We start from the raw sequence: 57,671 nt of genomic DNA, 5'->3' as shown, positions 1-57,671 counted from the left end.
TCCCTCTTCCTGAAACCATTGGTATTGTTGCTTCTTCCTTCTTCCTTCTTCCTTCTTCCTTCTGCTATAAAATGAAAATTCGTCTGATCCGCCGCCGAGAGATGTGGGCAATTACCTGGGAAGGTTGGGTAATTGCGATCGCAGGTTTAATCATTACAATGGTCTTAATTATCACAAATATTCATCCATTTTTGGCGGTAAATGCGCCGATTAAAGCAGATATACTGGTTGTGGAAGGCTGGTTGCCGGATTATGCAGTCGAAAGTGCGATCGCAGAATTCAACAAAGGCGGATACCGGAAATTGGTGACAACCGGGCTTCCGGTAAGTAAGGGCCACTATCTCGCCCAATATAAAAATTATGCTGAACTGACCGCCGCGACTTGTATTGCGCTAGGATTTGATAAGAACAAAGTGGTAGCTGTACCCGCACCGAGTGTTGTGAAACACCGCACTGCTGCTTCTGCGATCGCACTTCGAGATTGGCTAGCTACTTCTGCCCTAAAAGTGGACTCAATCAATCTTTATTCTATTGGCACTCATGCCCGCCGCAGTTGGATGGTTTTCAAAGAAGTGTTGAATCCTGAAATTAAAGTCGGGATTATAGCTGCGGAATCGGAAGATTATAACTCACAAGAATGGTGGAAATCTAGCGCAGGTTTTCGGACTGTGACTGGGGAAATCATTGCTTATATTTATGCCCGTTTTGTCAATTGGAAAGCTTAGGTACGTTGTTGGGCTTCAGCCCTCTTTGTCTATAAATCTAAAGAGGGCTAAAGCCCAACAACGTACCTTTTTTAAGTTGACAGCAATGGATAGTGCTGTTTATACCAAAAATGATAAAATTATTTTCAGATAAATTGAGGGCAAGTCGTTGCTAGAAGAACGCGCTTACTGGTTAGCATGGTCACAGATTAATGGTATAGGGCCGATTTTGTTGCAAAGATTGCACCAACATTTTAATACTTTGGCAGAAGCTTGGATGGCGAAACCAGTAGATTTAATGCGAGTAGAAGGGTTTGGCAAGCAGGTAATTGATACCACTGTACAAGAACGATCTAAACTCAATCCTGAAGAATTTATTGAGAAACATCTTATTAACAATCCCTGTTTCTGGACACCCGCAGATCGGGATTATCCCAGCTTATTATTGGAAATTCCCAGCCCGCCGCCGGTGCTGTATTATCGCGGTTTAGTCGATATCAAAGAGAATCAAGGAATTACGCCGACGGTGGCAATTGTTGGCACTCGCAGTCCTTCGGAATACGGCCGCCGCTGGACTCGTAAAATTAGTGTGGCTTTGGCTAAAAATGGTTTTACTGTTGTTTCGGGATTTGCCGCAGGTATTGATACGGAGGCTCATACAAGCTGTTTGGAGACGGGAGGTCGGACTTTGGCTGTTTTTGGTACTGGGGTTGATATCGTTTATCCTAAGCCAAATGAGCGGTTGTGCGATCGCCTGTTACAGCAGGGATTGGCAATTAGTGAATATCCGGCGGGCACTCAACCGAATAAAACTAATTTTCCGCGCCGAAATCGGATAATTGCTGGCTTGAGCCGCGCTACTATTGTGATAGAAGCTCCGCAGAAGTCGGGGGCGTTAATTACTGCTTATCAAGCGAATGAGTTTTGTCGGGATGTGTATGTTTTGACGGGAAGGTTGGATGATGAGCGATCGTTTGGATGTTTGGAGTTGCTGAGTAAAGGTGCTCATCCGATTCTCCCCAATAGCGATCGACTTTTAAGCGAAGACCGATTGCTAGAAATGCTCGGAGCTATGCCAAAATTGGATAGCGCGCAGCAGTTGTCCTTGTTTCCGGCAAATCCAACCCCTGAAAAGCCAGAGCCGCTATTGGATGGGGAGTTGGCTGTAGTGTTAAAAGCTCTGGGTTCGGGGCCGAATTCTCTTGATACAATTGTGGAGGCTGCGGGATTGGAAGCGGGGACGGTTTCTGGTATTCTTTTGCAGTTGGAATTGTTGGGATTAGTTTCGCAATTGCCGGGTATGCGATATCAGCGCTGTTGATTTGATATGTTAGAAAAATCGGCGGTTGAAACCGCATCTGCACAGACAAAATCCGGCGGTTGAAACCGCGTCTGCACAGACAAAATCCGGCGGTTGAAACCGCGACTATACAAACAATGTCCGCCTCCGCGGACTGAAGAAAAAACGCAATTTTAACCGCCTATTCTTCAACCTGCGGAGGCAGGTTTTGTCTGTATAGACGCGAATTCCATTCGCCCGGTCTTTTTCAACCCGCCTCCGGGGGTTTTGTTTGTATATAGGCGGTTTTAACCGCCGATTTTTGTTAAATCAATCCGAAACTCCCTGCGGTAATACTCCCAGCAGAAACTCCGCTGATAGAAGCTAAAATCTCTCCAGTTTGGGCAAACCGAATTAATGTTACACCGCTATCTTGACTAATCGCCAATTGTGAAGAATTCAGCCCGTTACCCAATACTAAGAAGTCTTTACTAAATTCAAAATCGGTAATAGTATCAGTCCCAGAATTGGTGGAGATTAGGAATTTATCGACTCCCTTTCCTCCAGTCAAAGTATCATTTCCTAAGCCGCCATTGAGTAAATCATCTCCCTTGCCACCAAACAAGATATCATTACCATCATCGCCGTTTAAGATATCAGCACCGCGGCCGCCAAACAAGACATCATTACCGCTAGCGCCGAGCAAAGTATCGCTACCTTTGCCGCCGTAAAGAGTGTCATCTCCAAGGCCTCCGTCTAGGGAATCGTTGCCTCGTCGGCCGTTGATTGCATCATTTCCGGTAGTGCCAGTGAGGATGTCATCGCCATTTGTGCCGTTGATTTGACCAGAATTGCTGCCCAAATCTGCGTCACCGGTGACTATAGGAGTTGCAATCCCAGCAGGCAATGTTACTGCTTGAATTTTGCTATCTAAAGCAGCACCAGTATTGTCAGTAACTAACTGGGAAATTGGCTTGCTTCCGGCACCAACTGCTTTGAAGTCTTGAGTAGTTGCGCCCAAGGATACTTGTTGGACGCGGGCAACGGCTTGGGGAATTGATGTTGCTGTTGGGTTGGTGACGGCGGCATCAATGCGCTGATTTGCTGTTGCCATTACTGTCGCAGCTTGCGAGGTAATAGAGGTGACTTTTTGAATGTTGAAACTGGGGTCAATCTGCTGGATTTTAGCAGCGGATTGCAGAATTATTGGTTCTAAGGCGGCTGGATTGCTGAGGTTTAAGATAGCACCGCCTTGAATTTTATCGCCCATTGAACTGACAACAGCTTTGACAAGATCGCGATCGGCTGCACTGGATGCACCGTCAATCAAAGCGACTGTTTGAGTGATGGTGTTTTGGACTTTCACCATTGCTGCTAAGACTTGGACTCCCCCAGGCTGGTTGTTGTTGGTAGCTAGGATTGGATCTAAGCTAGTCAGGTCAACTTCAGCGGGGAGGGAAAGGGCGGCTTTGACTAAAGATTGGGCGGCTTCGGGTGCAATTCCCTTGTCGATTAAGTCGGCGACTAAGCTAGTTAGGAGTGTGACAACTGTGGAATCTGGTGGTGCGGTGACTGGTGTTTCTAGGGGTAATCCGGTGGCGGTGTCAGTGCCTCCGATCGCAACTAAATTGCCTTCTGATGGGTCGATTTCTCCGTTTTTGTTCGTGTCGAATATCTCGAAGGGGATGTTGAGATCGAATTTGCCGCCTGTATCGGTAATTGTGGATGGTTCGTTGGTGTCTTTGATGCCGTTTTTGTTGGCATCGAGGAAGACAGTTGCACCGGAGATGTAGCCGTCAATTACCCAGCGACCATTTTTTGTTGTCACCTTGAAAGTCTGTTCGCTACTGGCACCGTAAGAGTCTGTAGCTATTAACTTTACCTGAAAAGGTTGTGCACCAATTGGGGGAGTTCCGATGAACCGGATCTCGTTTGTCGGGGGGTTAAATTGAAGTCCGAGCCAATTGATGTTTGAGTTATTACTCAGTTCTAAAGGACTGCCATCAAGTAGAGTTAACCGATAGGAAATTAAGTCGCCATCGGGGTCAGTGTATACATCTTTGATGGCTTGGTTAAACTCACTGTACCTCCCACTTAAACGAATTTTCTGTTCTGGAGGAAGATTGCTGGCTGTAAAACTCCTTTCTGTAGCAAACTGTGAACCAGCCCAAGCAGTATCAATTGCCTGTACGCTCCAGTAATATGTCTTATCTGGAGACAAGTCTTTGAGTTGCCACTGGGTGTTTTGACTAACATTCCCCAACCCCACCAGTTGACGAGTTCCATCGGCAAGATACGACATCGGGGAAAGAATATCTTGACCTCCTGGTGTCGTGCCAACTCGTAGGTTGTAGCTTAAACCATCAGCACGAGTCTCAGCATCAGTTGCTTTATTCCACTTAAGAGTCACATTTCGGCCAGAAGGTAAATTTGATAGCCCTGTGGGTGCTGTGGGGGGAGTGTTGGCTTTAGATGTGTTGTTGCGGAAGACTTTGGTAAAGAAGTCGTTTTTGTTCAGTCCTTCATAGAATGAATCATTGTTTGGTGCATTGCCTGTGAATAGGATATCTAATTTACGATCGTTGTCGTAGTCTCCCCAAACAGCCTGGGAATAGTTACCACGATCAAGCTGTTGCTTTGCGCCACTGTCGATTAGTGCGCCACTGTCGATAAAACTGTTTGGGCCAGTAAAGCTGTTTGGGTTAGAAAAATTGCCTTTGTTTTGATAGACTTTGGCGACGATTGTTGCTGAATTTTCGCCATTTTGTCGATCGACACCAGTACCTAGGATATCCAGAAGCCCGTCATTATCGTAATCTCCCCAAGCAGCGCGATTTAAATAAGGTATCTGTGCGCCGATGTCTTCAAACTTGGCAGACCCATTATTCTCACGAGTGCTGTTTCGATAGACTTTGGTAAAAGACGGCTGGAAAAAACTATCGCGACTTGTGAGCAAAATATCCAGTTGACCGTCGTTGTTGTAATCTCCCCATGCCATATCAGCAGCGTCACCATTAGAACCAGGCAACTCTACGCCAGTGTCTTCAAAAACGCCATCGCCCAAGTTGCGGTAAAGTTTTGCCAAGTACCTTGAGTTATCGTTCTTTCGGATTTCCTTTACCTCGACAAGGATATCGAGTTTGCCATCGTTGTCGAAATCTGCCCAAACTCCAGAATCAGTAGGAGCAACTATTTTGTTTTCACTCCCAGTAACAAATAGTTGTCCGACACCTACAAAATTGGGATCTTGTGTATTAAGACGTGCTTTGCTGTCTTTAAAGCGTTCTTGGCCGTTCTTGCCTGTGTTGCGGTAGAGCGTGGTGCTCAAGTCCCCAAACTCAGAAGCTCTAATATTTTCCGTACTGAGCAAGAAATCCGGACGCCCGTCGTTGTTGTAATCTCCCCAACTTGACCGAGATCTATATGGGTATGGGGGATTCCCAGGTAAACTTGTCTCAAAGGAAAAGCCAGAACTCTCACCACTATAGATGTTTTGGCTGGAATCGAAACCATCCTGCCCAAGCAGTGCAGCATCCAGCCACCCATCATTGTTGTAATCTCCCCAGGTTGGAACCTGGCCTGGTAAGTCTCTTCGATTAGCTTCGCTAAAGCCTTGACCGATGTTGTCGTAGATTCGGGGAACTGTGGTCAATGGGCCGTAATTGTTGGTTTGAATTACAGAGCCACCAAGAATATCCAGTTTGCCGTCATTGTTGTAGTCTCCCCAAATACCTGAATCCAAAGCAGATATCGGAGCGTTCGTATTGGTGAAAAGTGGAATATCCGTAATTTGCACGATGGTAGAACTTTGAGTGCCAATATTCGCATTGTCGGCACGATCGATCCGAAACGCGATTTCTTCTGTTTCCTCAACTAAATTGTCCGATAAGATATTAATTGTGAAACTTGTGGTATCTTCACCTGGGTTAAAGGTAAGTTGACCAGAGTAATTGACAAATTCCCAATCTTTGTCCACAGTAGCTGAGCCACCGGTAACAGGTTGTATGTAAACCGTGGAAAGTTTGTCTAAATTTCCAGTGCGAGTGAGAGTAATTTGTCTCTGAAAGACTCCTGGAGGAATTTCAGTTAATTTGTAAGTAGCTTGGGAAAAACTTATCGTGGGATCGTTAGGACTAGCAATCCGATCGTTAGAACTCGGTATTCCGGGCCTCCTAAATATGTTTGGCCTTGGTATCGGTGTCGGAGTCGGAGTGACTGATGTCGTCGGTGTCGGAGTCGGAGTGACTGATGTTGTTGGTGTCGGAGTCGGAGTAACTGATGTCGTCGGCGTCGGAGTCGGAGTGACTGATGTCGGCGGCGTTGGCGTCGGAGTGACTGATGTCGTCGGCGTCGGAGTGACTGATGTCGTCGGTGTCGGAGTCGGAGTGACTGATGTTGTTGGCGTCGGTGTCGGAGTGACTGATGTCGTCGGTGTCGGAGTTGGCTCTGGTGTTGGTGTTGGTGTTGGCGTCGGCGCTACATCCTTATCCGTAATCGCCACAACCACCCCACCAACCACAATCCCGTTATACTTAACATCACCGCTAGTCACACTGTGAGTGATATTCCCGCTGTGCGCCCCTTCCACGATCGCATCATCAACAGCTTTCACCGTAACTGGTTGAGATACATTCCAATTAACGGATGTGAAAGTGATAGGCGCGATCGGCTCAATCTGACTACCTGTGGTGAGAGTGAGAGTGACAGGGGCGATCGGCTGCGATTTCAGCACCGCAGTGTAACTGCCATTAGCCCCGCCTTCTGTAGCAGTTGTTTCGGCAACACTAATAGAAACACCAGCCGTATCATTGTCCTTATTGGTAATACCAACATCCGATACATCTTTGTTGCTGTAATTCGGATCTGTACTAACAGTAGCCGCCGTGATAACTTTGTAGTCAATATCGCCGTCAACAATACTATCGTCTACCCCAGTTACTGTCACCGGTTGCGCTGTATCCCAGTTAGCCGGAGTGAAAGTTAAACTATTAGTCGAAACACTTCCCTCTGCCACATTAGAACTGTTCAAACCAATAATTACATTAGCCGTTGGTTTAGTATTCAGCACCACCGAAAAGTTAGCCTTGCTGCCATCTTCGCCCGTAGTTAATCCCGCCGTCGGATTCACCGTAATTCCCGGAGTTTCATTGTCACTGTTGGTGACGGTGACATCATCAGGCTTGAGATTGTTGTAATTAAGATCGGTGCTGACAGCCGCCGCCGTGATAATTTTGTAAACTACATTTCCATCAGCTACCAAATCGTCAACGCCAGTCACCGTTACTGTTTGCGGTTGATTGTAGTTGGCGGGAGTGAAAGTTAAGCTATTAGTCGAAACAGTTCCTTCGGCAACATTGGAACTGCTTAAGCCGAAAGTAACGTTAGCACTCGGTTGAGAATTGAGTTTGACTGTGAAAGTAGCTTTACCGCCGAGTTCAGTCGTAGTTAATCCGGTAATTGGATTAACAGTAACGCCAACTTTGTCATCATTGGCGATCGTTGTGGTGGCGGTAGCAGTCGTAATTGTTGGTGTTACGCCCGCGCCGGCGGGATTTGATAGGGTGACGATAATTGTTTCGTCGGGTTCAACGATGGTGTCGCCTAACACATCGAGAGTAATCGTTTTTGATGTTTCACCGGCTGTAAAATTAATCGTGCCTGCGATACCCGTTGGAGCAGAAGTGCCACCGATATTGTTGTAGTCGCTGACGTTGGTAGCAGTTCCGGCGATCGTATAATTGACGCTACTTGCCCCGCCAGTGCTACCGCTGCGAGTCACAGTGAAAGTCAGAGGTTTTGTGCCGCTATCGCCTTCGGGAATGCTCGCAATACCCGCAGCAACCGCATAGGAAACAGTACCGTTAGCTGCAATAGTTAGTGTGGTTTGTTTGGTTGTACCCGCAACGCCTCCGGTAATTGTGCCAAAGTTGAGAATTGCGGTTTCGGCGTTTTCTGCGATGTTGTCGGGTTTGATCGTAAGTGCAATATTCTTGGTGAGTGCCGCACCTGTTGCACCTGCGGGGAATGTAATCGAGGTAGGGGCAATAGTGTAGTCAGAATTTTGGGTGGCTGTGCTGCTGGGGTTAATTGCAATTGGTACAACTACATCACTCAAGGGAGTGCCGCCACTGAGGGTAACGGGAATATTTACTACTGTGTCTGTTGTTCCTTCTGTACCGCTGTAGGTTGCCGCACCGAAATTAACTGTGTTTGGTGTATTTAGCAGGATTGAAACATTGTTAGAACCTCCGTTTGTTACCATTACTGCCAAGTCGGGTAGGGAATCGTTGTTAAAATCGTTTACTGTTACCCTCCCAGGGTTTTGCCCTATCAATGCAAAGTCGATCGGCGAACTAAATCCTCCAGTGCCATTTCCCAGTAAAATTGATAGGTTGGTAGCGCCAGAGTTCGATACGGCTAAATCGAGTTTGCCGTCGCCGTTTAAATCTGCCGCTGTGACGGAATTGGACTTTGTTCCGGCTGTGAAATTAGTGGTGGTACTAAAACCTCCAGTGCCATTCCCTAAGAGAATTGAGACGTTGTTAGAACCGTTGTTGGCTGTTGCTATATCGAGGTTGCCATCTACGTTAAAGTCGGCCACAATAATGGAATTGGGAAATTGCCCCGTACTAAAGTTAGTGGCGCTACTAAAACCGCCAGTGCCATTTCCTAAGAGAATTGAGACATTATTAGAAAGACTGTTCCCGACTGCTAAGTCAAGAAAGTTATCGGCGTTAAAGTTTCCCACAGCAACTGAAGCGGGAATTCCTCCGACACCGAAGCTGGTGGCAGGGGCAAAGCCACCAGTGCCATTCCCTAACAAAATTGAGACGCTTCCACCACCTTGAGGGTTACCATTTACCACAGCCAAATCGGGGAAGGTGTCGGCATTAAAGTTACCAATAGCAATAGATAGGGGAGTGTTCCCTACATTTGAGTTTATGGGCGCACCAAAGCCACCAGTGCCGTTTCCCTGCCTAATTGAGACAGTGCCAGAAAAGACTGGATTTGCTGTTGCTAAGTCTAATATTGTGTCGGCATTAAAGTTGCCAAGTCTTGACGGGCCTCCGCTAAAGCTGATGGGCTGTTTAAAACTGCCATTTCCATTGGCTAAGAAAACTCCGCCACCTACTACTAAGTCGAAGATACCGTCACCGTTATAATCTACTGAAGGAACAAACGGATCTGATGTCATTGGAAAATTAGTCGCATTACCAAAACTGGATAGGATATGACTGTAATTTGCGATCGCATCTTCCCGAAATACCAGCGGTGTGTTAATTTCTCCGGTTGTTGCTTCGAGTTCCCAGTCGCCGCCTTTTGCCGCGCTTCCCGTGAGGTTTTTGGAAGCTGCAACATTGGTATTTGTGAGTTGGGCGATGCGCTGGATGAATGCGAAACCATCTATTTCTAAATCTACATCTAAATCTCTCGCTTGTTCCCCGGTACCGCCGGGGAATGAATTCCCCGTCTCATAGCGCAAGTCATCTAAAGATGACTGAATAAATGAATTATTCCCAGTCGGTTTCAACCGACTTTCGCTATGAGACGGGGATTTAAATCCCCGGCGGACTTTCGGACAAACGCGAGGCCCAGATGCCACATTGCAACCGTAAATCAGAATATCCGCACTGTCTGTAAAAGCACTCCGCCACTGCTGCAATTGTTCCGAATAAGCTTCCAAATTATCTGCATTCAAGCTACCATCGCCCACTTGCAGGCTACCCGGAGCACCGTGAGAAACGATGTGAATGCTGTCAATATTGGTACGAAGGGCTAAGATTTGAGTAATTTGTGCGATCGCATCCTCGTTCCCATCTAACACCACAACTTCCGTACCCGGTGTTACCCCAGCCACCAAACTTTGATAATCTTGTACTCTTGTGTCGATAAAGGCGATCGCCCTTACAGAAACTGGAAAATTTAAATTTGACATAATACACCTATTTGGGGTTAAAAAAAGACAACAATTCCCCTGTTTCGTAACTTGCGTGCGAAACTGTCTATCAATTTTGATTTACACAGACACGGGATTTCTGCGTAAAAATTCGGTTATTTCTCATCTGTTGTAGCTACCATAACAGTTTTTTTATCCGAGCTATATAAAGTTTTCTTTAAAAAGATCTGGTTAATTAAACTACCGATAAAGAGCGACAAAATACTTAAGTACAATTACTGCGATGAATGCGAGCTGCATACACCACAAATATTTTTGAAACATAAGTGCTATTGTACTGAGGATTTAAACGTGGTAATTAATACATAAGTTAGGTAAGTAAAGTTATGTGCAATGAAAAAACAGGTTCGTAGTGAGGACTTCAGTCCGCATAAAATCAGAGGACTCCCATTCCTCACTACAAACCAACCTGATTACCGCAAACCCGAATCAATCTCAGCCAAAATCCCCTCAGCATCCCTGCACAAAGCATCGTGACAGCAACCGTTACTCGCCAACAACCCCCCCCACTGACTGACATCTCCCCGGTTATATTGCAAAGCAGAACCATCAAAACGAGTAAATCGCCCGCCCGCCTCCGTCAAAATCAATTCCGGCGCCGCCAAATCCCAATCCTTCGGCGCCGACTTCCCCGAAAGAGCAATATAAACATCAGCTTTTTGTTCAACAATCGTCGCAATCTTGCAGCCGATGCTACCCACAGCCAGTTGATTTTGGCAGGGAAATTTGTGCAATAGTCGATTTAGCCGATCGTCCCTGTGACTGCGACTGGTTACTATAGATAAATCTGCCACTATATTTCGCGCAGAAACCTGCAATTTCACCGCACAACCCCCGCGACTTTCCCCAAAAGCACCAGCATCGCGGATGGCATAATAAATCTTTTGCTTGGACGGCCAAGCCACAACCGCTAACATCGGTTTTCCCTCGAAAGCTAAAGCAATATGAACCGCAAATTCACCAGTCTTGTCAATAAAATCGCGCGTTCCATCCAAAGGGTCAATAATCCAAACCCAAGATTGAGGTAAAGGAACTTTGCCACAACTTTCTAAATAAGATTTGTAAGTTTCTTCGCTCAGGTAGCCAAATTCTGCATTCCCTAAAACCGACTGCAATTCATCGAGAATGTAAGAATTGACAGCGACATCAGCGGCGGTAACTGGGCCGTCTTTTTGTTCTTGAATGTCCAGGTTGGGAGTATTAGCATCAGGGCGATAATAGGATTGTAAAATATCTGCGGCACCCCAAGCGGCGGCCTGGGCAATTTCGCTTAATTGTTCGAGATTTTTCATGTTTGATTGATTAAAGTAGGGTGCCTCAGATTAGAACTCTTGCAAAAGTCAAATTTACCCCCCGCAAGTCCCCCCTCCCGGAGGGGGAAACAAGAATAATCTTACCCCCTCCCCTTACCAAGGGGAGGGTTGGGGTGGGGTGCTTTGTATTTTTGCAAGAGATCTATTGCATCTACTTGATGATAATCGAAAAAACCCCGACTTTTAAAACACAACTATGTAAACGATTGTAAAGTGTCCAAATGCTTTCTACTGGCTGACTTAAGCCTGTTTACATACTGTTACATTGTTCGGTTTAATCCCGCCTACCTACTTAGTCTCAACTCCAGTTATATTTGGGTACTAGCTAACAAAAACTACATTTACTAAATCTAGCACTATTTTATGAAACTAGGATAAGGACAATAAATCTCAGGAGTGGCTAGAAATTGTGTCACCATCTGTACTTGTTTAAGCACCGGAGAAGCCAAACTCAAATCAACAGCAACCGGGCCGCACGGAACTAAGATATTATTATCGTGGGCGTAGATAATTCCAAAATAAGATCGCACACCTAAATTTTTAGACACAGCTACTTGAGCTGCAATTGGATAGCCATTGTGAGTCGCAACTTTGATACCATACAAATAATTCTTGCTTTCTCGCACAGAAAAGCCAAAACCTTTCAAAATAGCAGCAGCAGAAGTTGCTGTTGGATCTTGGGAAAATGAAAGCGATCCGAAAGAGTTGGTAAATCCCGTTGCTTCGTAATATTGCGCCGTTTGGTGTTTGTTCAAATAGCTAATATATTGTGTGGCTTCACTTTCTTTAGCTTTACCGATTAACCTGAAGAAGGTAGGGAGGGCGATCGCAGATAAAATCCCAATAATAAAAATGACAACCAGCAACTCAATTAAAGTGAAGCCCTGGGAAGCGTTGGTACATCCTGCACCCATGCATAGCTTGTACCGCAGGGAATCGCACTTCTGGTAACTGATATACAATCCGGTATTTAAGTATATTCTTTGCCTTTGTAGAAGTGACTTGCCCTCGCCTGCAAAACGGAGTTTTAAAAGCGATGTGTGGATATGTTGCACAAAATTGCAGACAAATGCCGACATAATTAACACCTCAAACAAAAACTAAATTTACTCAATATACCGCTAACAATTCCCTTGAAAATCTCCCCATTTCTTGGGATACTCAGATTGATTCTGGCAAATAGCAGGCAACCAACTAGCACCGGGAAATTGCTTATCCCATTTTTGTTTCAACTTTTCTCGCGCCGATCGCACAGAAACATACAAAGAATCGCCACCAGCAAAAGCTTTCAGAAAATGCCTCAAAAACTCCTGGGCGATCGCATCTAGCACAGGTTCCCGCATCACGATAATTTGAGGGATATCTAAGTCAGCTAACTGTTTCCCCAATCCCAAGCCATCGCAAGAATTAAAAATTGCTATCTCCAAACCACGTTCAATGGCTATTTTCAAGGAAATCCTGAGTTCTTCGACAGTTAACTTATCTGTTTTATTAATATAAATTGCCCCAGTGCTGCCATCTACTTCGCTGTAACTGTGACCGGAAAAACAGAGAATGTCCCAGCCTATTTTATCTCTGAGACATTCCTCACATTCCTCGCGAGTTGGTTTGAGCAAAAACATGATTTCTGTGTCTGACAAATTCTCTAACACCTGTTTGTCTTCATCGATATTAATTCCTGTATCGTCACCCAAAATTGCTAAGATTCTCACTTTACTTCTTGGTAGGACTAATTTCTTTACCCTATTAGATACTGTGCGACTTAAAGCGACTTCTGCTTGTTGGCAATAAACTTCAAAAAACTTCCACCGATGCCAGGGAAGTTTTCGCAGGAAGGCATCTTCAGTTTGCACAATCACCCGCACCTCATCATCAAAGTTTAAATTGTCGTGCAATTTTTGCTCGATCGGGTTAAATGGTGCTGAATTCAGCCAATTATTTACTTCCGCTTCCACATCCTCAGCTAACGTTGTTAGCTTCTTTATAGAAAAGTTAGTGACTTGACCTTCTTTGCCTTTGATCCGGCTGTTCTGGTTTTTAATGTTATACATTTCTTCCCACTGTTGATAGCGTTTTAAAATTTTTGCTTGTGGTGGCAAATTGCCTTCTATTTGGATTGGCAAACGGTGTCCGTCACAGTAAATATCAGCGCTGACGGCAAAGCCTTGGTTCAAGTCACCACGATCTAAGTTTAAGACAACTACCTGTTCTGAAAGTGGTTTTACTATCTTCTCTACTACTGATAGCAAGTATCTTTGCTGTTCTGGGAACTCTTGAATTATTGGATTTTTTACTCTTGCTAATTCTAGCATTTTTTGGTAGAAACCATTGAAATCAGTCTCAATCTTCTCTTTGTCTGTGTCAGGAGGTACGCTAACCTTGATGACAACAACGCCATTGCCTTTATTTTCAATACTCTGAATTTTTAGTTCTGTACCTTTGAGATCGTCCTGAACTTTTTGGAAAGATTGGTAGAAGGCTTTCCAATCAACACCGTTACGGAAAATCAAGTCAACTGTATTGACTACCTCTTGAAAAAAACTGGTAAATTCTCCGATCTCAAATTGAGATTTTTCACTGTGGGGACGGCGTTCGCGATCGTCAGTGCCAGGTTTCGGTTCTTCTAGCAAGTAAACCCACCGACAATCTACCCATTCTAGTTTCGTAGTGCTGTCAATATTCCAGGTTCCTAAACCGCAAGCACCAGTCATTCTCGCATTACTGAAATCAGTGCCGATCGCCTGAACTTGACTGAAAATTGCATACTCTAAATTAGCAGCTTCTAAAGTCGCTTGACTGAGGTCTGCTGTTTGAAGTTTGGCGTAGCCGAGGTCTACACCTATCAAGTTTGCTCCTCTCAAATCCATGCCTTGATATGATTTATTATAGCCGTTGCCGGTCACTAGCAAATCTCGAACTGCGGGATCAATTAATATTGTCTCGCCGACTCTTGCCCACTCAATTTTTGAGCTTTTGTGCCACATTGTACGATAAATATTAGCACATCTAAAATCAGTGTTTTTGAGAAGAGCGTAACTAAAATTAATATTGGCTAAATTAGCACCCCGAAAGCTGGTACCGCCTGCCGCTGCAATCGCATTAGCTAATTGGTGAATTACGGCATATTTATCATCTTCAGCTAAAACTCTGTTGCCAATATAAGTTCCCAATGAGACCAAAGCTACAGCTAAAATTACCGCTATAATGATAATCGCAATAACTATAGGTGGATTGGAAAAATTTGCGACACATTGGTCTAGAAAATCATAACATTTATTGTTCGTGTTGTCAGCTAATCTAGTATTAATTAACACAGATGCTTTTAAATACCGGGTTGAATTATTGATAATAATTCCGGTGGCGATCGCACTTATTGCCAGAGCTTCAAATACAGCTAAAACTGCCACTATTCTGCCCAATACAACCTCAGCCAAAGCCACAGCTAAAGGCAAAGTTACAACTGCGATCGTAGTCGCAGCCACAGCCCCGATCAAACTTACAATTAAAAACGGAATATCGTTGGTATTCGGTTCACCAGCCAACGCCCCAGTTAAGCTCCCAGGTCTAAAACCTCTCAGCCAAGCCAGTATCGGGTGTTTATCGTTCGAGATCGCACTTAAAACAGCAATGCAAGGTACAAAGATTGCAGCCGCCATAGCTAAAGACCCCAAAGCTTTTTGTATTCCTTGGCGAATCGTGAGAGCCAAAAGAACAGTATTCAGTAATAAGATGATTGCTGTTACAATCAAACTGGAGTACCCAATATTTTTGGCAAATAGAGATCTGAATGTCTGACTGATAGCAGTTACAGCAGCCGTTCCTGACATTGCTGATATCAGTGCTACAATTATGAATATTTTGATTTGCGATCGCACTATTAATCCGCAGCGAGCGTGACTGAAGTTAGCACCATCGAGAGTTGCTCCGCTAAAATCTGCACCTCGGATATCTGCATAAGAGAAATCAGTATTAGTCAGATCTTGACCTTTGAAAGAACGACCTTGGAGATTTTGACCGCGCAAGTTTTGAAAGGTTAATGATGACATAAAATCCAAGTGAAATTTTCAATAGGTTAGCAGTCAATACTTGAGTTGTTGCTTTCGTTCCCAGGTGCTAGCTGGGAATGACAAATGCGTGGCAGATTACCAATGAAAATGTTTCGTCACGCTAGCTTCTCCGAGTGCCACAGTAACGCCAAATAATTCTCTTAATTCAGAACTAAATTCCAACTGAATAAAGTTGTCATCATCTCTGGATGTTGCCTCAAGAACTACCTCTTCTGACTCATCCATCACTATCAATTTTAACCCTTCTGGCAAACAAGTTTGATTTCCCATCGGATACACTTGCACTTGGATATCCACTTCGGAACCTGGTTCTGGTGCCAGCATGACTGCAAGTGTTACAGACTGTTGTGCTAGCTGCATTCCCAAATCAATTTTATAACCTCTCTCGATAGGTAATGCGTTCGTACTTCTAAAATGCCACTCCAGTTGTTCGGGATTTAATAGCTCATCAATTACTTGCCATCCCGTATCAAAAACATTCTCAAACCAGTTCATTAAATTAACTGGATTCAGTTGTTGAATTCGATTCATGTAGGCAAGAAAATATTCTAGGGATTGCAGTTGAGTGAGCGGTACTTCTCTCATTGCAGAAGTTTTAGTAAATCCTAGTAGCGTTGCTTCTTTCAAAGATTGATTTAATTGTACAGCAACGTAACCGATGCGATTTTCCCAAGCATCGGAGGGAATGTTACAAGTTTGGGAATCGGGCAATACGGGACGACATTCAATTTTGCCAACGCCGACGATATCTAAATCGGCGACATCTACAAATTTGAGCATGAGTGAATCGCGACTTTCGCTATGAGCCAAGTTAGTTTCAAATCCCATGCAGCGTAGGTAAGAATCTACTGCATACACTGCTAGGGTATTGAGATAAACTTGTTTGAATTTTGTCGGCAGGGATTTTTGAGCGCACTGTTGAGCGATGTCATGGGCTTCAAAGGATAGCGGTACGGTGAAAGTTATTGGTTCGATCATTTTACTCATCATTAGTTTCTGTGGTTGTCGCTTAATTGCTACTGTAATTTATTACGAAAATCATCACCAAATCTCCGCAGGTTTCGATTAAAAAAACTGTCGATACCTGAAATAGAAACTCCAAACCTTTGAGACATACTATCCAATGTTTCACCATCCAATTTAGCTAAAGCTATAACTTGCCAAGAAATATCCGGGCGACATCTAAGTGACACTCTTCTAAAATGGCCATCTGGATCTTCTTCGATCAATTCACGCAGCATTGTAGCCTCTTCGGACAATGGTGATTGTGGTGACTGATAATTATCTAGGTCGTTTAAGGAAGGTAGTTCGCGTGTTCTATTTTTTTCTTTCATATATCGCTTAACAGCATCTTTGAATCTCAACTTCAATATGTGATTGACCGGGGCCATCAGTGGTCTTTCTGGATCGTATTTGTCAATTTTTAGACAAATATACTCAATTGTTTTTAGAAGTGCTTCGTTATAAAGGTCTTCGTAAATATTAGGAGACCATGACCTTTTTTGGGGATAAGCAAGCTTGCCCGATAGCCAAATTGCGTTTCTCAGTTTGGTTAATGCTTTCTGTCGCTCAAGGCTAAGGGCTGGGTGCTGTTGAGCTTCGACGGCTAGCTGTTTGAGTTGTAAATCAATTTCGTCCTCCATCTCAATCTCCTCACTCCTCTGGGGATTCTTGTGCAGTCTTGGGGCATTTCTATGTTGTTTTTCGGTAGAGTCGCAATTTTTTACGCATTTGTGGGGAGATTGTTACAAAACTTTACGTTTGAGGGGGTTTGGGAAAAAAGTTTTGAGATTTGCGTAAAAAGTTTGAGGTGGTTTCGTAATTAGGGTTGAGGGGGCGATCGCACTTTCGTGTGAAAAAGCAGTTTTGAGATTTGCGTAAAAACTTGGGGCTGCTTCCGTAATTAGAGTAGAGAAGCCAATTCAACGTTTGGGCGATCGTTTGATTTCATTATATCAATTTTCATTTAATCCAAGATTAGGAGTATAATCTCAATGACAACTATCAATCAAGGTCAAACTAATGTTCTGCTGAAAGATGTTCTAATCGCCGACACTTTGCCGGGAAGTGCTGCCAACAATTCTATCCTCAACCCTTTAAGCAACAGCAACAAGCAAAATATCGGCGAAGGTTCCTTGATGCTTGACAGCAACAATAAAATAGCGATCGAACCCGATAAACCATTAGTTACGACTAATTTACTGAAATCAAAAGATGCTGCTTCCGAGTCAATCAGCAACAAATCCGATGATTCATTAATTGTTCCAAATCCTCTCAATAGCAGCTTAAGCAGGTCAGTTAGTGGCAATACGAGTCGCGGCGACGCCCTATCCGGTTCCCAGTCAGCCATAGATGCCAAGGATACCCTGACTGGAAGCAGCAAAGATGCACCGTTAATTGCCATCAAAGCTGACAGTCTGACAACAACTGACTCTTTGACTAACAATCAGAGTGCCAAGGAAATATCCCCTGATAAAAAAATCGATGCGTTAGCAGAAAAAGAAAATAAATCGGAAACACTGGCCACTGACAGTAACCTGATTTCACAAGCAAAAGAATCCACAATTCAAGCAGCAACTACTGATAAAGTGACGGCGGATAAACCAGTCGCTATTGTCGATGAAGCGGGCAAAGATAGCAACAAACAAAACTCGACAACTACTACTCAAACTGTTGAGACTTCAAAATCACCAGCCACAATTCAAGCAGCGACTACTACTGATAAATTGACGGCGGAGAAACCAGTCGCTACTATCGATGAAGCTGGCAAAGATAGCAACAAACAAAACTCGACAACTACTAGCGGAGACAAGGACAAAAAAGTTGCGGATAACAGTCAAGCTGTTGCAGTTGAAACCCCTAAAGAACTCAGCAAAACTACTCCTAAATCTGAGATTGTCGCCGATAATTCGTTTACATCTGGGAAATTTGTTGTTGACTCTAGCGGCCAAGTTGGTATCGATTTCTTGTTTGACGGCGGACTGTATAAGGGTCAATTAGCTATCGTCAGTCTAAAAGGGATGGAGAAGTTTGTACCTGGTTCAGCAGAATTTATCAAGGAAGTGGCTTCAAGGGCATTAAGCAATTCTGTAAAAGGTCATGTAGTCATTAATGATTTGAGCGAAGGTGCAAAATTTACGGGTAATTTACCTGAAGGGAATTATAACGAAGGAACTTATTTGGGAGTCAAGAGTTTTGCAATGACTTCGGGGGATGAGTTTGGCGTTATGTTGGTGCCAAATGGAACTGTGCAAGAGGTTCTGAATAATCCTGTTGTTGGAGGGGATAAACGTCCTTTATTTTCAATGGTGACGGCGAATCCTGCTGAGGGATTTCATGTCGGGCAAATTGCTGATGTGACTGGTAGTGGCAAGACTTTTGCAATGGAGGATATGCGGGTTGATTTAGGGAGCGATCGCGATTACAATGATGTGATATTTCAGGTGCGGGGTGCGACGGGTACTGCGGTGAATTTGGATTCTGTGATTAATGCTGAGAAAGATTGGCGTAAAGCTGATATTGGTAAGGCTTTGATTGCTTATGCTAAACCCTATGTTGAACCGAAGGTAGAGCCTGCTAAAGAGGATGAAAAACCTGCCAAAAATACTGATTCTGGTTCGGTTTTAGATGTTCCGATTTCAGATAACGCAAGTGTTTCAAAAGAGAAAGTAATTTCTCCAACTAATACTGAGTCTCTCTCGAAAACGGAGGTTGTTACTTCAGATACAACTGTAACGCCAGCAGTGAAGACTGAAGATGACGAACCTGCGATCGCCAATTCGATCGATACTTCTACCAAGGATCTGCCGGTTTCAGACAAGGCTGTCGTGTCGAGGGTGAAGACTGAAGATTCGATCGATACTCCTACCAAGGATCTGCCGGTTTCAGATAAGGCTGTCGTGTCTGAGGTGAAGACTGAAGATTCGATCGATACTTCTACCAAGGATTTGCCGGTTTCAGACAAGGCTGTCGCTGAGGTGAAGGCTGAAGATTCGATCGATACTTCTACCAAGGATTTGCCGGTTTCAGACAAGGCTGTCGTGTCTGAGGTGAAGGCTGAAGATTCGATCGCTACTCCTACCAAGGATCTGCCGGTTTCAGACAAGGCTGTCGTGTCTGAGGTGAAGACTGAAGATGAGAAATTGGCGATCGTACTGACTTCCACTCCGAATGAGTCTGTCAAAACCGATTCGGTGACTTCATCTCCAACAGTCATCGATCCGTTGACAATAAAAGAAGAAAAAGAGGCGATCGCAACCCCTATTTCTACTACCACAAAAGATGCACCAGCTTCAGATAAAACTGTAACGAAATCAGTTGAAATCGAATCTCAAGCAATTGCACCTCAACCTGCGCCTAAAAACATTTCAACCGTTGAGACAGAAACCAAGATAAATCAACCACAACCTGCTGTTACTCTCAGCCCTAAAACCGATGAACAACCAGCAATTTCTACTCAAGCATCTGGTAAAATTTTTCAGCCGATAGTCCACGAAAGCAAGCCAAATATTTATCCTCAAGAACTTTCGACTGTCAATCAATCAATTGCGACAGATAGCAAGCCAGTAACGGCAATACCAGAATTAGCTAAACCAGCAATTTCTACCAACAGCCAGCCAGCAATTTCTATTCAAGAAGTTGCTCCGATAACTCAACCTGTCGCACCAAATGCAACCAGCATAATAGCCACAAATAGTCAAGAAAAAACCAATACAGAACCCACAAATTATGCACAGAATATCGGCTCGAATCCAGTCACAACGACTACCTCATTCCCTTTTTCAAAAGCATCTCAACCCTTAGTCGGTATTATTAGTACAGGATTTAATGCCAATAATTTCGACATAGACTACAGCCGCATTACTCTCGGAAAAGACCGCATTGCTAATGATGATAATCCCTTAATTCAATCCGGTGAAGGCAGCGAACAAGGAACTCATGTTTTAGGCTTAATTGCCGCCACTCAAAATAATAGCAAAGGCATCGACGGCATTAACAATGAAGCACCGATTTGGTTAGGTAGGGCTAGTGGCAATAACAGTTGGGCAGAATCCTTAATTGAATTTGTCGATAACGCCAAAAAATCCGATCGACTCAATGCAGTTGTTAACATTAGTTTTGAACTAACTCAAGTTGATGTTAGCGGCAAAATAGTTTCTCGCTACGAACTGACAGAAGCCGAAGAAAATGCCCTAGAATACGCTCGCAAAAATCACATCGTTGTTGTCGTTCCTGCTGGCAATAATCCCCAAGAAATATCAGCTTTAGGCAAAGCATCCCTTCAGTTTGACAATATCATCAGCGTCGGTGCATCATCGGGTGGTCAAGTGACAGATTATTCGGGAAATGGCAAAGGTTTAGATATTTTAACAGAAGGAGGAACGCTGAACAATCCCGTGCGATCGCCCTTTCTGCTTCTCCAAGCTATCGAAAGGGCGTGAAGCGCAGGTATCCCGAGCGTGAATCGCCCTTATTGAGGTGAAAAGTGCGATGTGCATCAATGCCCAAGAAACCGGGTTTTTCATAATCTGAGGGCTGTGGCGAAATATTGTCGTCAAAAACCCGGTTTCTGACTTCTCCCTGAATTTATTATTTCCGCAGTACCGAAGTGATAATCACTGTAATAGTGGCACTAGCAATTAAAGTGAAAGCAAGTTGTACTACCCACTGAGTTGCTTGCTGGTAGTTAGAAAAGCGATCGTTAAACTTCTCGGAATCCCTCGATAGCTTATCTACATCTGTCGATAGCTTGTCCACATCTGTCGATAGCTTGTCCAGTTTCTCAATTACATCTACCAAGGTTGGTTCCTTTTTGGATGTAGTGGTCATTTGGTTTATTTTAATTCGATAATTATATTGTAATATATTATATTCTGTGTTTTGTCGCCTTTTAAATTATTCATTTGTTGTAAATTCTGAGTTATGTTAGAATTAAGATTCAACTGAATAATGGGAGAAAACTTTTATGACAGCGATGACAGTCAAAGATTTAAACCAAGTTCAGACCCTTTTTTCCGAAGCGGGTTTAGATTACACAATTGAACTAGAAGACGGGAAAATTTCAGTTATGGGCCCATCAGACATTGTATCCAGTGAAATCAGTAGCCGTCTCATCGCCTTTCTCTTCGCTTGGATAAATCCACGCCGCTTGGGGAGAGTGTTTGACTCCGCAGGCGGTTTCATCATGCCGAATACCAACGTCAAAGCGCCAGATGTTTCGTTTGTGCGGGCGGCCCGCTTGCGCCAAAGTCCGCGTTATTTTGGTGAACTTGTTCCCGATTTGGTGGTTGAGATTAAATCTCAAAGCGATCGCATTAAGGCTATAGAAACTAAGGTTTTGAAGTTTATAGAGCTGGGTGCGGTTGTCGGCATCCTGATCGATCCTGATGAGGAAACAGTGGCAATTTATCGATCGACTGGTGAACCGACTATTTTAGCAAATGGCGATATTTTAACAGTACCAGAGCTTTTTCCCGGTTGGGAATTGCCCGTTTCGGAATTATGGCCTCCCATTTTTACAGAGGAAGAAACACAATCCTGATGCGTTTAAGTTTGAGATTGTTGTTGCAGAAAATAGCCGACTAGATAAAGTGAACCGCACAGGATTGTGAGGTTTTCGTCGGTAACAGCCGCATCTAAGGCTGTGGTTAAGTCGGGAAAAGCTTGAGTGAGAGTTAATTCAGGGCAGATATTTTCAGCAATGGCGGCTAATTCTGTGGGGGATGCTGAGTTTTGATCGGGTACGGGAACGAGATAAAGCCGATCGCCCTTTTTGAGTAATGCTTGTAAAATATCATCACAGTCTTTCGTCGCCAGAATGCCGATTACCCAGTTAATCGGCGACGGGGAAGCGGTAAGATTGTCTACATATTCACGCAGGGCGATCGCAGCAGCAGGGTTGTGCGCGCCGTCAATCAGGATGTTGCGGTTGTTCCAAGTTGTCTGCTGAAGTCTTCCCGGCCATTGGGTTTGAGCGATTCCGTTGGCGATCGCACTTTGGGAGATTTGCCATCCTAGGTTTTGCAGGGTGTGGAGAGTTGCAAGTGCGATCGCCGAATTCATTAATTGAACTTGTCCCAGCAATGGCAATTTATATCTTATTGTAACCGCAGATGTACGCGAATTAGCGCCGATTTCTGGATGGGGATGATATTCTACAAATCCGTCTCCTAAATCTAGCGCAGGTTTTACCCAAACTGCCGGACAGTCTAATTCTTGAATGCGTTTTTCTACTACTAATCTAGCAGATTCCGGCAATTCTCCGACAACTACCGGACACTTTGATTTAATAATTCCCGCTTTTTCCCCAGCAATATCAGCGACAGTCGGGCCGAGAATTTGCCAGTGTTCGAGACTGATAGAAGTAATCACACTTACAAGCGGAGTTTCGCAAACATTAGTCGCGTCTAATCTACCGCCCAATCCGGTTTCTATGACAGCAATATCTGCTTTTTGTTCGGCGAAATACAGCCAAGCTGCGGCGGTGATGATTTCAAATTGAGTCGGAGTTTCCGTATTACCTTCAGCAGCGCGGACAACTTTTTCTAAACAGTCTTGCAATGCTATTGGAGAAATTGGTTTTTGGTTGATACAAATTCTTTCTGTCCAATCGATTAAGTGCGGGGATGTGTAGCGCCCGACTCGATAACCTGCTGCTGTGAGTACCGATGAGAGATAAGCGCAAACGGAACCTTTGCCATTTGTGCCGGCAACGTGGATAATGGGTACTTGTTTGTGGGGGTTGTCGAGTTTTTCGAGGAGTTGGTGAATTCTTTCGAGGCCGAGGTGGACGCCGAAGTGTTGGTAAGATTTGAGGATGGAGTTTGCATTCATTGAGGATATCTGTTATGATTGGCTCTGGTTATATTGGGGTCTCTAGTTTTTATAACAAATGACGAATCTACTGCAAGCGATCGCTACAATTATTGATAATCCTATACCTGACTTACTAAGTTATTACAAAAGTCAAAGCAATAATAGAATTAATGCTCTGGGTGATGCCCTTGAGTATTTTGTCAAGGATGCTTTTGCCAATACTATAGATGAACCGGAACTCATTAATAAGTTTGAAAAGTACAATGAACTATTTTCTTGGAGTGGCAATCAGAATAATCCTCCAGATTTAATCATCAGAAATGGTGATGCCATAGAAGTAAAAAAAATACAAACTTCCAGCCTTCAGATTCCATTAAATAGTTCCTATCCAAAATCAAAATTGTTTTCTAACAATCCACAAATTGCCTCAGCTTGTCGTAAGTGTGAAACATGGACAGAGAAGGATATTGTGTATGCAATTGGAGAAACCAGTGCCGACAAGACAAAACAAACTCTGAAAAGGCTATGGCTTATTTATGGTGACTGCTATGCTGCTAGCAAAGAATATTATGAACGGATTAGAGATCAAATAGCCACTGGGATCAATGAAATTCCCGATGTAGAATTTAGCAAGACAAGAGAGTTGGGGAGAGTGAATAAAGTAGACCCATTAGGTATAACTTACTTAAGAATTAGAGGAATGTGGGGCATAAATAATCCTTCGAGAGTTTTTGATTATATAAATACAGGATATGACCCACTGACAAATTTTCAGATGATCGCCATAATGAAGGAAAGTAAATATTTGTCTTTTCCACTTGACAGCATAACAAGGCTCGAATCTATATCAGTTCCAGGATTTAAGATTAATACTCAGCGGATTAAATGTCCCGATAATCCTGTAAACCTTATACCTGCTAAAATTATTACTTACAAAATCTAACAATAAAGGCAAAGGCATTATGAAAATCATATCTCTGTTTGCGGGTTGTGGTGGATTGGATTTAGGTTTTCGTCGGGCTGGGTTTAATCCGGTTTGGGCTAATGAGTACGATCGCACTATTTGGGATACCTATCAATTTAACCATCCTGAAACTATTTTAGATCGCAGAGATATCCGAAAAATCAATTCTGCTGAAATTCCTGACTGTATTGGGATTATTGGCGGGCCTCCTTGTCAAAGTTGGAGTGCGGCGGGCGCGAAACGGGGAATTGATGATTCTCGGGGTCAGCTTTTTTGGGAGTATATTAGAATTGTCCGAGACAAGCAGCCTTTGTTTTTTTTAGCTGAGAATGTTAGCGGCATCTTAGCGCCCAGAAATCAGGATGCTTTCACTTATATATTATCGCAGTTTGAGGAACTTGGGTATCGGGTTTCGTTCAAGTTGGTGAATGCTAAAAATTTTGGTGTTCCCCAAGATAGGCAAAGGGTGATTGTGATCGGTTATCGTCAGGATCTGGGTTTTGGTTTTGAGTTTCCCGCACCTGGAACCGAGGTTTTGACACTGCAAAATGCGATTTTTGACTTGCAGGCGATCGCCCCAATTCTAGTTAAGGGTAAATTAGATAATTATCACGATTCTGTCGCGAATCACGAATGTGCAGATTTAGGATTTTCCAGCATTTATATGTCGCGGAATCGAGTTAGAAGTTGGGGTGAACCTTCCTTTACAATTCAGGCCAGCGGCAGACACGCGCCTTTGCACCCTCAAGCTAGTAAAATGATTTTAGTTGGCAAAGATCAGCGCATTTTTGACCCGCATTCGCCTCAGCCTTACCGTCGGCTTTCTGTGCGAGAGTGTGCGCGAGTTCAGACTTTCCCGGATGACTTTATTTTCAAGTACAAATATATTGCTGACGGCTACAAAATGGTTGGGAATGCAGTACCTGTGAATTTGGCTAGGATGTTGGCGAAAAAGATTTATGCGGATATTTGTTCTGTAGGGGCGGTGCCAAGAGTTCCCGCGCTCTCACTCCTGTAACATTATCTGTTAATTTTGCCATAAATTATCTAGAGTAAAGTTGCGGGGATTTTTGAGAATGAAAGTTTGATTTTCTTTGATCAAATCTCCCGTACAGACGAAAGGCAAGCGTTCTTGATAAGCTTTGATAGCGAGGATATAATCTTTGTCTGCAAGTTCGGTTTTAATTTTCTGTAATTTATCGGCAATTACACCGACTAAGGTAATTTCGCCACTTAGTTGGTCGGCGTTGGGCGTGTGAATTTGCATCACGACTCCCTGAATAGTTGTATTGGGAATCCCGGTAATTAAGTCTGCTAAAATTTCACTTTGCGATCGATTTTCTACGGATTCTAATATTTCGATTATCTCCCGGATTCGGGCAGCATAATCTCCGAGATTTTGTTGGTTGGGGAGTAATATTTCAAATTCCTCTCCGGCGACTGGTTTGTGCCAAAGTGTGGCATTTTCTAAGAAAGGTTTGTCTTCATTCCACCCGTGAATTTGCAGGTAATTTCTAACTTGATTTAGGTTGACTATTTCGAGGGTTTCGCTATCTTTGACTGTGACTTTCATGGTTGAACTCCTTGGCTAATCCCCTCCATAATTGACTGAAGGGCGATGACTGTAAATTGATTAGTTCTCGGTATAGTGACTGTGACAGCGGTGGTGTTTTGTGTTTCTGGCATTCCCCGCAGAGATATCCAATATCCGCATTCCTTCATGCAGGTTTCTGTTTCTGACTGAGTTAACCAGTTTGCTATTGTTTCGGGGATTAAAACAACAACTAAAATTCGGGGTACGGCGAAGTCATCTATTCTCAAGTCATCGTAGTTTTTGAGTTTGAGAGGGTAGCGAATCGAGTTATTTTCTCGAACATCCCTTGATGTCGATTTTAACTGCAATTCTAAGCGAGGTGCTCGGATGCTACCTGTCCCTCCTTTGGCAGCAATTCCCCAGTCTACGCTATCGTCGTCTACAAATGGTTTGTAAAGAGAATAGCCTGCAACGCTGGCGATGGCTTGCAGGTAGGTGTTGCTAAATTGTTCTTTTTGTTGGTTGATATCCACGCTGGCTTGTATTTTTTATATGGTAACTCGAAGTCCTAGATATAATATCAATTTAGCTAAAAAACTCTGCTATTATATAAAGTTGCGGTGCGTGAATGCTGAGTTCTTATACTACCGCACAAATCTATTCGCTGTCACGCACCATACATCGCTTTGAACGCAGATTATCGATCGCCCTTAGCAGCATACACAGCATACAGCCGATCGAGCTTTAGGAAGGTTTGCAGCAGCGCATTCGCCCCCTGAGTAAACTGTTCGGGCGAAGTATACTCATCTTCTGCATGGCTGATGCCGCCCCGAGAAGCCACGAAAATCATCTTCATTTTTTGCCAACAAGCGCGCAAATATTTGTTTCTTGTTTTCTACCTCTTAATTGAATACTTTTAACTGGTTTTGCTTCGTAGTTATCCCTCACCAATTCCCATGTTTCTTCTGTCATTAATACTCGATAAGGATTGTCTTCTTTAATATCTTTATTCATTGGTTCTAATCGGGCGGCAATATTCACAGTGTCTCCTAAAACCGAAAAATTTAATCGATTCCCGCCGCCGACAGTTCCAGCAATAATCGACCCTGTATGAATGCCAACTCCGAATTCAATTTTTGGCTTTCCTTCCCTTTGAAACTTCTGATTTAATTCTTTCAATCGTTCTGACATATCCAAACAAGCGGCAATACAATTTTGAGCGTCCTGTTTGATTTCTTCAGGTTTAGTATGAGGAAAGGGAATGCCAAATATTGCCATAATTGCATCGCCAATATATTTATCGATCACGCCGCCGTGATTCATAATACACTCACTCATGGCATTTAAATATAGATTTAGCCAAGGCATCAATTCATCTGGAGATAGTTGCTCGGAAATGCTAGTAAACCCTCGAATATCCATAAATAAAACCGTAGCGACCATTTCTTGCGGTTGCAGTTCGCCATTTTTAAAGATTTCGTCTTTTCGCTGCCAAATTAATTCAGCAGTTTCTTTTGCCATGTATTTTTCAAATAGGCTCATTAATTGTTGTTTCTCTTGTTGTTCTCGCAGTTGCAGTCCAATTCCAGCTAAGACGATCGTACCAATCGGTGCAGCAATGGGCATTAGTAGAGAATTAAACGTAAATAATAAGAAAGAAACTGCATACCAGATTAGAGGGAAAAGGATAGCGATCGCAATTCGTCCCCTGGGCCCAGATTTCGATAATATTCCGCTAGTAATTGGCCCAATTAAAAGTAATATCAGCCAACTTGTCCAGCCAGGTAAAGGTTGCAGCAGTCGGTTATTTAGCAAGTTATCGATAACTGCGGCATGAAGGTAAATCCCACTGGTGGGTGAAATTTGATTTAAAGGAGTCCGCAAGGGATCTAAACCTGTTGCCGTCGTACCTACTAATACCAATTTGTCTTTAAAAGCATCTTTGGTAATTTTACCTTCCAGAACATCAGCAAACGAATAAGTCGGTATAAATTGCGTTTTCCCAGGCCAATTTATCCCTGCACTGTAAAATTCTAGACTGCCGTTATTAGGCGGTGATAAAAACTTTTCTAGCCCTCCAGATTGCGGTTGCTTGTCGGCGTTGTAAACTCGCAGCATGGCAATTCCCAATGAGGGAATATCTCGCAACCACAGCGTGGCTTGACGACCGATCCCATCTGTGTCTGACTTATGGAAAATATGACCTCGATCGGCGGCTGCGGCTTCTAAAGTTGGTACAATTGGTAGCGGTTTTCCTCGGTCATCCCAAGCCTTAGCTAACACTACATTACCTGTTGCACTCATAGCGTCTGCAAGTTGGTCATCTTGGGGACTGGATTCGGCAAAAATAATGTCGAAACCAACGACTGCGGGTTTAGCAGGGGAAAGGGCTTGTAATAATTGAGTGTAGCGATCGCGCGAAAACGGAAATCTCCCCAACTTTCTTAAACTTGCTTCGTCTATGGCAATGACCACCACTCGTTTATCCCAAATAGGTTTGGGTAAAATTCGACTTTCGCGAAGTTGAAACAGGCTGTTAGAACTCAGTTGTTCCAGCGGTTTCCAGCCACCCAAATGCAACGCGCCCAAGGAAATAAGAGCAGCAGCAACCCCCGGCAGTAAGGATTGGCTGCGGGTAAAAAAAACTCGCAAACGAGGGATTATTAATTGAGTCATTATCTATTTCTTAAGTAAACTAGCACCGAGTTCATAAGACACCTCATTTCCCACCGGACTGCGAACAACTAGCCAGTAGTCAGAGTTAGCTGGTCTCGGCACTATCTCGTCGATTTTACCTGTTCGATCCATCTTTAAGGGTTGGCCGTTTAAATACACTAAATTCAGCGGATCGACAGTACAAATGCATCGAACTTTGTCTTGACTGATGGCTGATAAACTGATCAATTCATAGTTCAGATTTTCTTTGAATGCCTGGGGTGGATTGGGAGGATTGCCGGGAAAAGTGACGGAAGCATAGCCCTTTTCTATCTTCACAGTTTGCCCTTGAGCGCTAGCGTCAACCTTCCCCTCAAATAAGGCAGTTGCGGCTTTTCCCTCTGGGCCAACACCCACGGCGAACTCAGTCCCCCTGACACCCACAACTCCCGCTGGGCTGTTAATTTCTAGGCGCGAATTGGCGTTAGTCAAGCGTCGGGCCGAAACTCTTGCCAATCCTGCGGGGACTGACAGCAAGGTAACTCTACCTCCATTGACAGCAACGGACAGACCTTTAACTTGGACGGTGCTTAATTCTGCTAGATTAATCGTAGCGATGCCAGTGTCTACCGCTAAAACCGCGCTAGAGTTTTTGCCTGTGGAGATTTGCTGGCCGGCTGTTGTCAGGCGATCGCCCACTTTTGCTGGTCTGCCTTGATATGTTACGCTTCCCCTAACTTGCCGTACTTCTACCCACCGACTCCCCGGCAGTTGAATCTCCCTAGCCAGCAAAGGCAAGGCGAAAGTGATTAAAATACTAGCAAATAGGATTGTCAACCATTTAGAAATACCAGACCGATTTAATTTCATCGTTGCTAAAAATTACTTGGCCAATACCCTTATCTAGATTACTATTTTTTTGCTAGCTGCTCTAGACAATTTTTAACGACTTCTTCAGACTTGCAATTGTTCCCTATTAGCAATTATAAATTAGCATCTTGTGTTAAGCTGTCGCACATTTAAATTGTATATTCAGGGCGGGCGAGACGCCCACCCCACTCATTGTCTGATTTTTTTGAGATGCAATTTAAATGCAGAACAGCTTACTACTGGTTTATGAATAAGCTGTCACGCATTTAAATTGGATGTTCAGGGCGAGTTCTTCTGGCCCACTCCACAAGAGGGGGATTATTTTTTGACATTCAATTTAAATGCAGAACAGCTTAGGATCGCAAATTAAATAATTTACACAAGTCTGTGGGATGGGCACCTCGCCCACCCTTTCTGGACGGGCGGGACGCCCATCCCACAAGAAGTATAAAACCTGTGGAAGTTATTTAATTTTCAGTCCTTAGGACTTACCTATAGCAATCCTAAATCATTTGCATAATTCTTGTAGGAGCTCTTCCCCCCTCGTGAAGAACCCGATAGATAGGGTAGGCACGGGGGGTAAGAGCTCCTACAAATTTAAAGGAAATATCGAAACGGATAATATTGGCGTATTTTTTAGATTCTCAGCAGTCACTTATTCTCACGTTTTAATGATGCGTTACAACTCCATGAATCGATCGCCCTTAGCAGCATACAGCCGATCGAGCTTTAGGAAGGTTTGCAGCAGCGCATTCGCCCCCTGAGTACACTGTTCTGGCGAAGTATACTCATCTTCTGCATGGCTGATGCCGCCCCGAGAAGCCACGAAAATCATCCCCATATCGGTAAAGCGTCCGATTTCTTGGGCGTCGTGTCCGGCCCGGCTAATTAAATGCCTGTAACTAAACCCTAATTCTTGACAAACTTCTACAATTGCATTCTGAATCTTTGGTGCTGCTAGTGTTGGCTGTACGTGCAGCAATTGAGTTATTTCGATTTCGGTTTGGGTGGCAGAGGCTATTGCTTGAAACTCCAATTTCATTTTAGCTAACAACTGTTCCAAATTAGTTTCAGACAAATCGCGCAAGTCGATTTTAAACTCGACTTTTCCCGGCACAGTATTCGTAGCATTCGGCCACACAGTTAAGTAACCTACCGTTGCCACTTGTTCTCCTGGTGTTTCTACTGCCAGTTTGTTGACTGCTAGTACCATTTGGGAAGCCGCTACCAGCGCATCCTTTCTGGCGTGCATGGGCGTCGATCCAGCATGATTGGGGCTGCCCGTTACTCTCACTCCCAGGCGGTACTGTCCGACAATACCTTTGACTACTCCTATGCAGTCGCCCGTACTTTCCAAAACACCTCCTTGTTCGACGTGTAATTCCACAAAAGCAGCTATTTCTTTGGGATGGCGTTTTGCCTCCGCAATTTTTGACCAATCTCCGCCAATTTGTGCTAAACAAGTTTGGATGGAAGTGGCATCGCTGCGACGGTAATATTCGGGGTTGTTGACTGTATTTCCCGCCATCGCTTTGCAGCCGATAACGGTGCTTTCTTCGTCGGTAAATACGATCGTCTCAATGGCGTGTTCCAAGCGCAGGCCGTTTTCGCGCAACACCCGCACGACTTCAATTCCTGCCAAAACTCCCAAAACTCCGTCGAAATGGCCCGCCGTAGGAACAGTATCAATGTGAGAACCGGTTGCTAGTGCGGCACCTTCGCGCAATCCGGGATATCTGCCGATCGTATTTCCAGCCGCGTCAATCCGAACTGTCATCCCTGCTTCTCGCATCCAAGACTCAACAAGTTTGCGCGCCAGCAAATCTTCTTTGGTAAAAGCTACCCGACTGACACCTCCTCCCGGCAGTTTGCCGATTTGGGCGAGTTGGGCAATGCTGCTGTTGAGGCGCGAACCGTTGACTGAAAGTGCTAGCCTAACTGTCATGTTACATTCTCCTATTCTGGGAAATTTAATGATGCGATCGCTCTTGTATTATTAATCATTTAACTGATTATTGTAGAATGTATCCCAGACAGGTTAAATCTGTAAAATAATGTAGTTTTGCCTACAACAGGCGATCGGCTGTAGCACTTAAACTGCTGCAATCAAAATACAGCACGCAGCATAAAGCGATCGCAGCGATTTAACTGTAGAAACAAGTACATTTTTATCGATCGGGTGATATGAGTCAATCCACCTAATTAAACGTAAAATACCGATCGCTAAAAATCTTGGCCTGTATGTCTTCTGTTTACCCGCTGGCGCAGCCTTTATAGCCTTTATAGCCTTTATAGCCTTTATAGCCTTCTTCCTTCTACCTCCTACCTTCTACCTCCTTCCTTCTTCGTTCTTCCTTCTTCCTTCTTCCTTCTTCCTTCTTCCTTCTACTTATGAGTCAAACACCAATTGTAAGCAAACGAGTATTCATTTGCGGTTCCGCCCTGCGGGGTCAGCCAGACAACAGCAACCTGGGAGAAGCAAAGTTCATTAGAGAAGCCAAAACTCGTCCGATTTACCGCTTGTACTCCGCAGAAAATGGCTGGCATCCTGCAATTTACGAAGTGGCTACCGGAGGCGTATCAATTCCGGGAGAAGTGTACGAATTAACTGTCGCAGACTTTGAACAGCTTGCAGCCGGAGAACCCCCACATATGTATCCATCCGATGTGATTTTGGAAGACGGGGAAGTATTAACCGCTTTCTTCTACCCCCGCGAGTTAGTAGAGAAATACCAATGGGAAGATATTTCCGATCGCGGTGGATGGGCCGCTTACAAAGCAATTTCGCACTACTGAGATCTTGCACCATTTGCAATCAGCCTTTTACGGGCGGGCGAGACGCCCACCCCACGGGCGAGACACCCCAGAATCAAACTCACCCTTTGTGGAACAGGCATCTTGCCTGTTCTTGACATGGGTGCAAGATGTCAGCAGTCAGGACTTCAGTCCTCCCAGGTTCGTAGTAAGGACTTCAGTCCTCCCAGGTTCGTAGTAAGGACTTCAGTCCTTCTTAGAAACCATCGGTTTATGATATTCATGCCAATGTCGGGCAATATCAATGCGGCGGCATATCCAAACCCTCTCATGCTGCTGTACATAATCCAAAAAACGCGCCAAAGCTGCCGCCCGCCCAGGCCTCCCCGTCAAGCGGCAGTGCAGCCCCACACTCATCATTTTGGGTGCAATCTCGCCCTCGGCGTAGAGTAAATCAAAAGCATCGCGTAGGTAAGCAAAAAACTGATCCCCAGAGTTAAACCCCTGACTCGTCGCAAACCGCATATCGTTATTGTCAAGAGTATAAGGAATTACCAAGTGAGGCCGATCGCACTCGTACACCCAGTAAGGCAAGTCATCCGCATAGCTGTCGGCATCGTAGAGAAAACCGCCTTCTTCCACTACTAGCTTGCGGGTGTGCGGGCTCGTGCGTCCCGTATACCAGCCGAGGGGACGGCTGCCGGTAACTTGCGTGTGAATGGCGATCGCCCTGTGCAAGTGTTCCCGTTCCGCCTCTTCCCCAAAATACTTATAATCAATCCAGCGGTAGCCGTGGCTGGCAATTTCCCAATCGGCCTCCAACATCGCTGCAACGGCTTCGGGATGCCTTTCTAACGCCATCGCCACGCCGTAAACAGTCACCGGTATCTTCCGAGAAGTAAACATCCGATGCAGACGCCACAAACCGGCCCGACTGCCGTATTCGTAACAGGATTCCATATTCATGTGGCGCAGTCCCGATAGGGGTTCGGCGCCGACAATCTCTGACAGAAATGTTTCCGAAGAACCGTCGCCGTGCAGGATGCAGGTTTCTCCACCTTCTTCGTAATTGATCACAAATTGCAGTGCTATGCGCGATCGATCCGGCCATTGAGGATCGGGGGGATTTTGCCCGTAACCGATTAAGTCTCGCGGATAATTTACTGGCATATATAACAGTTGACAGTTGACAGTTGATAGTTGACAGTTGATATAGTAATCCGATCTGATTCTCACAAAACAACGCCCGCTTGTCTTCCTCGACTCCTTGTATAGTAAGATCTTCAGGTTTTTGAGATCTAGAAAATCAATTAGGATTGCTATAGTTTACAGTTGATAGTTGGCAGTGGACAGCTTGCCCGGTTGCTTAGAGAAGAGTTGACACTTGACTGTTGTCTGTTCATTGATTACGCATCGGTGCGTCGAAACCCGGTTTCTACGAGTTTTGCTCTTCGGGAACGAGAAATATAGTAAGAAACCGGGTTTGTGAGGGCGCAAGTGCGATCGCGAACTACAGTTGTTAGTTATCAGTTTTCAGTTTTTTTTGATTAACAACTAACAACTGTCAACTGTCAACTGTTTTCTGAGGGCGCAAGTGCGATCGCGAACTACAGTTGTTAGTTATCAGTTTTCAGTTTTTTTTGATTAACAACTGTCAACTGTCAACTGTCAACTGTCAACTGTCAACTGTCAACTGTCAACTGTTTCCCTTCTATCTCCTGAATTTCTTTAATTACCCGCGCTTTACTGGCAATTAAATGTTCTTGAATTGCTGCGGCTGCTGCGACGGGATTTTGTTCGATGACAGCTTGAAAAATGCGACGGTGTTCGCTGCGGATTTCCAATACTCCGGGATTGTATTCCATCGTGCGAAGCCGCACTAATATCATTTTGTCAAATACCTGATCTAATAAAGTTACTAACCAAGGATTGCCGGAACTTTGGGCTAGCAAGCGGTGAAATTGGCAGTCAGCGTAAAGCAATTGATAATTTGTCAATTCGCCCGATCGCAAATATGTCGTACTTTCTGCCTGCAACACAATCGCTTCCAATTGTTGAACTTGAGCCGGTGTCGCATTTTGGCAGGTCTCGGCTACCGATAGCTGTTCCAAAGCAATCCGACAATCATAAAGATCTGCTGCATCTGCGATCGACAGCGTAGCGACGCGCAATCCGTGATGCGGATCTGCCGTAACTAAATTTTCACGTTGCAGTTCGCACAAAGCCTCTCTCACCGGAGTCCGGCTGACGTTGAGCATATCTGCCAGTTGAGTTTCGATCAAGCGTTCTCCAGCCACTAATTCCCCCGACAGGATAGCAGTTCGGAGAGCTTGATAAGTCTGTTCGTGCAGAGATTGAGTGCGGCGAATCGCGCGAAATGAAAGACCCAAAGTCAGTTGTCCTTAAGTTTTAAATAGAGTTGGTTTGCTATTGTTAAAGATTGTTGATTCAGCCTCATATCTCAGGTTGTTATGTTATATCAATTCCGGCTGCGCCGGAATGATATAGAGGAGACGGCTTGGCCTTTGTCCCTACCCCAGATTGATTGTAGGGACAAAGGCCAAGCCGTCTCCTCATTTTGGCAGCTAATAATTCCGATGCAGCCGGAATTGATATTAAATGACTTTGGCTGACTCATTATTAATCATACAGCACATTAGAGGTTTGTCAACCATTCTCAATAACAGGCAGGATGCCTGTTCCACCATAAAATTTATTCCTTGTGGAACAGGCATCTTGCTTGTTCGCTCAGAAGCTGAACTGAGTGCGAAGATTGCCCACAAACACGGTGGGATTGCTATCAAAATTGTTGGCATTAAAGATAGCGTAGAATGCCGGGACGATCGCAATATTATTAGTAATCGGGTAATAATACGAACCCTCTACCTCGTACTGAGTACCTCCATTGCCGCCGCCCGAGAGCAAGAACCTGCGACCCGAGATATAATCGTGGGGAACCACAAATGAAAGTACACCCAGCGCGCCCTTTTTTCCCAGATCCGGAAATCCAATGCCAACTTGAAAAGATTGTACTTTAATGTCTCCGCCAGAGCGATCGCGATTTACCGGATTTACCTCAAGCTGGCCGTAGGAATACCGCCCGAACAAACCAAAATTCCGGCTCAACAACCAATCAAAATTAACCACAAAAGTATCAGCACCGGAGTCTCTAACTCTTCCCCCAAAACCGTCATCCGCATAACCGTAAGGCAGCGGTTCGCCCACAGCACCGCCAATAAATCCATTATAAGGTTTGAGGCTCGATCGCGCGTAAATCAGCCGCAGATTGAAAGAATTGCTGGGGGCGTATTCCAACTGCGCTGTCATTGTGTTGGAACTGTTAAACAAACCATCCCTGGGATTGCTAGCAGTATTAAATACAGCAGGATTCAAAAATTCTGTATTTTCAGCCATATAAGCAGCCGTCAACTTCAGCGGCTTGGCAACTTGCCAACTGACAACAGCACCAGAACCGCGATCGACTGCATTTAACAGTGTACTTCCGTTCGAGTTAAAACTCGTTGCCCCTTTCAGATAAAATGTGAAACGGTTGCCATCAAAATATCGATAATAATTCAATCGCGGCCCGATCGCAACTTGGACTTTATCTCCGACGGGAAACGTGTAGGACATCTCGCGAATTCCCACAGCATTAGCCGTTGGCGCACCAGTTTGATCTAAAAAAGGACTTCCCCACGAGTTGTAAAAGCCCGCCGAAACTAATTCGTTTGCAGGCGAGTTGCCGTTGCCGAAAACCAACTGAGTTACCAGGGAATCTTTGCCAGTAAACGAAGTGTTTAGCGTCAGGAAAGCATAGTAACTAAAAGTAGTTTCAGGCTGCCCGCGCTCAACGCGAGTCGGTCGATTGTTAGCATCGCGAGTTGGGGCAGCAAACGGGCTTCCGGGGGCGGTGCGGCTGCGTTCTGCGGTGATATCGCCAGTCGGAAATGCTGAGGTGAGGTTGAACCAAACCGTCGCATTGAGTTTTGTGGTAGTTGAGAATTGATTCGATTCTAAATTCGCCGTGCGAGCTTCTAATACATCGATTCTACCGCGCAGCGTTGCTAGTTCTGCGGCAAATTCTTCTTGTAGTCTCTGGAGTTTCTGTAAATCCTCTTTTTTAACTAAATTCGAGGTTCCTGCTGTTATCAACTCAGCAACTTTATCGAGGCACGCATTCAAACCGGCGGCGAATTCGTAGCGAGTCATGGCTCGATTTGGGCGATAAGTGCCGTCGGGATATCCAGCTATGCAGCCGTAGCGTTCTACTAATGATTGCAGCGCGCCAAATGCCCAATCTGTGGGTTTAACGTCGCTGAGTTGGGAAACTGATGTGACTTGTTCCATCTCCGGCGAGGCGGAAGGATTGGTTGCTTCTAAGCTGTCTGCCTGGACTTGGGTGATGTTTGTCGGCGCTGGTTTTTCTGGGGTTTGAATTGATTCTGATAAGAGGTTTGATTCGCTGGTTTTTTGAGTTGCTGTATCTGTCGGTTGCAGATTATTTGGTTGGGAAGTTGCGGCGACTTCCGATTCTTTGTTTGTTGTTGGTTTCGCTGAAATATCGGCAGTTAGTTCTAGGGTTTGTGCAGGCTTTGTTTTTGTGGAATTTGGCTCTAGCGCAACTGGCCATCTAGCGGATTTTTCGGATGTTATATTTGTCGGGTTGACATCGTTGGTTTGAGAAATCTCTGCTATTTTTTCGCTGTTTGTTGTGAGGGAAATACTCTCGGCTTTTTCTGGCTTTTGTGGTTTGGCATCAGCGATTGTTTCTGGCGTTGATGCGGGATTTGCCGCTGTTTCAATTTGGGCGATCCTCTTCGAGGGCTTCGCTAACGCACTTTGTGACTGGGCGGCATCAACCAGCGGTAAGTCGCCTGGCGAGGCTATTATTTCTTGAGTTTTATTATAGGAAACTTCCGCAGCAGAGCTTGCCGGAGAATGCAGCAGGCTAATACAAAATAGTGAGGGTGTTGCTGTCACTAGGATTTGGAAATATAAAAATTTAGACATGAGCCTCACTTGGATTCAATACTGTACCAAAAGTAGCATTTTAGTGCCACTGTTTGCGCTGTGGTTTGGCATTGGTACAGTGCCAGCAATTCTGACGGCATTTTTGCGGGCATTTTCCCGCAGTTAACGTAGTGAGGACTTCAATCCTCTTTCCCAATAGCCGACTCAAGGCGAAACCGCGCAATCTCATAGATTTCTGTTAAAGCCTGCTGCATTTCAGTTTCTGGGGAATTGTTGAGGCGGCGCTCAAATGCTTCAAGAATGCTGGTTTTTGTCTGGTTTTTCACCGCCACAATGAAGGGAAAACCGAACTTTTCGCGGTACGATCGGTTGAGGGATTGCAAGCGATCGAACTCTGCGACAGATAGCCGATCCAAACCTGCGCCGGCTTGTTCGTTAACCGATGCTACAGCCATTTTTGCTTTGCTTCCCAAGTCCGGGTGTGCTTGAATTAATGCTAATTTTTCTTCCCCAGTCATGGAATTGACGACTGTTACCATTTTAGCGCGCAAGTCGGCTGTGGAGGCAAAAGGGCGATCGTCCCAAGTGCAACGGGCGACTGTGGGAGTGCGTTCAAAAATCGCGCCCAAGGCTTCTGTAAATGTCTCCTGGCTCATTTCGTTGAGTTCAATGAGAGAGTATTGCATTGCTAATTAAATTAATTAATACCATTTCTAAAAAATATTGCTACCAAAGAAGTTGGTCAGGTGCGTCGCTGTGAGATTGTCGATCTTTTTTAGGGATTTTCGATGGCGACGCACCCTACATCTACAAACTGTCAACTGTCAACTGTCAACTGTCAACTGTCAACTGTCAACTGTCAACTGTCAACTGTCAACTGTCAACTGTCAACTGTCAACTGTCAACTGACTTTAGTTTGTTCGACTTCGCCGTGGGCTTTTAGAAGTGCAGCAATTTTGTGGCGGATGATGATTCCCGGCTTATCTGTCAGCATATGTTGCTCTTGGGCGATGTCGAGCGGTACGTCCCAATCTGTTGTTTCTAAAATCCGCTTGTCTTCTAAAGTAACAGCGCGATCGAAGGCAATAATATCGCTGGTTTTTGCCTCATTTTCGGTATCGTTCCGGAGGCAAAACTGCACCATTTGAGAAGTCGCATCGTCAATCGGAGTCATGGTATTGACGATGATGTGAACGAGTCCGTTTGGGTAAGCAATCCGCAGCTTGACGGTAAACGGTAGAAACCAAATTCCGTCTATTGTCCGCACGGTTTCAGCTTGCTCTATGTTTAAGTTTTGCTGTTGTTCGGCGGGATTAGCGACACCCAAAACACTTCGGTAATGCAGTTCCCATTCTGTTTCTGTAAACTCCATCACATCGGGCGTGAGATGCTCTTCGCTGCCGAAAGTTGCGGTATGTACAAAAGTAGGATGAGCCATATCTAATTCGTTTTCCATCACCCGCAATCCCGCACAATTCCAAGGTTCGTAAAATTCGTGAATTTGGCGGTAGTTGGGGTCTGCTGCTTCGGGAATATTGGGAATCTCGGCGATTGGTTCGTCCAAACAAACCCAAACGTATCCGTAGCGATCGCAAGCCTGATAAGATTTTACTTTGTAGTTGCCAGAAATCGAGCCGTTTGGCTGTTGTGGAACACTGACACAAGTTCCTGACGAGTTGAATGTCCAGCCGTGGTAAGCACAGGAAATGTTGCCGCTGACAACTTTTCCCAGGGAAAGTTTAGCAGTGCGGTGACAGCAGCGGTCTTCTACTGCTGCGGGTTGGCCTTCAGAATCGAGCCAAAGTGCGATCGGCTGACCTAACAATACAAAAGGTTTTGGTTCGCCTGACAATTCGGCGACGGGAATAACGGGATACCAGAAGCGTTTGAAAACAGGTTGTTTTGTGACTAACATGGTTTTTTTAATTTTAAATTAATTATTTGACATCTCCCCTCTTTAGTTAAAGCATGGTGCGTCGCTCCAACAATTTTGGATATTTACAAATATATAGCCTTTCTCAGATAGATGAGGTACAGTTGACAAATTGGTAATTGGTAATTGGTAATAGCTTGAGAGGGTACCTCACTTTCTTGAGAACTGCTATGGGCGATGCACCCTACCGCGATAAACACTGCGCCCTCAACTGTCAACTGTCAACTGTCAACTGTCAACTGTCAACTGTCAACTGTCAACTGTCAACTGTTTAATCAACTACCGCGATAGGTGCTGTACGACCAAGGCGAAACTAACAGCGGTACGTGATAGTGTGAGCTTGGGTCGGCGATGCCGAACTGAATTGGAACGCTGTTTAAAAAAGGCGGATCGGGCAAATTTTCGGCGGACTGCGCGAAGTATTCGCCAACAGCAAAGACTAATTCATAAATTCCCGGTTTGAACTCGTTTTCTGATAGTAGCGGAGCAGCGGTGCGGCCGTCAGCATTAGTTGTTACAGTTTTTAGCAGGATTTTGGCGCCGGAGTTGGGGTCAATTGATTGCAGGGCGATCGACATATTTGCCGCCGGACAGCCGCGGGCTGTGTCGAGAACGTGAGTAGTAAGTTTGCCTGACATTATTGTAAGGTTAAATGCTAATTTTTGATTGATTTTCCCGCTAGAAGATTGTGCTAGTGTAGGGGCCCTGCCATGATGACTTTGGCGATCGCATCTGTGACATCACTTGGCTGTTCCTTAGCCAGTTGTTCGTACCAAAGTTGTGTCACCTGCGGATCTTTGCCGTGAATTTGTTCGGCACGCTGGCGCGCTTTTTCGACAACTGCATTCGCCCGCTGCTTGCGCTCAGTTTCGTAGCGTTTGAGCGCGTATTCTACGCCTAAATTCGTAGTCGAAAGGTAGTTGCTGAGTACGAGTCCATCTTCCATGGCTTGACAGCCTCCCTGGCCCAAATCCGGGCAGGTAGCGTGGGCGGAATCTCCCAGCAAAGCAACTCTACCGCGAACGTAGGAGTCGATCGGGCCTACGTCGTGAATTTCCGGGCGGGCGACTGTATTGGGATCTAATCTTTCTATCAACAATTGCACTGGTTCGGCCCAACCTGCAAAATGTTCTTTAAGTTCGGCTTTGTAATTGTCGGGATTGGCGGGAGTTCCTGTGGGTAACGGAACATCAAAGAAAAAGTAAAAGCGATCGCCCGCTACGGGCATTAATGAGGCGCGCTTGCAGTCACCGACATAAATCGCCCAAGTATTTGGCGGCGCTAGTGCTTCATCCGCCGCTACTAGCCCGTTCCAATTGATATAACCGCCGTATTTCGGCTGTACTTCGCGGCCCAATACATAGGTTCGCAAAATTGAGCGAACGCCGTCAGCAGCCACTAACAAATCGCCGCGCGCTTTGTCTCCGTTCTCAAAAATTGCAGTTACTCCGGTTGCATCTTCTTCCACGGCAATACATTTGCGATCGAGCTTGACTTCTCCCTTAAAAGCTGCTAATAACATTTGTTGTAAGTCGCGGCGCGCCACCGGATAAGGACGCTGACCGACTTGTTGAATTAGTGGCATTAAATCGATGTCATTTAGCAGTTGACCGATTTTGGTGCGGTATTCCATGCGCTCCATTTTTCCGCCAATTTGCGCCATCTTTTCGCCTAAACCAAGGCGGTTGAGAACTTTGACGCCGTTCGACCACATGGAGATACCAGCGCCTGCTGGACGCAGTTCTTTTACGCGATCGTAAATTGCAACTTCATAACCTGCTTGTTGGAGGGCGATACCCGCAGTTAAGCCGCCAATTCCGGCACCGATAATGACAACTTTTAAGTCGTGCATTCTGTGTTTCTCCTGCTGAGTGACATCCTAATACTATTTTAGATTTTAGATTTTAGATTTTAGATTTTAGATTTTAGTATCAAGAATTACATCTTAAGTCGGTGAGTCAGATTTAATTTACTCGATTATCATCAAACAAACCCAACTGACGCACCCTACATATTAATTGGGAATTAGCCTAAAAACTTGGTTAATTCACCAAGATTTTGCCCGATCGCATTTGTCCCGCGAATGTGAGATAGCGGAGAACCTCCGTACAAAAAACTATCCAAGCTGACTTGATAATTTTGCTGCACGGCCAAATCCAGCCACAAATTCTTAAATCCCGCTCCCGTTTTGTAGTCGGGAATGTTATGCTGGTAGTAGGGAAAACTGTCAAGGCAAGTATTAAAAAAGTTCTTGCGACCGCAATGCTTTAAATACTGATATCGCGGTTTGAATTCAGTTTGATTTTGCAATACTGTATGAATCGTATCCGCTAAGGATTCCGCGTCAAATTTGGAATAAAGACCCGCACCTTCCGGGAAAACGGGCGAGTTTCCTCGGGCGTATTGGTTGAATTCTTCAAAACAAATTACTGGTACGTTGCAACTCATGGCTTCGGTAATTCCCCGGTTTTTGCCTTCGAGAAGGGAACCCAGGACGAATGCTTGTGCCCGCGAATAATAGTTAGGGATTTCTTGATAGTAGTCAACTCGCGGCAGTAAGTTGATGTAGTCGGAGGTATTTCCTAAAATTGTTTCAACTTCGTGCAATTCTTTTAATGCGTTCTCGTCGAGAGTTTTCAAGTTATTAACATCAAAGTCGTGACCGCTGACAACTGTTAATTTTATGAGTTTTTGCGGATACTTTTGCCGATAAATTTTTAAGGCTTTGGCAATCATCGGCAAGTTCTTTTCTTCGGAAAATCGGGCGACGGCGAGGAGGTCGATGTCTTTGGCGGGGACGTTGCGAGGGGAAATTAAGTATTCGTTGATGAAGTCGGTGTCTTGCAGTGGTATGATTGGTTTGTTGGCGCGATCGGGATATGTTTCGCGAAACCACTTGGCTCGCTGCGGATTTTTGTATAAACTGGAGTAAGCGTCGGCTACGGGTGCCCAGGAGTAGGACGTTCCGGGGGAATAGGTGAAGGAATGAAATACTGAGGAAAGTTGGGGAAAGAGTTTGTTTATCAGTTCGACTCCTTCGCTGAAGTAAATCCCTTTGATGAATTTTCCTTCGTAAAACAGCGGGGGAAGCAAGACGTAGAAACTGACTGTATCGAAGCGGTGGGGTTGGTCTTCAAATATCTCCCAGCTAAAGGCGTCTAAGTCTGCATAGATTTCGGCGATTGGTTTGTTGATGTGGGGGTTGCGTAAATAGGGTTTTTGGCGATCGTAGTTTCCGCGTACCATAGAATTTATTAGTGTGATTATTTAGCTTTTTTTATTTAACCGCAGAGGGCGCAGAGGGCGCAGAGAAGGAGAAGAGAGAGTTATTCACAAGTCTTCTAAAGGTTGTTCTGGTGATTCGTTGTCGCCAATTGTGAGGGCTAGTTGGTAGATTTGGCGGCGGGGGAGGGATGTTTGTTGCGCGAGTTGGCGGCTGGCTTGGGAACGACTTACACCTTCTGCAATTAATGTTTGCAATTCGGCTTTGATGGCGTCTTCTGAGAAAATTGGTGCGTTTGTTTGGATACCGGCAATCACTAGGGTGAATTCTCCTTGGGGTTCGCGTGTGGTGTAAAGTTCGATCGCACTTTCCATACTACCGCGCCAAAATTCTTCGTGCATTTTCGTCAACTCCCGCGCCAGTACAATCTGTCTGTCGCTTCCCAAGGTGTTTGCTAAATCTTGTAAAGTTTGCCGCAATCGGTGCGGAGATTCGTATAAGATAATAGTGCGCGATTCTATTTGCAAACTTTCTAAACTCCGCTGGCGTTCTTGACCTTTGGTGGGTAAAAATCCTTCAAACACAAATCTGTCTGTAGGTAATCCCGATGCACTTATCCCAACTATACAAGCGCTCGGGCCGGGAATCGGAATAATGTTAATATTAGCATCGGCGCAGGCTTTGACTAATTCGTATCCGGGGTCGGAAATTCCCGGCATTCCGGCGTCGGTGACGAGGGCGATACTTTTTCCTAACAGCAGTTTATCGATTAATTCCGGGAGTCGCTGGTGTTGGTTATGTTCGTGATAGCTGATTTGGGGCGTTTTTATTTGAAAGTGGTGTAAAAGTTTGCCCGTGTGGCGCGTGTCTTCGGCGGCGATGAAGTCTGCTGTTTGCAAAATTCGGATGGCGCGATATGTCATATCTTCGAGATTGCCGATCGGCGTTCCGACAATGTACAGTGTTCCTGTATTGGGATTTGGCTGCATTTTGATGTTTTTTATTTTTAACCGCAGATATAACACGGGCGGGACGCCCATGCCACAGATTTAAGAACCAATATCACAAGAAAAAATATCAGACAGATTATGAAGACTGGATTGTTTTTGGGATTGGCGACTTTGGATTTAATTTATTTAGCCTCCAAGCCTCCGGGGGAAAATCAGAAAGTTGTTGCTGTTGATTCTACCATTGCTGCGGGCGGGCCGGCGACAAATGCTGCGGTGGCTTTTAGCGGTTTGGGGAATGCGGCGGTGTTGGCGGGAGTTTTCGGTACTCACGCGATCGCCCAATTAATCCGTGCAGACTTAGCAGAGTACAATGTCAGGATAATGGATTTGCAGCCAGGGCGATCGCACTCTCCGCCAGTCTCTTCGATTATCGTAACTCAAGCAACGGGCGATCGGGCAGTAATCTCAGTGAATGCTACTAAATCCCAGGTTGACAGCCAAGCAATTAACCGAGATATTTTAACATCAGTTAATATCATACTGTTTGACGGACATCAAATCCCAGCCAGCCAAGAAATTGCTCAACTCGCCCAATCAAAAAACATTCCAATCGTCCTCGATGGCGGCAGTTGGAAACCCGGATTAGAAAAAATATTGCCCTTCGTTGAATGGGCTGTGTGTTCGGATAACTTTCACCCGCCAGACTGTCACAATTCCGAACAAGTCTTTGCTTATCTCTCAGCAGCCGGAATACCCAACATTGCCATCACACGCGGCGAAAAACCAATCCAATACTTGTGCAAAGGCAGTTTTGGTAGTGTAGAAGTGCCCCAAATACAAGCCGCAGACACATTAGGCGCCGGCGACATCTTTCACGGCGCTTTCTGTCACTACATTTTACAAAAAAACTTTACAAACGCCCTAAGCGCCGCAGCGAAGACAGCTTCCGATTCCTGCAAATATTTCGGAACCCGCCAATGGATAAAAAATCTGCAACCTTAACTTAAAATTAACAAAAAAATCCGGACAAAAGCGATCGCACCCAGAAAACTCAAACAGCCAACACTCATTAAGCTAAAATAGTGATAGCAACCCTCTCTCTCTTTATTAGCGCCCGTGGAACAGGCGTCTCGCCTGTTTATTATCGCAGATTATAAAACAACTCATTCACAAATCCAACCAGATTGCTATATTAGTTAAGCAACTTCAAGCAAAACAAAACCACCCCAAAACAAAACACTCCAATCATGCCTGACACCCAACCCCTAACCATCACACTTCCCCCTTTGCGGATTACCCTAACCGAAGAACAACAGGTTAATCTAGAATGGCTGACACAAAACTTGCCCAATCTACTCGCAGCAGCGCCAAGCAAACCCGAAGTCCCCGACAATCTGAAACAGTGGGTGGCGGCTAACAAATTATTAAATCAACCAGATGCAGACATCATTCAAGGCCTAATAAATACAGGCATTGATGCCGAAATAGCAACCGCAGAAGTTACAGCCATATCCTCTCATCCGTACTTCCAAGCAGGCAGCCATTACGTACAGTTATTGCAGAAACTGGAATCGCAACTAACCATCAACAATCAATTAGCAGCCCTCTCTTCCAAGTTTGGCACAATCGAACGGAAAAGCAGTCTTTCTAGAGAGTATTTTCTCGAAAATTACTACGCAAAAAACACTCCGGTAATTATTACCAACATCATGCACAACTGGAAAGCCTTACAGTTGTGGACGCCAGAGTATTTGCAGGAAAAATACGGCGATGCAGAGGTGGAAATTCAAGCCAACCGCAATTCTGACCCGGATTACGAAATTAAGATACACAACCACAAAAAAACCGTTCAGTTCCGCGAATATATAGATATGGTCGTCAACGGCGGCCCTAGCAACGACTGCTACATGGTTGCTAACAACCAAACTCTGGAAAGAGAGGAATTTAAACCGCTATTCAACGACTTTGAAATTTTCCCAGAATATCTGACTCCCGACGATACCAAAGGCAGAATTTTCTTTTGGTTTGGCCCGAAAGGTACAATTACACCGCTACACCACGACCCGGTTAACTTAGTTTTAGCACAGGTATCGGGACGCAAATTAATTAAGTTGATTTGTCCGCAGCAAACACCTCTACTTTACAATCATGTCGGAGTTTTCAGCAAGGTTGACGGCGAAAATCCTGACTACGAAAAGTATCCGCTTTACAGAGAGGCGAAAATCATTGAGGTGATTTTGGAACCGGGAGAAGTTATTTTTATTCCTGTGGGTTGGTGGCATCACGTAAAATCCCTGGATGTGAGTATTTCGGTTTCGTTTACTAATTTTGTGTTTCCCAATTATTACGAATGGAAATATCCTCATATTAATTGGTAGTCGGTTGGGGCTCGCTTCACAAAAACCATTCCAAAATTCTGTAGATACTGTCTTGACAAGTCAAGAGGGGCGATTGCATAATTGATGTCGAAAGGCTTTTGGGACTTGAAAACCCCAAAAGCTAAATGCACCAACTAAAGTCTTCTCTTCATCCCTTGGGCTTGCCTTGACAACTAGAATAACTTCTAGCCCTACTTATTCAGCCGATACCATTGTCCTCCATTCAAATCTCTATTCTCTCTCTGTGTCCTCTGTGTTCTCTGCGGTTAAATTATTCCCATACAACTCGAAACGATAATATTACTTTTACTAAAGAAGGACTAAAGTCCTCACTACGAACCTAGGATAATAGTTTTAATGCCGATATTGACCTATATATATGGCGGCACGGATTTCCATTATTTAATGATATGTCAAGTTGCAAAAAAAAGCAAGAGGCGAACTAAAAAAAAAGTTGCCCCAGCTTTAATAAAAAACTACCTTTGATTCCAAGCCGCCGCCGCATCAGTGACAGCTTCCTCTACTGGTTTTTCACCTAACATTGCCGCTTGCAAATTGTCATAACCTGCATTCAGATCTCTATTCTCTCCCTCTGTGTCCTCTGTGTTCTCTGTGGTTAAATTATTCCCATACAACTCGAAACGATAATATTAGTTTTCATAAAATAGTAGGGTGCATCAGCCACTTCTGATTCCCCACCTGAAAATTAGGGCCCTCGCTGACGAACGCTACAATATTGCTGAATTGAGAAAAACGATCGCACTTGTCAACGCACAACCGTCTCAAAAATGGGGGTTAGCGCTACAAAATCGTTAAATAGGTTTCAGTCGGACTGATGGGTAAAGGTTTCAAGATTTGATTTTGCAAGTCTATTTCCAATCCCAATGATTCTAAAGGTATGACACCCAAAAGTGCATCATTACCTCCCGGTAACTCCAAGCACTCGAAAGTGCCTTCCCGGTCAAACATTGATATTTTAGCATCTTGAAAAATGCGGGCTTTGCCAATACCCATTGCTGTTGCTACGTCTACTTCTTTGAGGAGTTTTAGTCCCAGTTTGGCGATCGCCTCTTTTGGCAGACACAAGGTAGTAGCCCCTGTGTCCACCAATACGTTTTTGAGGACGATCGACCGAATTTGGTCTTCTAGAATCGTCCCATCTTCTGCCCGAATTTGGTCGGCTCGATTAACGATTGTCAGAGTGGCAAAAACTTTTCCCATTGGATTGCTGTTTTTAATTTGCATAGTTGCCTCCTGCGGTAGCGTCGGAGTTATTACCTAGTTTAATTATAACTTATATGCAGGAGCGATCGCACGGGTTTCTCGTGAGCAATCTATATCAAATCCGATACCATCGTCTTGCATTCAGATCTCTATTCTCTCTCTCTGTGTCCTCTGTGTTCTCTGCGGTTAAATCACCTGACCATACAACCGGAAACGATAATATTAGTTGTACTAAAGAAGGACTAAAGTCCTCACTACGAACCTAGGATGATAATTTTAATGCTGATATTTACTTATATATATGGCGACACGGATTTCCATTATTTAATGATATGTCAAGTTGCAAAAAAAAGCAAGGGGCGAACTAAAAAAAAAGTTGCCCCAGCTTTAATAAAAAACTACCTTTGATTCCAAGCCGCCGCCGCATCAGTGACAGCTTGCTCTACTGGTTTTTCGCCTAACATTGCTGCTTGCAAATTGTCATAAATTGCCTTTTGCAACTTCTTAACATCCTTGAGAGGCGGAATCAACAACTCGGCTTTGTCCAACCCAGAAGCGCTGATAATCCTAGCTCGATCGCTCGAAGCAGCATCGGCAGGAACGCTCTTAAAATAACCGTCCTGCAAAGTCTCAATCGTGGAAGGCAAAACATTAGCAGCCTTCGCAAAAGCTAACTGATTTTGAGAATTAGTTACGTACAAAGCAAACTTGACAGCATCATCAGGCCGCTTGCTATCGCGAGGGATAACTAAATTCATTACTGCCACAGTTTTCTTGCCAGTTTCTCCGGTAATTTGAGGCGCAGCAGTTGAAACAGCACCAATACTCGGAGCATTCTCGGCGATCGCCTTTAAAAACTGAGGCCCGGAACCCAACAAAGCAGTTTCTCCAGCTTGATAAAGCTCGATCGCCCTGCGGTGTCCCTGCACCAAAACATCCTGCGGTAACAGCCCGCCCTTGTACAAATCAACCCAATACTGAAAAACAGCTTTGCCCTTAGCTGTATTAAAAGCAGCCTTACCTTGAGCGTCCACCAAAGGCACACCCATCTGCACGAAAGATTGCAACACTTCCGCCGAATCCTCCGGTACAAAAGTCGCAAAAAAAGCAAACTTACCAGTTTTCTCTTTTACCTGTTTTGCAACAGTTGCCAACTCGGCATAGGTAGCCGGAGGCTTGGTAATTCCAGCTTTTTTAAACAAATCCGTATTGTAAATAGTTACCGGAGTTGTAAGATACCAAGGAATGCCAAAAGTCTTGCCGTCGAGTACACTAGCTTTCCAGATATTTGGCAGATAGCTCGATCGCACTTGCTGCGAAATCCGCGAGTCCAAATCCAGCCAAGCATTGCGTCCCGCCAACAGCGAAGCAAAATCAGGATTCAGGTTCACCACATCCGGCGCAGTTTTCGCCGACACAGCCCCCAAAATCTTGCTTTCCATCGCCGACCAAGGCACGTCCACCCAGCGCACCTTCACTCCCGGATTTTCGGCTTCAAAACCGGCGATCGTCTTGTTGAAATACTCAGTAAACTGAGGTTGCAGTTGCATAGTCCAAAACTCGATCGCGTCCGCATTCTTGGCCTGGGAATTAACAGCCGGCTTGCTGCAACTTACCACCGCAGCCAGCAGCAGCCCCACCAGCCCAAACACAGCGAACAGTTGCCAAGATTTACGTTTCATAGAAATAAATTTTGAGATTCAAGGTTAGCTAAGGAGAAAACAAGCATCGCCCTCCCAAAGCCCTCCTGGGCTCAAGCGCCAGAGTTTTGTGTGCGGGCCCGGGAGGGAGAGAGTCGGTTTTGCTGCATAACCGGCAGGTTTTCGGTCGATCGAGTTTAAATTTGTTGACATTCGCAACAGAATAGCTATTGTCAAGTAAATTGGATAGCATAAAATCGAAACTGGCGATCGCGCCACAAAGACTGTGCAGCGCAGAATCAGGCGGGATACCGAGATCGCAGCGATCGCAGTATCGGCGGGAGTTGGAAACCAATCTTCCAACAGCCAACGGCCCAATCAGGCTGGCAAGCGTACAACATAAAAAAATACCAATTACCGACGACCCAATCCTATGGTTAACTTTTTCAAAGGTCTACTTTCCCCACGCCAGCCTGGAATCGGGATCGAAATAGCCCCAGATCGCATCAACATCATTCAGATCGAAAAGAAAGCTCAGGCATTAAAATTGGGTCTCCTAGCCTCAATGGAAGTACCAGAAGACATCATACAAGAAGGGCAAATAGTCGATCCGCCGGGAATGGCAGAACTAATACGCACCCTGATGGCTGAAAACAAAATCAAAGCCAAGAAAGTAGCCACCGCCATTCCCGGCCGCGAAGCCGTGATCAGGCTAATTCCAGTTCCCGCAGAGCTCAACGAAGAAGAACTCCGGGATTACATGAACGCAGAAGCAGGGCTGTACTTGCCGTTTCCCAGAGAAGACGCCGACGTAGACTATCAAAAAATAGGCCTATTTGTAGATGACGACGGCGTAGAAAAAGTGCAAGTCGTATTAGTTGCAACCCGCAGAGAAGTTACCGATACATACATCGAAACCTTCAAAGAAGCCGGACTGGATATAGACGTGTTAGAAGTAACCAGCTTTGCTCTGATCCGCACCCTCAAAGACCAACTGCAACAATTTTCCTCCCAAGAAGCAGCAGTCCTCACCGACATAGAATTTGACAGTACCGAGTTAGCTATAGTAGTGGACGGCATACCGCAATTTAACCGTACTATCCCGATCGGCACCTACCAAATCCAGACCGCCCTCAACCAAGCCATGAACCTGCCTCCCACCAGAGACACCAGCGAACTGCAAGGCATGACCCTACCAGTCACAGACACAATGGGCGCATCGGGAGACACCAATCCCGGCACCAATGCGATGATTAAAGTATTGGGAGAACTAGCAGACGAACTGCGCCGTTCAGTAGACTTTTACCTCAACCAGAGCGAAGAACTCGAAGTAGCGCAACTGTTGCTAGCAGGGCCAGGAGCTGCGATCGGCAAACTTGACGAATTTTTCATGCAAAGATTAAGCTTGCCGGCATCTCAAGTAGACCCAATCGAAACCCTAGGACTCGAAATCAGCGAAGAAATTAGCCCAGAACAGCGAGCAGGCTTAGGAGTAGCCTTAGGTTTAGGACTCAGGGAGGTAATGTGACCTAAGAGTTTTAGATAATAGAAAAACAGATTTGAGAATTTTAGGAAAAAGCTTCTTCCGCAAAAAGAAGCCCCCTGATACAGAAGGTAGAATATTGGAGGTAAAAGGTAAAAGGTAAAAGGTAGAATATCGGAGGTAGAAGCAACCACTTCCTTCAGTAGAAGGCAGAAAGTTGTTTCTTTCTTCCCTAAATAAATCCTTCACTTATACCGGCAATCTGGCGCTCTGTCTAAAATCTAAAATTTCAAATTAAAATCTATAGCAACAGCCAAGACGGTTGGGACGTTCTTAATTGCTCAAACCATGCGGCAGATTGCACCTTCCACAGGATTTCCTCCTTCTTCCTTCTTCCTTCTTTTTACCTTGAGCCAAGCCTTTCATGCCTTCTTCCTTCTTCCTTCTTCCTTCTTCCTTCTTCCTTCTTCCTTCTTCCTTCTGCTATAAAATCCAGTGAAGCCATGTACAGCCTAGATATTAATTTTCTCAACGATCGCCCCGACTACAAACCAGTCACAGCAGCCAAAAGCTCAGCTAGAAGAAGTTCCGGGGGAGCCAAAGACCAACTGCCCCTAATTGGGGCGGGGCTGTTTGCCTTGGGTCTCAATGCCGCCGTCATGGGCGCCTGGTGGTGGGCGACCAGCCAAAATAGCAGCTTGGCTACAGAACAAGCAAACATCGAACAAGAACTGGCAAGGTTAAGCACTCAAGCCAACGCCATCAAAGCCATCAACGCCGAAACCGACAAAGTTACCGCCGAATACAAAGCATTAGCCGGAGTATTCGACCAAATTAAACCTTGGTCGGCGATGCTGCAAGACCTGAGTACCCGCACTCCCGCCGGACTGCAAATTGCCAAAATCGAGCAAATCGACCCCAGTCCCGCCCCCGTTGCAGCAGCACCCCCTCCCCCCGCGGCAACTCCCGCCGCATCCCCCGGCGCGAGTCCATCCCCCGGCGCGAGTCCATCCCCAGCCAGCCCCACCCCGGTGGCTGCTCCTATCCCAGTCGCCCCGCCACAGGCGGCAAAAGTACAAATTTCAGGGATAGCCAGTACCTTTGCTCAAGTTAACGACTTTATGCTTCTAGTCCAGCGCTCTCCTTTCTTCCTCAACACCGATACCAAACTGGTAGCGGCCACATTAAAAAGCAACCCCACGCAATTACAAGTGCGGAACCCAAACGCAGCAGCAGCAGAACTTCCCAAACTGCGGCCGGTGGTGGAATATAAAATTGAAACAACGCTCAGCCCGACTGGCGCCTCCGAGTTGCTCCCCGAGCTGCGGAGCAAGCAAGCAGACGGGCTAGCAATACGGATAGAAACACTTCAAGAAAAAGGAGTGCTAGAACCAGAAAAAACAGAGGTGAAAAAACCATGACAGCAGAGTTTATTCCCAGCGGGGCACAAGCAGAAGAAGCAGGGACTCAGGAAATATTTGGCATTAAGCTGACACCCCAAGTCCAAGCAATAGGCATCGCGGTTCTCGGCCTCGGAATAGCCGGCTACGTCGGCTCCCAGTTCGTACTCCCGGAATTCCAAAAAAGCGACGAAATTAAACAAAAAATTGCCGCCAGCAAGAAAACGCAAGTCGAATTGCAAACTCTAATTCTCAAAAAGTCAGAAGCACAAGCAAAGCAAGAAGAAGCCAAACAGCGCCGGGCCAACGTGACGGCAATGTTTGCTAGCGACGCAGGATCTAACACGCTGCTGCTTGACATGAACCAACTGGTTAATCGCATCAACGCCGGCGTGCAAGGGGACGACCTCAAGGCTAAAATTACCAAATTTGAGCCGGATGTCCCGCCAGCAGGAGCACCAGCACCCGTGCCGGGAGCTCCCGACCCTGATATTCTCAGCGATACGTCCTTCGGGCCGTCCCTGGCTGGCAAGCTCAGACGCAAAAAATATAAGGTAGAGTTTGAAGGCAGTTTCGCTCAAACCCGCAATTTCATGCGTAACTTGGAGTTGATGCAGTCGCTGTTGGTAGTGAGGAATTTGAAATCTGAATTGCTAACATCAACTCAGTCTATGCAAATAGATTTTTTGAAGGGAAGAATAGTCCCTGTGGAGCAGCCACAAACTAAAATTAAAACGGCTTTTGACTTGCACGCGCTGCTGCCGTTAAAGCAAGAAGAAAAACTGCCAACTCCGGCTCCAAGTCCTGCTGCTAAGTAGCCGTATTATTGCTGATATTAGCTCTTTTTTGAAAGTTGCTTTTTCAGCAGGAGGTAGAAGATAGAACGCCAAAATATGAATGCCGCGAACAAAAATATATGGCAATCTAAAATTAGGCTTTTTGCCGAATTCATTCTAACTTCTTCCTTCAAACACAGGCTCGAATCGAGAAGATATAGCCTTCGTTTCAGTAAGATGATGTGCCCATAGGGCTCCGTGGGCATCGGCCTTCCCAGGGCATGGGGCATTGGGCATTGGACATTAGTAGGCCCTCACCAATAACCAATAACTAATAACCAATAACCTATGCCCCATGCCCCATGCCCCATGCCCCATGCCCCATGCCCCATGCCCCATGCCCCATGCCCCATGCCCCATGCCCATAAATAATAAAGTGTAGAGGAGAGAACGTGAAACAGCATCTACGGTTAAGTGGAGGACTCTTGAGCAGCGTTGCCGGAGTTATGCTCGCCCAAGCGCCAGTCTCGGCAGCGCCGACTAAAGTCACAGGAGTGCAAGTAAGTCAAGCTAATAATGGCGTAAATATTGTCCTAGCTACCGAAAAGGGCGATCGCCCGCAAGTTTTTGGCATCAACAGCGGCAATACCTACCAAGCCACGATTACCAACACCCAGCTCCGCCTGCGCCAAGGCAACAGCTTCCGGCAAGATAACCCAGCTCCGGGCATTTCCTCAGTAGAAATCACCCAGCTAGAAGCTAACAGCATCCGCGTTGTAGTGGCAGGAACCAACGGAATTCCCAACGGACAATTTGTGCCCGGACAAGGCCAAAGCATCGTCCTCAGCGTTGCCGGACAGGGCGGAACGGCGCAGTCTGCCCCAGCAACACAGGCTGCATTGCCCTCGCTAAACCAAGCCCAAAATGTACCTCCGCCACCTCCAGGACTGCCGCTGAGCCCAACAACTTCCCGGCCGGCCCCCGTCCGCACGTCGCAAACCCCGGGCGTGATGCTGCAAAATCCCGAAGTTACTATTACTAGGAACGATCGCCCGCCCCTCCCCAGCGAAATACAATCTCAGAACAATCAAGCTCCGTCTTTCCAGCCGCGGGCTGTAGCGCCGCCCTTGGGAGATATCGCGGTATCTAACATCGCGCCGGCTGGGGCAAGTATTGAACTGAGTTCCGCAGAACGCATCCCCCGTTTGGTGCTGCGCGATGCCCCAGTCCGCGACGTTTTAGCTCTGCTGGCCAGGGCTGCGGGATTGAACATTGCTTTTACAGGCGGCGGGGCCCCCGGCCAACCAGGCCAAGCCGCTCCGGCGGCCGCACCGGGAGCAGCAGGAGCATCTGATGAAGGGCCGAAGATTTCTTTGGACATCGAAAATGAGTCGGTGCAAGATGTTTTTAACTACGTGCTGCGGATCAGCGGGCTGCAAGCCAACCGCGTCGGGCGCACGATTTTTGTCGGTTCTAATTTGCCTCTAGACTCGCGCAATATTATCGTTCGGACGCTGCGACTCAATCAAGTCAGATCTACGGATGCAGCTAACTTTTTGAGCGCTCAAGGTGCAGAAACTCAACTCCCGATTACTCGGGTGACTATTCAAACCGTGGGCCAGGGAAATACGGCGCGGGATGTGGAAATTCGGGAACCGGACATTAAGGCGATCGGCGCCAAGGATGGCAACGGGCCGCTCTTGCTGAGGGGACTGTCGGTGCTGGCGGATGCGAGGCTCAATTCCATCACTTTGGTGGGCGACCCCCGCAAAGTTGATGTTGCGGTAGCTTTCTTGACTCAGCTAGATTTGCGCCGCCGTCAAGTGGCTGTCAACGTCAAGGTGATCGATGTCAACTTGCTGGGAAACAACAGAAGTAGCAGCAGTTTCTCTTTCGGAATTAATAACAATTTCTTTGTCAATCAGGACGGAGTAGCAAGTCTCAATTTTGGTGGCTTGCGGCCGGCTACAGTCGGTGATGTCAACAATCCCAACAATCGATCGACTCCGCCGATCGTCCCCAACCCCATAGGAGCCGTGGAGCCTATCTACGATCAGAGGGGCAATTTAATCAACGTGCCTCTAACAGGGACTCCTACCTACGATCGGAATGGCAATTTAATCAACGTACCTAACAGTGGCGGGGTGTTCCTCCGCCCGACAGCAATTACTGGTAACCCCGGACGAGTTGGGGTTGAAACTTACGAGCCTGGCCCGGGTGGCAGTGCGACTTTCGCCCTGTTCCCGCTGTTGCAATATCCGAGGAGGTTCCTGTCGGCGTTGCAGGCAACTATTGAAACCCGGAATGCCAAAATCCTCACCGATCCAACTCTGGTGGTTCAAGAAGGAGAAACGGCGAATGTGAATATTACTGATGAGATAATTACTAACATCACTCAGCAAACGCAGACCACGGGAAATACAAGTACCACAACCACGACGGCAGTGAAAGATAAGGCCGGTTTGCAGTTGGGGGTGGCGATCGATCGGGTTGACGATAATGGCTTTGTTTCTTTGCGGGTGAACCCGATTATCAGGACACCGGGCTCCACTCGAGATCTGGCCACGGGCGCGAACACCAATCAGATAACGCTGCTGGGCGAGCGATCGTTGCAATCGGGGCTAATTCGCCTGCGGGACGGTCAAACTTTGATTGTTTCGGGGATTATCCGCGACGAAGAACGGATTACAGCAAACAAGATTCCGATTTTGGGAGATTTGCCGATTATCGGTTCGCTGTTCAGGAGCACCACTAAGGATAACCAGCGGGCAGAGTTGATTGTATTGCTGACTCCCCAGATTTTGGATGATAGCGATCGATCGAACTTTGGCTACCAAAACAACATCAGTCCCGACGCCCGCCAACTGTTGCAGCGCAGTCAACCCGTCCAGCCCAGACAGTAGGCATGGGGCATCGGGCATCGGGCATCGGGCAAAGAGGGCATCGGGATGAAGGAAGAGGTGTCAACTTAAGGTCAAAAGTCGTGCCGGTCTGCTGTCTGACGATTTGCCGAGTCTAGATCCCCCCTAACCCCCCTTAACAAGGGGGGGACAAGAGCGTCGTCCAACTCCCCCGACTATCCGGGAGAGAAGAGCGTCGTCCAACTCCCCCGACTATCCGGGAGAGAAGAGCGTCGTCCAAGTCCCCCGACTATCCGGGGAGAGGGACAGGATTCTTCTCAAAGTCAACCCCTACTCCCCTTCTTAAGGGGGATTTAGGGGGATCGAGACTCGGCTATAAACGAGAGATACAAACGACTATCCGGGGAGAGGGACAGGATTCTTCTCAAAGTCAACCCCTACTCCCCTTCTTAAGGGGGATTTAGGGGGATCGGGCCTCGGCTATAAACGAGAGATAGAGATACAAAGGTTTTTAGGCGATTGGTGACACGAATGGGAAGAGAGAAGAGGTTCGAGGAAAAGAAATATTTCTTTTCCCCTTGACAATTCAGACTTTATTCCTTTTAATTCACCTTCTTTCTCTCAGAAGCAATCAGGAATCAGGAAAAAAAGTTTTGTTTAACCCTTGACAAATGACATTTTATTCCTGCTATTTTTACTTATTTTCAAATTTCAAATCCACGGAGGCAAGAAATCTTCTCTCCAAAGAGGTATTTTTTTACCTAAATTTAGGTATTAATTCTAAAAATTGTCCGAATCCATATAAATTAAAGGTTCCACCGATCCATAAGGGTCGGCAAGACTTTAGAATAATGCAGTGAAAATTAGATGCTGTCGGGTTTTCAGCAACTAAAAACAAAAATTCCTTTTCTGACCAATTACCCTAGGGTAATTAGTATTCAGCAGGAGTTCTTAATTGGGGAAGCGGGCTGGAGTAATAGGGGATAACCCAAACGCTCTCAACCCAAACTCCAATACAGTTACAACTCACAGCTAATAGTTGAACTCTGTTTAACGTATTTTGCAAATCCCAGAAGGAGTTCTGAATGAACAAAGGTGAATTGGTTGATGTAGTGGCCGAAAATGCTAGTGTCACGAAAAAACAGGCAGATGCCGTTTTGAGTGCAGCCTTGGAAGCAATCATGAAAGCTGTCTCCGACGGCGACAAGGTGACATTGGTCGGTTTTGGCTCGTTTGAGTCGCGGGAACGCAAGGCCCGGGAGGGTCGCAATCCCAAAACTGGCGACAAGATGGAAATCCCGGCAACTAAAGTTCCTGCATTTTCCGCAGGTAAGTTGTTTAAGGACAGAGTTGCACCGCCGAAAGAACCCAAAATTTAATTGGTGAACTGAGTCTTGATTAGACCTGTACACGGTGGGAATTTAGCTTGGGCAGCCGCATTGGCTGGCTGCCCTCCCTCTGCTATTCTCGATTTTTCTGCCAGTATCAGTCCTTTGGGCCCTCCTGAGTCTGCCCTGGCTGCGATTCAAGCTCATTTGAGCAGTCTCACGGCTTACCCAGACCCGGATTATGGAGAGCTCCGGACTGCTTTGGGTGAGGCATTGAATGTTGATCCGGATTGGATTTTGCCGGGGAATGGATCGGCGGAATTGTTGACTTGGGCGGCTTGGGATTTGTCGAAGCTGGAGGCGACTTATTTGGTGACTCCGGCTTTTGGCGATTACTGGCGAGCTCTTTCGGCTTTCGGCGCGCAGGTGCTCGATTGTCCTTTGGATCTCACATCTTGCACCATTGTCAAGAACGGGCAAGATGCCCATTCCACAAGGGATGAATTTTCTTGTGGAACAGGCATCTTGCCTGTTCCCAAACAAGTAATTGAGAATGGTGGAACATCTGGGTTGGATCTCAAATCGTTGGATGCTGGAACCGGAAACGGATTGGTAAGCGATGATTTATCGGTTTCTAACGGTTCCCTTGTCTCTCCTTCTTTCCCTCTCCCGGTTCCTCTTGCTCTCGGCGCCGATCGAGCTTTGTTGCTAAACAACCCTCACAATCCTACGGGTTTGCTCTTCGGTAGGGAGGCGATTCGGCCTTATTTGGAGCAGTTGGGTATGGTGGTGGTGGATGAGGCCTTTATGGACTTTCTACCGCCAGCAGAGCAGCAAAGTTCGATCGCTCTAGTTGAGGAATTTCCGAATTTGGTGATTTTACGATCGCTCACCAAATTCTATTCTCTGCCGGGACTGCGGATGGGATGTGCGATCGCCCATCCCGACATCCTGCGCCGCTGGCAGTTGCTGCGCGATCCTTGGCCTGTGAATGCCTTGGCTGCGGCGGCGGCTGCTGCTATGGTGCGAGATACCGCTTTTGAGCGGCAAACTTGGGATTGGCTGCCCGTGGCTCGGCGAGAGCTGTTTGAGGGTTTGGCTGATTTACCCGGTTTGCGGCCAATGGCTGGGGCGGCTAATTTCTTGTTAGTTGAGTCGTCGGTGTCGGTGGCTGCAATTCAAAAAAGTCTGTTGCAACAACACCGGATTTTGATTCGGGATTGTTTGAGTTTTCCTGAGTTGGGCGATCGATTTTTCCGAGTCGCCGTGCGCGATCGGGCGGACAATCTGCGACTGATTGCTGGACTTGCCGATGTGATTAGGAATGGCAATTTAATAACTTAATCGACTTGCTTGTTACCAGGCTCTGCCTCCTTTTACTTCCCAGAGTATAGGAGAGAGGACTGTAGGAGCTGTTTAAATTATTAAATTTTCGTTCCTTAGCTGTTAACTCGGAAATTCATCTCACGTCATAATCTTTGATTTTGGCGTGAAATGAATGCCAGAAGAGCGGGCGAATGGAATTCGCGCCTATACAGACAAAACCCGCCTCCGCGGGTTGAAGAGTGGGCCGTTGAAATTACGTTGTTTTC

At 45.7% G+C, this 57,671-nt stretch carries 43 protein-coding genes; 17 read left to right on the top strand and 26 right to left on the bottom strand.

The features are described 5' to 3' along the window. Window positions 1-71: 71 nt before the first annotated feature. Both JGK22_RS17635 and dprA read left to right on the top strand, forming a co-directional pair. Window positions 72-725 carry a YdcF family protein gene (locus tag JGK22_RS17635; protein WP_293198420.1) on the top strand — a complete coding sequence of 218 codons (654 nt, stop codon included), beginning with the start codon at window positions 72-74 and terminating at the stop codon, window positions 723-725. A gap of 148 nt (window positions 726-873) precedes the next feature. After that, the gene (gene dprA / locus JGK22_RS17630) at window positions 874-2,025 is read left to right on the top strand and encodes a DNA-processing protein DprA (protein WP_293186850.1); all 1,152 of its coding nucleotides are present in this window, start codon (window positions 874-876) and stop codon (window positions 2,023-2,025) included. Window positions 2,026-2,308: 283 nt separating this feature from the next. On the opposite strand, the gene JGK22_RS17625 is transcribed toward dprA, so the two are convergent. From JGK22_RS17625 to JGK22_RS17600, 6 genes are all read right to left on the bottom strand, one after another. Beyond that, entirely contained in the window at window positions 2,309-9,919 is a 7,611-nt protein-coding gene (locus tag JGK22_RS17625) for a DUF4347 domain-containing protein (RefSeq protein ID WP_293313313.1), read from the bottom strand. 434 nt (window positions 9,920-10,353) lie between these two features. Beyond that, the gene (locus JGK22_RS17620; protein WP_293224937.1) at window positions 10,354-11,232 is read right to left on the bottom strand and encodes an inositol monophosphatase family protein; all 879 of its coding nucleotides are present in this window, start codon (window positions 11,230-11,232) and stop codon (window positions 10,354-10,356) included. A 377-nt stretch (window positions 11,233-11,609) separates the two neighbouring features. Then, a complete protein-coding gene (locus JGK22_RS17615) occupies window positions 11,610-12,167 on the bottom strand; it encodes a type II secretion system protein (RefSeq protein WP_293191514.1) in 558 nt (185 codons plus the stop codon). Window positions 12,168-12,374: 207 nt separating this feature from the next. Then, window positions 12,375-15,299, bottom strand: coding sequence for a pentapeptide repeat-containing protein (locus JGK22_RS17610; protein WP_293198416.1), 2,925 nt, complete (start codon window positions 15,297-15,299; stop codon window positions 12,375-12,377). A 96-nt stretch (window positions 15,300-15,395) separates the two neighbouring features. Next, on the bottom strand, window positions 15,396-16,310 hold the full coding sequence (locus JGK22_RS17605; RefSeq protein ID WP_293186741.1) for a DUF1822 family protein: 915 nt from the start codon (window positions 16,308-16,310) through the stop codon (window positions 15,396-15,398). A 26-nt stretch (window positions 16,311-16,336) separates the two neighbouring features. Beyond that, the gene (locus tag JGK22_RS17600; RefSeq protein WP_293186742.1) at window positions 16,337-16,963 is read right to left on the bottom strand and encodes a hypothetical protein; all 627 of its coding nucleotides are present in this window, start codon (window positions 16,961-16,963) and stop codon (window positions 16,337-16,339) included. A 351-nt stretch (window positions 16,964-17,314) separates the two neighbouring features. Here JGK22_RS17600 and JGK22_RS17595 point away from each other — a divergent pair, with 351 nt between their 5' ends. Beyond that, entirely contained in the window at window positions 17,315-20,761 is a 3,447-nt protein-coding gene (locus JGK22_RS17595; RefSeq protein ID WP_293313311.1) for a DUF4114 domain-containing protein, read from the top strand. Between the two features lie 148 nt (window positions 20,762-20,909). Here the strand turns inward: JGK22_RS17595 and JGK22_RS17590 are convergent, their stop codons facing one another. Continuing rightward, the gene (locus JGK22_RS17590) at window positions 20,910-21,149 is read right to left on the bottom strand and encodes a hypothetical protein (RefSeq protein ID WP_293198407.1); all 240 of its coding nucleotides are present in this window, start codon (window positions 21,147-21,149) and stop codon (window positions 20,910-20,912) included. A 136-nt stretch (window positions 21,150-21,285) separates the two neighbouring features. Between JGK22_RS17590 and JGK22_RS17585 the strand changes: the two genes are divergently transcribed. After that, window positions 21,286-21,861 (top strand): Uma2 family endonuclease, encoded by a 576-nt coding sequence (locus tag JGK22_RS17585; protein ID WP_293182033.1) that lies wholly within the window; start codon window positions 21,286-21,288, stop codon window positions 21,859-21,861. A 5-nt stretch (window positions 21,862-21,866) separates the two neighbouring features. On the opposite strand, the gene JGK22_RS17580 is transcribed toward JGK22_RS17585, so the two are convergent. Beyond that, window positions 21,867-23,153 (bottom strand): folylpolyglutamate synthase/dihydrofolate synthase family protein, encoded by a 1,287-nt coding sequence (locus tag JGK22_RS17580; protein WP_293313309.1) that lies wholly within the window; start codon window positions 23,151-23,153, stop codon window positions 21,867-21,869. Window positions 23,154-23,211: 58 nt separating this feature from the next. Here JGK22_RS17580 and JGK22_RS17575 point away from each other — a divergent pair, with 58 nt between their 5' ends. After that, window positions 23,212-24,078 (top strand): NgoPII family restriction endonuclease, encoded by an 867-nt coding sequence (locus tag JGK22_RS17575; RefSeq protein WP_293313307.1) that lies wholly within the window; start codon window positions 23,212-23,214, stop codon window positions 24,076-24,078. A gap of 19 nt (window positions 24,079-24,097) precedes the next feature. Then, complete coding sequence (locus JGK22_RS17570; RefSeq protein ID WP_293313305.1) at window positions 24,098-25,117, top strand: DNA cytosine methyltransferase; 1,020 nt, start codon at window positions 24,098-24,100, stop codon at window positions 25,115-25,117. A 9-nt stretch (window positions 25,118-25,126) separates the two neighbouring features. Here the strand turns inward: JGK22_RS17570 and JGK22_RS17565 are convergent, their stop codons facing one another. The 6 genes from JGK22_RS17565 to JGK22_RS17540 form a co-directional block, all read right to left on the bottom strand. Continuing rightward, complete coding sequence (locus JGK22_RS17565; RefSeq protein ID WP_293204652.1) at window positions 25,127-25,672, bottom strand: hypothetical protein; 546 nt, start codon at window positions 25,670-25,672, stop codon at window positions 25,127-25,129. Continuing rightward, window positions 25,669-26,166, bottom strand: a complete 498-nt coding sequence (locus tag JGK22_RS17560; protein ID WP_293182041.1) for a DUF4365 domain-containing protein — start codon at window positions 26,164-26,166, stop codon at window positions 25,669-25,671. Before JGK22_RS17560 ends, JGK22_RS17565 begins: the two co-directional genes overlap by 4 nt. Window positions 26,167-26,330: 164 nt before the next feature. Continuing rightward, on the bottom strand, window positions 26,331-26,489 hold the full coding sequence (locus tag JGK22_RS17555; RefSeq protein ID WP_293191526.1) for a hypothetical protein: 159 nt from the start codon (window positions 26,487-26,489) through the stop codon (window positions 26,331-26,333). Continuing rightward, the gene (locus JGK22_RS17550) at window positions 26,486-28,309 is read right to left on the bottom strand and encodes an adenylate/guanylate cyclase domain-containing protein (RefSeq protein ID WP_293313303.1); all 1,824 of its coding nucleotides are present in this window, start codon (window positions 28,307-28,309) and stop codon (window positions 26,486-26,488) included. The genes JGK22_RS17555 and JGK22_RS17550 overlap by 4 nt, the downstream gene beginning before the upstream one ends. A 3-nt stretch (window positions 28,310-28,312) precedes the next feature. Next, on the bottom strand, window positions 28,313-29,158 hold the full coding sequence (locus tag JGK22_RS17545) for a FecR domain-containing protein (protein ID WP_293182047.1): 846 nt from the start codon (window positions 29,156-29,158) through the stop codon (window positions 28,313-28,315). A 679-nt stretch (window positions 29,159-29,837) separates the two neighbouring features. Beyond that, window positions 29,838-31,103 carry a Zn-dependent hydrolase gene (locus JGK22_RS17540; RefSeq protein ID WP_293182049.1) on the bottom strand — a complete coding sequence of 422 codons (1,266 nt, stop codon included), beginning with the start codon at window positions 31,101-31,103 and terminating at the stop codon, window positions 29,838-29,840. Between the two features lie 446 nt (window positions 31,104-31,549). Between JGK22_RS17540 and JGK22_RS17535 the strand changes: the two genes are divergently transcribed. Beyond that, complete coding sequence (locus tag JGK22_RS17535) at window positions 31,550-31,954, top strand: gamma-glutamylcyclotransferase (protein ID WP_293191532.1); 405 nt, start codon at window positions 31,550-31,552, stop codon at window positions 31,952-31,954. A gap of 204 nt (window positions 31,955-32,158) precedes the next feature. On the opposite strand, the gene puuE is transcribed toward JGK22_RS17535, so the two are convergent. After that, window positions 32,159-33,082, bottom strand: coding sequence for an allantoinase PuuE (gene puuE / locus JGK22_RS17530; protein ID WP_293191535.1), 924 nt, complete (start codon window positions 33,080-33,082; stop codon window positions 32,159-32,161). Between the two features lie 512 nt (window positions 33,083-33,594). Next, the gene (locus tag JGK22_RS17525; RefSeq protein WP_293182057.1) at window positions 33,595-34,302 is read right to left on the bottom strand and encodes a GntR family transcriptional regulator; all 708 of its coding nucleotides are present in this window, start codon (window positions 34,300-34,302) and stop codon (window positions 33,595-33,597) included. Between the two features lie 81 nt (window positions 34,303-34,383). Between JGK22_RS17525 and JGK22_RS17520 the strand changes: the two genes are divergently transcribed. Further along, window positions 34,384-34,545 carry a hypothetical protein gene (locus JGK22_RS17520; RefSeq protein WP_293182059.1) on the top strand — a complete coding sequence of 54 codons (162 nt, stop codon included), beginning with the start codon at window positions 34,384-34,386 and terminating at the stop codon, window positions 34,543-34,545. 115 nt (window positions 34,546-34,660) lie between these two features. Here JGK22_RS17520 and JGK22_RS17515 read toward each other — a convergent pair whose 3' ends face one another. Continuing rightward, entirely contained in the window at window positions 34,661-36,922 is a 2,262-nt protein-coding gene (locus JGK22_RS17515) for an iron uptake porin (protein ID WP_293313301.1), read from the bottom strand. Here JGK22_RS17515 and JGK22_RS17510 point away from each other — a divergent pair. After that, the gene (locus tag JGK22_RS17510) at window positions 36,921-37,049 is read left to right on the top strand and encodes a hypothetical protein (RefSeq protein ID WP_293182062.1); all 129 of its coding nucleotides are present in this window, start codon (window positions 36,921-36,923) and stop codon (window positions 37,047-37,049) included. The genes JGK22_RS17515 and JGK22_RS17510 overlap by 2 nt on opposite strands. 13 nt (window positions 37,050-37,062) lie before the next feature. On the opposite strand, the gene uraD is transcribed toward JGK22_RS17510, so the two are convergent. The 6 genes from uraD to rsmI all read right to left on the bottom strand — a co-directional run bounded on the left by uraD (window position 37,063) and on the right by rsmI (window position 43,028). Then, window positions 37,063-37,569 (bottom strand): 2-oxo-4-hydroxy-4-carboxy-5-ureidoimidazoline decarboxylase, encoded by a 507-nt coding sequence (gene uraD / locus JGK22_RS17505; protein WP_293182064.1) that lies wholly within the window; start codon window positions 37,567-37,569, stop codon window positions 37,063-37,065. 215 nt (window positions 37,570-37,784) lie between these two features. Beyond that, window positions 37,785-38,798 (bottom strand): aromatic ring-hydroxylating dioxygenase subunit alpha, encoded by a 1,014-nt coding sequence (locus JGK22_RS17500; protein WP_293182066.1) that lies wholly within the window; start codon window positions 38,796-38,798, stop codon window positions 37,785-37,787. Between the two features lie 293 nt (window positions 38,799-39,091). After that, window positions 39,092-39,454, bottom strand: coding sequence for a hydroxyisourate hydrolase (uraH, locus tag JGK22_RS17495; protein WP_293182068.1), 363 nt, complete (start codon window positions 39,452-39,454; stop codon window positions 39,092-39,094). A 53-nt stretch (window positions 39,455-39,507) separates the two neighbouring features. Continuing rightward, on the bottom strand, window positions 39,508-40,668 hold the full coding sequence (hpxO, locus tag JGK22_RS17490; RefSeq protein WP_293313298.1) for an FAD-dependent urate hydroxylase HpxO: 1,161 nt from the start codon (window positions 40,666-40,668) through the stop codon (window positions 39,508-39,510). Window positions 40,669-40,841: 173 nt separating this feature from the next. Further along, entirely contained in the window at window positions 40,842-42,062 is a 1,221-nt protein-coding gene (locus tag JGK22_RS17485; protein WP_293191541.1) for a glycosyltransferase, read from the bottom strand. An 84-nt stretch (window positions 42,063-42,146) separates the two neighbouring features. Then, window positions 42,147-43,028 (bottom strand): 16S rRNA (cytidine(1402)-2'-O)-methyltransferase, encoded by an 882-nt coding sequence (gene rsmI, locus JGK22_RS17480; RefSeq protein ID WP_293198390.1) that lies wholly within the window; start codon window positions 43,026-43,028, stop codon window positions 42,147-42,149. A 99-nt stretch (window positions 43,029-43,127) separates the two neighbouring features. On the opposite strand from rsmI, the gene JGK22_RS17475 reads away from it, so the two are divergent. Continuing rightward, a complete protein-coding gene (locus JGK22_RS17475; RefSeq protein WP_293191547.1) occupies window positions 43,128-43,991 on the top strand; it encodes a sugar kinase in 864 nt (287 codons plus the stop codon). Between the two features lie 245 nt (window positions 43,992-44,236). Next, window positions 44,237-45,367 (top strand): cupin-like domain-containing protein, encoded by a 1,131-nt coding sequence (locus JGK22_RS17470; RefSeq protein WP_293191549.1) that lies wholly within the window; start codon window positions 44,237-44,239, stop codon window positions 45,365-45,367. 801 nt (window positions 45,368-46,168) lie between these two features. On the opposite strand, the gene JGK22_RS17465 is transcribed toward JGK22_RS17470, so the two are convergent. The 3 genes from JGK22_RS17465 to JGK22_RS17455 form a co-directional block, all read right to left on the bottom strand. Continuing rightward, entirely contained in the window at window positions 46,169-46,612 is a 444-nt protein-coding gene (locus JGK22_RS17465) for a retroviral-like aspartic protease family protein (protein ID WP_293191551.1), read from the bottom strand. 377 nt (window positions 46,613-46,989) lie between these two features. Then, window positions 46,990-48,273, bottom strand: coding sequence for a sugar ABC transporter substrate-binding protein (locus tag JGK22_RS17460; protein WP_293313296.1), 1,284 nt, complete (start codon window positions 48,271-48,273; stop codon window positions 46,990-46,992). A gap of 24 nt (window positions 48,274-48,297) precedes the next feature. Further along, on the bottom strand, window positions 48,298-48,594 hold the full coding sequence (locus JGK22_RS17455) for a hypothetical protein (RefSeq protein ID WP_293182084.1): 297 nt from the start codon (window positions 48,592-48,594) through the stop codon (window positions 48,298-48,300). A gap of 70 nt (window positions 48,595-48,664) precedes the next feature. Between JGK22_RS17455 and pilM the strand changes: the two genes are divergently transcribed. From pilM to JGK22_RS17425, 6 genes are all read left to right on the top strand, one after another. Next, window positions 48,665-49,759 (top strand): type IV pilus assembly protein PilM, encoded by a 1,095-nt coding sequence (pilM, locus tag JGK22_RS17450; RefSeq protein WP_293182086.1) that lies wholly within the window; start codon window positions 48,665-48,667, stop codon window positions 49,757-49,759. 458 nt (window positions 49,760-50,217) lie between these two features. Then, window positions 50,218-51,135, top strand: a complete 918-nt coding sequence (locus tag JGK22_RS17445; protein ID WP_293313294.1) for a PilN domain-containing protein — start codon at window positions 50,218-50,220, stop codon at window positions 51,133-51,135. After that, on the top strand, window positions 51,132-51,932 hold the full coding sequence (locus tag JGK22_RS17440; protein ID WP_293182090.1) for a pilus assembly protein PilO: 801 nt from the start codon (window positions 51,132-51,134) through the stop codon (window positions 51,930-51,932). Before JGK22_RS17445 ends, JGK22_RS17440 begins: the two co-directional genes overlap by 4 nt. Before the next feature lie 410 nt (window positions 51,933-52,342). Beyond that, the gene (locus tag JGK22_RS17435) at window positions 52,343-54,793 is read left to right on the top strand and encodes a type IV pilus secretin family protein (protein ID WP_293182092.1); all 2,451 of its coding nucleotides are present in this window, start codon (window positions 52,343-52,345) and stop codon (window positions 54,791-54,793) included. A 1,043-nt stretch (window positions 54,794-55,836) separates the two neighbouring features. After that, on the top strand, window positions 55,837-56,130 hold the full coding sequence (locus tag JGK22_RS17430; RefSeq protein WP_293148925.1) for an HU family DNA-binding protein: 294 nt from the start codon (window positions 55,837-55,839) through the stop codon (window positions 56,128-56,130). Window positions 56,131-56,145: 15 nt separating this feature from the next. Continuing rightward, on the top strand, window positions 56,146-57,423 hold the full coding sequence (locus JGK22_RS17425) for a threonine-phosphate decarboxylase (RefSeq protein ID WP_293313292.1): 1,278 nt from the start codon (window positions 56,146-56,148) through the stop codon (window positions 57,421-57,423). Window positions 57,424-57,671 lie beyond the last annotated feature (248 nt).

The organism is Microcoleus sp. PH2017_08_TRC_O_A, assembly GCF_020738665.1.
GTDB lineage: Bacteria > Cyanobacteriota > Cyanobacteriia > Cyanobacteriales > Microcoleaceae > Microcoleus.
This window is presented reverse-complemented; position numbering and strand designations above follow the sequence as displayed.

What these genes read in the sequence shown, in the direction of transcription:
- JGK22_RS17595 (WP_293313311.1), top strand. Translation starts at nt 17,315, where the DNA reads ATGACAACTATCAATCAAGGTCAAACTAATGTTCTGCTGAAAGATGTT.
- JGK22_RS17460 (WP_293313296.1), bottom strand. Translation starts at nt 48,273, where the DNA reads ATGAAACGTAAATCTTGGCAACTGTTCGCTGTGTTTGGGCTGGTGGGG.
- JGK22_RS17570 (WP_293313305.1), top strand. Translation starts at nt 24,098, where the DNA reads ATGAAAATCATATCTCTGTTTGCGGGTTGTGGTGGATTGGATTTAGGT.
- uraD (WP_293182064.1), bottom strand. Translation starts at nt 37,569, where the DNA reads ATGCAATACTCTCTCATTGAACTCAACGAAATGAGCCAGGAGACATTT.
- JGK22_RS17445 (WP_293313294.1), top strand. Translation starts at nt 50,218, where the DNA reads ATGTACAGCCTAGATATTAATTTTCTCAACGATCGCCCCGACTACAAA.
- JGK22_RS17575 (WP_293313307.1), top strand. Translation starts at nt 23,212, where the DNA reads ATGACGAATCTACTGCAAGCGATCGCTACAATTATTGATAATCCTATA.
- JGK22_RS17605 (WP_293186741.1), bottom strand. Translation starts at nt 16,310, where the DNA reads ATGATGAGTAAAATGATCGAACCAATAACTTTCACCGTACCGCTATCC.
- JGK22_RS17610 (WP_293198416.1), bottom strand. Translation starts at nt 15,299, where the DNA reads ATGTCATCATTAACCTTTCAAAACTTGCGCGGTCAAAATCTCCAAGGT.
- JGK22_RS17515 (WP_293313301.1), bottom strand. Translation starts at nt 36,922, where the DNA reads ATGTCTAAATTTTTATATTTCCAAATCCTAGTGACAGCAACACCCTCA.
- JGK22_RS17470 (WP_293191549.1), top strand. Translation starts at nt 44,237, where the DNA reads ATGCCTGACACCCAACCCCTAACCATCACACTTCCCCCTTTGCGGATT.
- JGK22_RS17475 (WP_293191547.1), top strand. Translation starts at nt 43,128, where the DNA reads ATGAAGACTGGATTGTTTTTGGGATTGGCGACTTTGGATTTAATTTAT.
- JGK22_RS17520 (WP_293182059.1), top strand. Translation starts at nt 34,384, where the DNA reads ATGTTATATCAATTCCGGCTGCGCCGGAATGATATAGAGGAGACGGCT.
- rsmI (WP_293198390.1), bottom strand. Translation starts at nt 43,028, where the DNA reads ATGCAGCCAAATCCCAATACAGGAACACTGTACATTGTCGGAACGCCG.
- JGK22_RS17615 (WP_293191514.1), bottom strand. Translation starts at nt 12,167, where the DNA reads ATGGGTGCAGGATGTACCAACGCTTCCCAGGGCTTCACTTTAATTGAG.
- JGK22_RS17500 (WP_293182066.1), bottom strand. Translation starts at nt 38,798, where the DNA reads ATGTTAGTCACAAAACAACCTGTTTTCAAACGCTTCTGGTATCCCGTT.
- JGK22_RS17465 (WP_293191551.1), bottom strand. Translation starts at nt 46,612, where the DNA reads ATGCAAATTAAAAACAGCAATCCAATGGGAAAAGTTTTTGCCACTCTG.
- JGK22_RS17625 (WP_293313313.1), bottom strand. Translation starts at nt 9,919, where the DNA reads ATGTCAAATTTAAATTTTCCAGTTTCTGTAAGGGCGATCGCCTTTATC.
- JGK22_RS17635 (WP_293198420.1), top strand. Translation starts at nt 72, where the DNA reads ATGAAAATTCGTCTGATCCGCCGCCGAGAGATGTGGGCAATTACCTGG.
- JGK22_RS17585 (WP_293182033.1), top strand. Translation starts at nt 21,286, where the DNA reads ATGACAGCGATGACAGTCAAAGATTTAAACCAAGTTCAGACCCTTTTT.
- JGK22_RS17565 (WP_293204652.1), bottom strand. Translation starts at nt 25,672, where the DNA reads ATGAAAGTCACAGTCAAAGATAGCGAAACCCTCGAAATAGTCAACCTA.
- JGK22_RS17620 (WP_293224937.1), bottom strand. Translation starts at nt 11,232, where the DNA reads ATGAAAAATCTCGAACAATTAAGCGAAATTGCCCAGGCCGCCGCTTGG.
- puuE (WP_293191535.1), bottom strand. Translation starts at nt 33,082, where the DNA reads ATGCCAGTAAATTATCCGCGAGACTTAATCGGTTACGGGCAAAATCCC.
- JGK22_RS17540 (WP_293182049.1), bottom strand. Translation starts at nt 31,103, where the DNA reads ATGACAGTTAGGCTAGCACTTTCAGTCAACGGTTCGCGCCTCAACAGC.
- JGK22_RS17545 (WP_293182047.1), bottom strand. Translation starts at nt 29,158, where the DNA reads ATGAAATTAAATCGGTCTGGTATTTCTAAATGGTTGACAATCCTATTT.
- JGK22_RS17600 (WP_293186742.1), bottom strand. Translation starts at nt 16,963, where the DNA reads ATGGAGGACGAAATTGATTTACAACTCAAACAGCTAGCCGTCGAAGCT.
- JGK22_RS17550 (WP_293313303.1), bottom strand. Translation starts at nt 28,309, where the DNA reads ATGACTCAATTAATAATCCCTCGTTTGCGAGTTTTTTTTACCCGCAGC.
- hpxO (WP_293313298.1), bottom strand. Translation starts at nt 40,668, where the DNA reads ATGCACGACTTAAAAGTTGTCATTATCGGTGCCGGAATTGGCGGCTTA.
- uraH (WP_293182068.1), bottom strand. Translation starts at nt 39,454, where the DNA reads ATGTCAGGCAAACTTACTACTCACGTTCTCGACACAGCCCGCGGCTGT.
- JGK22_RS17590 (WP_293198407.1), bottom strand. Translation starts at nt 21,149, where the DNA reads ATGACCACTACATCCAAAAAGGAACCAACCTTGGTAGATGTAATTGAG.
- JGK22_RS17580 (WP_293313309.1), bottom strand. Translation starts at nt 23,153, where the DNA reads ATGAATGCAAACTCCATCCTCAAATCTTACCAACACTTCGGCGTCCAC.
- JGK22_RS17430 (WP_293148925.1), top strand. Translation starts at nt 55,837, where the DNA reads ATGAACAAAGGTGAATTGGTTGATGTAGTGGCCGAAAATGCTAGTGTC.
- JGK22_RS17535 (WP_293191532.1), top strand. Translation starts at nt 31,550, where the DNA reads ATGAGTCAAACACCAATTGTAAGCAAACGAGTATTCATTTGCGGTTCC.
- JGK22_RS17485 (WP_293191541.1), bottom strand. Translation starts at nt 42,062, where the DNA reads ATGGTACGCGGAAACTACGATCGCCAAAAACCCTATTTACGCAACCCC.
- JGK22_RS17440 (WP_293182090.1), top strand. Translation starts at nt 51,132, where the DNA reads ATGACAGCAGAGTTTATTCCCAGCGGGGCACAAGCAGAAGAAGCAGGG.
- pilM (WP_293182086.1), top strand. Translation starts at nt 48,665, where the DNA reads ATGGTTAACTTTTTCAAAGGTCTACTTTCCCCACGCCAGCCTGGAATC.
- JGK22_RS17510 (WP_293182062.1), top strand. Translation starts at nt 36,921, where the DNA reads ATGAGCCTCACTTGGATTCAATACTGTACCAAAAGTAGCATTTTAGTG.
- JGK22_RS17555 (WP_293191526.1), bottom strand. Translation starts at nt 26,489, where the DNA reads ATGAAGATGATTTTCGTGGCTTCTCGGGGCGGCATCAGCCATGCAGAA.